58 protein-coding genes and 1 tRNA gene (1 of these 59 only partly in view) are annotated in these 56217 nt (G+C 68.4%); 40 read left to right on the top strand and 19 right to left on the bottom strand.

Annotation, left to right across the window (positions count from 1 at the left end; all coding sequences use genetic code 11):
• Together B7R21_RS01385 and B7R21_RS01380 are read right to left on the bottom strand one after the other, a co-directional pair.
• Positions 1-882: the 5' portion of a galactitol-1-phosphate 5-dehydrogenase gene (locus tag B7R21_RS01385; RefSeq protein WP_216364073.1), read on the bottom strand. Its footprint begins 207 nt before the window's first position; 882 of the gene's 1089 nt are visible here — the first part of the coding sequence; it begins with the start codon at positions 880-882; its stop codon lies beyond the left edge, outside the window.
• Positions 883-978: 96 nt separating this feature from the next.
• On the bottom strand, positions 979-1902 hold the full coding sequence (locus tag B7R21_RS01380; RefSeq protein ID WP_216364071.1) for a substrate-binding domain-containing protein: 924 nt from the start codon (positions 1900-1902) through the stop codon (positions 979-981).
• Positions 1903-2142: 240 nt separating this feature from the next.
• Here B7R21_RS01380 and B7R21_RS01375 point away from each other — a divergent pair, with 240 nt between their 5' ends.
• The 3 genes from B7R21_RS01375 to B7R21_RS01365 all read left to right on the top strand — a co-directional run bounded on the left by B7R21_RS01375 (position 2143) and on the right by B7R21_RS01365 (position 5839).
• Entirely contained in the window at positions 2143-3144 is a 1002-nt protein-coding gene (locus B7R21_RS01375) for an ABC transporter permease (RefSeq protein ID WP_437184168.1), read from the top strand.
• Between the two features lie 125 nt (positions 3145-3269).
• Entirely contained in the window at positions 3270-4076 is an 807-nt protein-coding gene (locus B7R21_RS01370; protein ID WP_116281534.1) for an ABC transporter permease, read from the top strand.
• Positions 4076-5839 carry a dipeptide ABC transporter ATP-binding protein gene (locus B7R21_RS01365; RefSeq protein WP_253259573.1) on the top strand — a complete coding sequence of 588 codons (1764 nt, stop codon included), beginning with the start codon at positions 4076-4078 and terminating at the stop codon, positions 5837-5839. Before B7R21_RS01370 ends, B7R21_RS01365 begins: the two co-directional genes overlap by 1 nt.
• A gap of 43 nt (positions 5840-5882) precedes the next feature.
• Here B7R21_RS01365 and B7R21_RS01360 read toward each other — a convergent pair whose 3' ends face one another.
• A complete protein-coding gene (locus B7R21_RS01360; protein ID WP_116281457.1) occupies positions 5883-6176 on the bottom strand; it encodes a putative quinol monooxygenase in 294 nt (97 codons plus the stop codon).
• Positions 6177-6340: 164 nt separating this feature from the next.
• Here B7R21_RS01360 and B7R21_RS01355 point away from each other — a divergent pair, with 164 nt between their 5' ends.
• From B7R21_RS01355 to B7R21_RS01340, 4 genes are all read left to right on the top strand, one after another.
• Complete coding sequence (locus tag B7R21_RS01355; protein ID WP_116281456.1) at positions 6341-7636, top strand: sensor histidine kinase; 1296 nt, start codon at positions 6341-6343, stop codon at positions 7634-7636.
• On the top strand, positions 7633-8307 hold the full coding sequence (locus B7R21_RS01350) for a response regulator (RefSeq protein WP_216364069.1): 675 nt from the start codon (positions 7633-7635) through the stop codon (positions 8305-8307). Before B7R21_RS01355 ends, B7R21_RS01350 begins: the two co-directional genes overlap by 4 nt.
• A gap of 111 nt (positions 8308-8418) precedes the next feature.
• Positions 8419-9219 carry an ABC transporter ATP-binding protein gene (locus B7R21_RS01345; protein WP_116281455.1) on the top strand — a complete coding sequence of 267 codons (801 nt, stop codon included), beginning with the start codon at positions 8419-8421 and terminating at the stop codon, positions 9217-9219.
• Positions 9216-10679: an ABC transporter permease gene (locus B7R21_RS01340; RefSeq protein WP_253259572.1), complete on the top strand. Its 1464-nt coding sequence runs from the start codon at positions 9216-9218 to the stop codon at positions 10677-10679. Before B7R21_RS01345 ends, B7R21_RS01340 begins: the two co-directional genes overlap by 4 nt.
• 86 nt (positions 10680-10765) lie before the next feature.
• On the opposite strand, the gene B7R21_RS01335 is transcribed toward B7R21_RS01340, so the two are convergent.
• Together B7R21_RS01335 and B7R21_RS01330 are read right to left on the bottom strand one after the other, a co-directional pair.
• Positions 10766-12205 (bottom strand): MFS transporter, encoded by a 1440-nt coding sequence (locus B7R21_RS01335; protein ID WP_116281454.1) that lies wholly within the window; start codon positions 12203-12205, stop codon positions 10766-10768.
• A 155-nt stretch (positions 12206-12360) separates the two neighbouring features.
• Positions 12361-13044 carry a TetR/AcrR family transcriptional regulator gene (locus B7R21_RS01330; protein ID WP_172592000.1) on the bottom strand — a complete coding sequence of 228 codons (684 nt, stop codon included), beginning with the start codon at positions 13042-13044 and terminating at the stop codon, positions 12361-12363.
• Between the two features lie 157 nt (positions 13045-13201).
• Here B7R21_RS01330 and B7R21_RS01325 point away from each other — a divergent pair, with 157 nt between their 5' ends.
• The 5 genes from B7R21_RS01325 (at position 13202) to msrA (ending at position 17946) form a co-directional block, all read left to right on the top strand.
• Positions 13202-13930 (top strand): hypothetical protein, encoded by a 729-nt coding sequence (locus B7R21_RS01325; protein WP_116281452.1) that lies wholly within the window; start codon positions 13202-13204, stop codon positions 13928-13930.
• Between the two features lie 27 nt (positions 13931-13957).
• Complete coding sequence (locus B7R21_RS01320) at positions 13958-15091, top strand: permease (RefSeq protein WP_253259571.1); 1134 nt, start codon at positions 13958-13960, stop codon at positions 15089-15091.
• Positions 15081-15887 carry a TIGR03943 family putative permease subunit gene (locus B7R21_RS01315; RefSeq protein ID WP_253259570.1) on the top strand — a complete coding sequence of 269 codons (807 nt, stop codon included), beginning with the start codon at positions 15081-15083 and terminating at the stop codon, positions 15885-15887. The genes B7R21_RS01320 and B7R21_RS01315 overlap by 11 nt, the downstream gene beginning before the upstream one ends.
• On the top strand, positions 15877-17334 hold the full coding sequence (locus B7R21_RS01310; protein ID WP_147305765.1) for a hypothetical protein: 1458 nt from the start codon (positions 15877-15879) through the stop codon (positions 17332-17334). The genes B7R21_RS01315 and B7R21_RS01310 overlap by 11 nt, the downstream gene beginning before the upstream one ends.
• A gap of 96 nt (positions 17335-17430) precedes the next feature.
• Entirely contained in the window at positions 17431-17946 is a 516-nt protein-coding gene (gene msrA, locus B7R21_RS01305; RefSeq protein ID WP_116281450.1) for a peptide-methionine (S)-S-oxide reductase MsrA, read from the top strand.
• Positions 17947-18068: 122 nt separating this feature from the next.
• Here the strand turns inward: msrA and B7R21_RS19920 are convergent, their stop codons facing one another.
• Entirely contained in the window at positions 18069-18221 is a 153-nt protein-coding gene (locus B7R21_RS19920) for a hypothetical protein (RefSeq protein ID WP_172582137.1), read from the bottom strand.
• A 120-nt stretch (positions 18222-18341) separates the two neighbouring features.
• Between B7R21_RS19920 and B7R21_RS01300 the strand changes: the two genes are divergently transcribed.
• The 6 genes from B7R21_RS01300 to B7R21_RS01275 all read left to right on the top strand — a co-directional run bounded on the left by B7R21_RS01300 (position 18342) and on the right by B7R21_RS01275 (position 26142).
• On the top strand, positions 18342-19358 hold the full coding sequence (locus tag B7R21_RS01300) for a LacI family DNA-binding transcriptional regulator (protein ID WP_116281449.1): 1017 nt from the start codon (positions 18342-18344) through the stop codon (positions 19356-19358).
• A 207-nt stretch (positions 19359-19565) separates the two neighbouring features.
• A complete protein-coding gene (locus B7R21_RS01295; RefSeq protein ID WP_116281448.1) occupies positions 19566-20273 on the top strand; it encodes an L-ribulose-5-phosphate 4-epimerase in 708 nt (235 codons plus the stop codon).
• Between the two features lie 225 nt (positions 20274-20498).
• Complete coding sequence (chvE, locus tag B7R21_RS01290; RefSeq protein ID WP_116281447.1) at positions 20499-21587, top strand: multiple monosaccharide ABC transporter substrate-binding protein; 1089 nt, start codon at positions 20499-20501, stop codon at positions 21585-21587.
• Between the two features lie 96 nt (positions 21588-21683).
• On the top strand, positions 21684-23216 hold the full coding sequence (gene mmsA, locus B7R21_RS01285) for a multiple monosaccharide ABC transporter ATP-binding protein (protein ID WP_116281446.1): 1533 nt from the start codon (positions 21684-21686) through the stop codon (positions 23214-23216).
• On the top strand, positions 23216-24457 hold the full coding sequence (gene mmsB, locus B7R21_RS01280; protein WP_116281445.1) for a multiple monosaccharide ABC transporter permease: 1242 nt from the start codon (positions 23216-23218) through the stop codon (positions 24455-24457). Before mmsA ends, mmsB begins: the two co-directional genes overlap by 1 nt.
• A 47-nt stretch (positions 24458-24504) precedes the next feature.
• Positions 24505-26142 (top strand): ATP-binding cassette domain-containing protein, encoded by a 1638-nt coding sequence (locus tag B7R21_RS01275; protein WP_116281444.1) that lies wholly within the window; start codon positions 24505-24507, stop codon positions 26140-26142.
• Between the two features lie 284 nt (positions 26143-26426).
• On the opposite strand, the gene B7R21_RS01270 is transcribed toward B7R21_RS01275, so the two are convergent.
• From B7R21_RS01270 to B7R21_RS01250, 5 genes are all read right to left on the bottom strand, one after another.
• Positions 26427-26867, bottom strand: a complete 441-nt coding sequence (locus B7R21_RS01270) for an OsmC family peroxiredoxin (protein WP_116281443.1) — start codon at positions 26865-26867, stop codon at positions 26427-26429.
• A gap of 77 nt (positions 26868-26944) precedes the next feature.
• A complete protein-coding gene (locus B7R21_RS01265; RefSeq protein ID WP_116281442.1) occupies positions 26945-27391 on the bottom strand; it encodes a MarR family winged helix-turn-helix transcriptional regulator in 447 nt (148 codons plus the stop codon).
• A gap of 131 nt (positions 27392-27522) precedes the next feature.
• On the bottom strand, positions 27523-28941 hold the full coding sequence (locus B7R21_RS01260) for an FAD-binding oxidoreductase (protein ID WP_116281441.1): 1419 nt from the start codon (positions 28939-28941) through the stop codon (positions 27523-27525).
• A gap of 27 nt (positions 28942-28968) precedes the next feature.
• Entirely contained in the window at positions 28969-29559 is a 591-nt protein-coding gene (locus B7R21_RS01255) for a GIY-YIG nuclease family protein (protein WP_116281528.1), read from the bottom strand.
• A gap of 182 nt (positions 29560-29741) precedes the next feature.
• Positions 29742-30236, bottom strand: a complete 495-nt coding sequence (locus tag B7R21_RS01250) for a MarR family winged helix-turn-helix transcriptional regulator (RefSeq protein ID WP_116281440.1) — start codon at positions 30234-30236, stop codon at positions 29742-29744.
• A gap of 146 nt (positions 30237-30382) precedes the next feature.
• Between B7R21_RS01250 and B7R21_RS01245 the strand changes: the two genes are divergently transcribed.
• From B7R21_RS01245 to B7R21_RS01180, 14 genes are all read left to right on the top strand, one after another.
• Positions 30383-31564, top strand: a complete 1182-nt coding sequence (locus tag B7R21_RS01245) for a TerC family protein (protein ID WP_116281439.1) — start codon at positions 30383-30385, stop codon at positions 31562-31564.
• A gap of 67 nt (positions 31565-31631) precedes the next feature.
• Positions 31632-32225 carry a TerD family protein gene (locus B7R21_RS01240; protein ID WP_116281438.1) on the top strand — a complete coding sequence of 198 codons (594 nt, stop codon included), beginning with the start codon at positions 31632-31634 and terminating at the stop codon, positions 32223-32225.
• 78 nt (positions 32226-32303) lie between these two features.
• The gene (locus B7R21_RS01235; RefSeq protein ID WP_116281437.1) at positions 32304-32882 is read left to right on the top strand and encodes a TerD family protein; all 579 of its coding nucleotides are present in this window, start codon (positions 32304-32306) and stop codon (positions 32880-32882) included.
• A gap of 13 nt (positions 32883-32895) precedes the next feature.
• On the top strand, positions 32896-34113 hold the full coding sequence (locus B7R21_RS01230) for a toxic anion resistance protein (protein ID WP_116281436.1): 1218 nt from the start codon (positions 32896-32898) through the stop codon (positions 34111-34113).
• Between the two features lie 15 nt (positions 34114-34128).
• Positions 34129-34650 carry a hypothetical protein gene (locus B7R21_RS01225; protein WP_116281435.1) on the top strand — a complete coding sequence of 174 codons (522 nt, stop codon included), beginning with the start codon at positions 34129-34131 and terminating at the stop codon, positions 34648-34650.
• Positions 34650-35204: a TerD family protein gene (locus B7R21_RS01220; RefSeq protein WP_116281434.1), complete on the top strand. Its 555-nt coding sequence runs from the start codon at positions 34650-34652 to the stop codon at positions 35202-35204. The genes B7R21_RS01225 and B7R21_RS01220 overlap by 1 nt, the downstream gene beginning before the upstream one ends.
• A 3-nt stretch (positions 35205-35207) precedes the next feature.
• Positions 35208-36068, top strand: coding sequence for a hypothetical protein (locus B7R21_RS20360; protein WP_116281433.1), 861 nt, complete (start codon positions 35208-35210; stop codon positions 36066-36068).
• A gap of 3 nt (positions 36069-36071) precedes the next feature.
• Complete coding sequence (locus tag B7R21_RS01210) at positions 36072-37262, top strand: HpcH/HpaI aldolase/citrate lyase family protein (protein WP_116281432.1); 1191 nt, start codon at positions 36072-36074, stop codon at positions 37260-37262.
• Complete coding sequence (locus B7R21_RS01205; RefSeq protein WP_116281431.1) at positions 37259-38785, top strand: phosphoribosyltransferase domain-containing protein; 1527 nt, start codon at positions 37259-37261, stop codon at positions 38783-38785. The genes B7R21_RS01210 and B7R21_RS01205 overlap by 4 nt, the downstream gene beginning before the upstream one ends.
• Entirely contained in the window at positions 38782-40008 is a 1227-nt protein-coding gene (locus tag B7R21_RS01200) for a cysteine protease StiP family protein (protein ID WP_172591999.1), read from the top strand. Before B7R21_RS01205 ends, B7R21_RS01200 begins: the two co-directional genes overlap by 4 nt.
• Positions 40005-40835 (top strand): HAD family hydrolase, encoded by an 831-nt coding sequence (locus B7R21_RS01195; protein ID WP_116281429.1) that lies wholly within the window; start codon positions 40005-40007, stop codon positions 40833-40835. The genes B7R21_RS01200 and B7R21_RS01195 overlap by 4 nt, the downstream gene beginning before the upstream one ends.
• 144 nt (positions 40836-40979) lie before the next feature.
• Entirely contained in the window at positions 40980-41690 is a 711-nt protein-coding gene (locus B7R21_RS01190; protein WP_116281428.1) for a GAF and ANTAR domain-containing protein, read from the top strand.
• On the top strand, positions 41690-42475 hold the full coding sequence (locus tag B7R21_RS01185) for a GAF and ANTAR domain-containing protein (RefSeq protein WP_253259569.1): 786 nt from the start codon (positions 41690-41692) through the stop codon (positions 42473-42475). The genes B7R21_RS01190 and B7R21_RS01185 overlap by 1 nt, the downstream gene beginning before the upstream one ends.
• Positions 42472-43638 (top strand): NAD(P)/FAD-dependent oxidoreductase, encoded by a 1167-nt coding sequence (locus tag B7R21_RS01180; RefSeq protein ID WP_116281427.1) that lies wholly within the window; start codon positions 42472-42474, stop codon positions 43636-43638. The genes B7R21_RS01185 and B7R21_RS01180 overlap by 4 nt, the downstream gene beginning before the upstream one ends.
• Before the next feature lie 39 nt (positions 43639-43677).
• Here B7R21_RS01180 and B7R21_RS01175 read toward each other — a convergent pair whose 3' ends face one another.
• Positions 43678-44331, bottom strand: a complete 654-nt coding sequence (locus B7R21_RS01175; RefSeq protein ID WP_116281426.1) for a class I SAM-dependent methyltransferase — start codon at positions 44329-44331, stop codon at positions 43678-43680.
• Positions 44332-44424: 93 nt separating this feature from the next.
• Between B7R21_RS01175 and B7R21_RS01170 the strand changes: the two genes are divergently transcribed.
• Entirely contained in the window at positions 44425-44976 is a 552-nt protein-coding gene (locus B7R21_RS01170; RefSeq protein WP_116281425.1) for a dihydrofolate reductase family protein, read from the top strand.
• 35 nt (positions 44977-45011) lie between these two features.
• Here B7R21_RS01170 and B7R21_RS01165 read toward each other — a convergent pair whose 3' ends face one another.
• The 4 genes from B7R21_RS01165 to B7R21_RS01150 all read right to left on the bottom strand — a co-directional run bounded on the left by B7R21_RS01165 (position 45012) and on the right by B7R21_RS01150 (position 47595).
• On the bottom strand, positions 45012-46232 hold the full coding sequence (locus B7R21_RS01165; RefSeq protein WP_116281424.1) for a type II toxin-antitoxin system HipA family toxin: 1221 nt from the start codon (positions 46230-46232) through the stop codon (positions 45012-45014).
• On the bottom strand, positions 46229-46528 hold the full coding sequence (locus B7R21_RS01160; protein ID WP_116281423.1) for a helix-turn-helix domain-containing protein: 300 nt from the start codon (positions 46526-46528) through the stop codon (positions 46229-46231). The genes B7R21_RS01165 and B7R21_RS01160 overlap by 4 nt, the downstream gene beginning before the upstream one ends.
• Positions 46529-46689: 161 nt before the next feature.
• A tRNA-Arg gene (locus B7R21_RS01155) sits at positions 46690-46766 on the bottom strand.
• Positions 46767-46839: 73 nt separating this feature from the next.
• Complete coding sequence (locus tag B7R21_RS01150; RefSeq protein ID WP_116281422.1) at positions 46840-47595, bottom strand: SDR family NAD(P)-dependent oxidoreductase; 756 nt, start codon at positions 47593-47595, stop codon at positions 46840-46842.
• Between the two features lie 95 nt (positions 47596-47690).
• Here B7R21_RS01150 and B7R21_RS01145 point away from each other — a divergent pair, with 95 nt between their 5' ends.
• A complete protein-coding gene (locus tag B7R21_RS01145) occupies positions 47691-48299 on the top strand; it encodes a TetR/AcrR family transcriptional regulator (RefSeq protein ID WP_116281421.1) in 609 nt (202 codons plus the stop codon).
• 95 nt (positions 48300-48394) lie between these two features.
• On the opposite strand, the gene ald is transcribed toward B7R21_RS01145, so the two are convergent.
• Complete coding sequence (gene ald, locus B7R21_RS01140) at positions 48395-49510, bottom strand: alanine dehydrogenase (protein ID WP_116281420.1); 1116 nt, start codon at positions 49508-49510, stop codon at positions 48395-48397.
• Between the two features lie 163 nt (positions 49511-49673).
• On the opposite strand from ald, the gene B7R21_RS01135 reads away from it, so the two are divergent.
• From B7R21_RS01135 to B7R21_RS01120, 4 genes are all read left to right on the top strand, one after another.
• Complete coding sequence (locus B7R21_RS01135; protein WP_253259568.1) at positions 49674-50135, top strand: Lrp/AsnC family transcriptional regulator; 462 nt, start codon at positions 49674-49676, stop codon at positions 50133-50135.
• Between the two features lie 71 nt (positions 50136-50206).
• Entirely contained in the window at positions 50207-50986 is a 780-nt protein-coding gene (locus B7R21_RS01130; protein WP_116281418.1) for a VOC family protein, read from the top strand.
• A 9-nt stretch (positions 50987-50995) separates the two neighbouring features.
• The gene (locus B7R21_RS01125) at positions 50996-51661 is read left to right on the top strand and encodes an FMN-dependent NADH-azoreductase (RefSeq protein WP_116281417.1); all 666 of its coding nucleotides are present in this window, start codon (positions 50996-50998) and stop codon (positions 51659-51661) included.
• A gap of 163 nt (positions 51662-51824) precedes the next feature.
• Positions 51825-52841: an NAD-dependent epimerase/dehydratase family protein gene (locus B7R21_RS01120; protein WP_116281416.1), complete on the top strand. Its 1017-nt coding sequence runs from the start codon at positions 51825-51827 to the stop codon at positions 52839-52841.
• Positions 52842-52914: 73 nt separating this feature from the next.
• On the opposite strand, the gene B7R21_RS01115 is transcribed toward B7R21_RS01120, so the two are convergent.
• Complete coding sequence (locus B7R21_RS01115; protein ID WP_116281415.1) at positions 52915-53163, bottom strand: hypothetical protein; 249 nt, start codon at positions 53161-53163, stop codon at positions 52915-52917.
• A 113-nt stretch (positions 53164-53276) separates the two neighbouring features.
• Here B7R21_RS01115 and B7R21_RS01110 point away from each other — a divergent pair, with 113 nt between their 5' ends.
• Entirely contained in the window at positions 53277-54053 is a 777-nt protein-coding gene (locus B7R21_RS01110) for an ABC transporter permease (protein WP_116281526.1), read from the top strand.
• Positions 54050-54997 carry a phosphatase PAP2 family protein gene (locus B7R21_RS01105; RefSeq protein WP_116281414.1) on the top strand — a complete coding sequence of 316 codons (948 nt, stop codon included), beginning with the start codon at positions 54050-54052 and terminating at the stop codon, positions 54995-54997. The genes B7R21_RS01110 and B7R21_RS01105 overlap by 4 nt, the downstream gene beginning before the upstream one ends.
• Positions 54998-55252: 255 nt before the next feature.
• Here the strand turns inward: B7R21_RS01105 and B7R21_RS01100 are convergent.
• Positions 55253-56217 (bottom strand): HNH endonuclease signature motif containing protein (locus tag B7R21_RS01100; RefSeq protein WP_147305764.1); only part of this gene is annotated, 965 nt, incomplete at its 5' end.

Genomic DNA, 56217 nt, shown 5'->3' with positions numbered 1-56217 from the left:
GTGCAGGCTGACCTCGTTGCGGAGGAAGTGCGAGAACGCCGCCTTGTCGAGTTCGACAGGGCGGTGCGGGATGCCGATGAACGCGGCGTCCCCGTGCCGGGCGGAGAGCGCCACGGCGAGGGCGATGGTCTCGGGAACGCCAGCGGACTCGATGATCACGTCGTAGCCCTTGCCCGCGTGCGCCTTCGCCTCATCGTCGTTCGTGGCGGTGTGGGTCGCGCCGGCCTCACGGGCCATCTCGGCTTTCTGCTCGTTCACGTCGACGGCGAGGATGTCGGTCGCGCCCATCAGCCGCGCCCACTGCACCGCGAACAGGCCGATCGGACCGGCGCCGATCACGGCGACACGGGAGCCGACAGTGATCTTCGTCTTCAGCACGGCGTGCAGAGCGATGGCCGCAGGATCGATCATCGCGGCGGCACGCGGGTCGATGCCCCCGGGCATCAGCAGCGCATTGTTCGCGGGAACCACCACGTACTGCGCGTAGGCGCCGTCGCGGCGGCTGCCGAAGTAGTCGTAGTCCTCGCAGAGACTGAAGTGTCCTTCGAGACAACTGTCGCACTTGCGACAGGGCAGGAGCGGCGGCACAGAGACGAGGTCTCCCACAGCGAAATCCTCGACGTCGTCGGCCGCGAAGACCACATGGCCCGAGAACTCGTGGCCGCAGATCAGCGGCATATTGTAGGGCGCCGAGAAATTCATGCGCGGGATGTCCGAGCCGCAGACACCGCAGGCCGCGACCTCGACCAGCAGGTCGCCGGCGCCGGGGGTGGGAATCGGAACCTTCTCGACACGCACGTCGCCGAGCGCGTGCAGCACAGCCGCGGTCATGTCCCCGGTGAGCGGGCCGGCAGTGGCGGTGTCGAGCAGTTCGTCAGTCATGGCGGGGTTTTCCGATCTTGCAGTCGTCTGCAGGGAGTGGGGAGAGTGGATGGTGACGACGGCCCGGAGGCCGCCGTCACCGTGTGGTGGGAAGTGCTACTTCTTGGCCTCGGCGAAGAGTGTCGTGCCGATGTAGCCGGCCGCGTTGTCCTTCGTGATCAGCTCGGTGCCGGCGTCGATCTCCGCGTCGACGGAATCGCCCTTGGCTGCGCTGATCGCCGTCTTCGCAGCCGTCGCACCCAACGAGATCGGGTCGTTCAGCGCGGTCGCGACGTATTCGCTGCCGGTCGAGATGGCGGTCACGGCCTCCATGAGACCGTCCACACCGGAGACGAGCACGTCGGTGCGCCCGTTCTCTTTCAGCACCTGCAGAGCGCCGAGGGCCATGTCGTCATTGTGGGCGTAGACCGCCTTGACGTCGGGATTCGCCTGCAGGAGGTCCTGCATGGCGGTCACCGCGTTGGCGCGGATGTACTCGGCGTAGGGTCCGGCGACGATCGTGACGGCGCTGTTGCCGGTGAAGGCATCGTGGAAGCCCTTCGAGCGATCCATCGCCACGGTGCCTCCTGCATCGCCCTGGATCTCGACGATCTTGCCGCCGGCAGCGCCGAGCGCCTTCGAGACAGCATCACCGACGAGCTTGCCCATCGCCACATTGTCGCGGCCGACGTGGGCGAGTGCGCCCTGGGCCGAGCGGTCGACGGTGATGACCTTGATGCCCGCCGCCTTGGCTGCGGCGATGCTCGGGGCGATGCCCTGCGGGTCGACCGGGTTGACGAGGAGGACACTCACGTTCTTGGTGATCAGGTCCTGGATGTCGTTGTTCTGCTTCGTGACGTCGCCGTTGGCGTCGACGTACACGAGGTCTGCTCCCTCAGCTTCTGCCTCTGCTTTGACGCCGTTGCCCAGTTCGACGTAGAAGGGCGACTGCTGCGTCGCCTGGCTGAAGCCGATCGTGATCTTGCCGTCGGTTCCGGCTGCTGCGCCCGTACCTGCCGCGCCGCCCGGGGTGGTGGTCACTGCACATGCGGAAAGAACGAGAACGACGGGTATCAGGCTTGCGAAACGCCATGGTTTTTTCATCTGAGCCTCCTTGGTCAGAACGGGATGCCCCCACCGTAGGAGCGGCCCTGGTCGCTGGGCAACAAAAGCTGACGAGTCTGCTCTTAAGAGCAAAATAGGAGCCACGGAGTGCGCATCTGCGCACTCCTCACTCGTCGCCGTGGACCGCCCGAAGTCTGCACGACGTAGGCTCAGAGAGTGACAGCCCTCCACGCCGCGACGGCAGTGCGTGCCCCGCGGCGCCGGCGGGCCGCCGGGCGGGCGCTGCGGTGGGCCGCGACGCGGGTCGCGGGGGCCGTGTTCGTGCTGTGGGCCGTCGCCACGCTGATCTTCTTCGGCATCCGGCTGATCCCGGGCGACCCGGCGGAGGCGATCCTCGGCGGGCCAGGCTCCCGCGCGACGCCAGAGGCGCTCGCCCAGGCGCGCGCCGAGTTCGGGCTCGACCAGCCCCTGTTCACCCAGTACCTGCACGAGCTGGGGCGGCTCGCGACCGGCGACTTCGGCACGTCGTACGCACTGAAGGTGCCGGTGGGGCAGGTCATCCTCGACGGCCTCGGCAGCACCCTGATCCTCACTGTGGTCTCGCTCGCGGTCGCGTGGCTGTTCGCCATCGCGCTCGCACTCTGGGCGACCCGGGGCGGGCGCGTCGCTTCCGCCGTCTCCACCGTGCTCGAGATCGTCGCCGCCGCTGTGCCGAACTTCTGGCTCGGCACGATCCTCATCCTGCTGTTCAGCGTGGGGCTGGGCTGGCTCCCGGCGATCAGCACACCGGGCATCCCGGGCCTCGTACTGCCCGTGCTCACGCTGGCGATACCGCTGGCCGGGTTCCTCGGGCAGCTCATGCGCGAGTCGGTGCTGAACGCTCTGGATGCCCCGTTCACCGTCTCGGCGAGAGCCCGGGGTGAGAGCGAGACCGGGGTGCGGCTCATCCACGCGCTCCGGCACGCTGCCCTGCCCGCGATCAGTCTCTCGGGCTGGGCGTTCGGTTCGCTTATCAGCGGCGCCGTCGTCGTGGAGACCGTCTTCGCCCGCCCCGGGCTCGGCCGCACCCTGCTGAGTGCTGTGCTGATCAGGGATGTCCCTGTCGTCATCGGCGTGGTGATGGTGGTGGCGCTGGTCTACATCGTCGTGACGATTGCGACCGACCTGGCCGACCGGTTCGCCGACCCGCGGCTCCGCCAGAAGGGCGGCGACCGGTGAGCGGCTCGGCGGGCGCACCGCTCCTGCCGTCGCCCGTCGGCGGCGAGCGGCGCCCCGGCGCGGGCGGCGGCGAGCGCGGCCCCGGCCTTCGCGAACCGGGGGGTAGGGCATCCGGGGCCCGCCGTATCCTCGGCCACCTGCACAGCACCGAGATCGTCGGCGCTCTCGTGCTGCTCCTCCTGCTCGTCGCCGCCCTCGCCCCGAGCCTCCTCACCGCGACCGATCCCCTCGGAATCGCCCCGGCCGACGCCTTCACCCCGCCGTCGCCCGGGCACTGGTTCGGCACCGACGAGTCCGGGCGCGACATCTTCACCCGGGTCGTCTACGGTGCCCGGTCGTCACTGCTGATCGGCGTGGCGGCGACCGGGATCGGGCTGGTGCTGGCGGTCATCCTCGGCTCCCTCGCCGGCCTCGGTCCGCGCGGCGTCGACTTCGGCGTGAACCGGCTGCTCGAGGTGCTGTTCGCGTTCCCGGGGCTGCTGCTGGCGCTGCTGTTCATCACGATCTTCGGGCCAGGAGTGGCGACATCGACGATCGCCGTCGGGCTTGCCACGGCGCCCGGTTACGCGCGGATCATCCGGTCGGAGATCCGTTCGATCCGTGGATCGGGGTATATCGAGGCCGCGACGGTGCTCGGGCGGAGCCCGGCGCAGATCTTCCGCCGGCACATCCTGCCGAACGTGGCAGCCGGGCTGTTCGCGCTGGCGACGCTCGGGATCGGGCAGGCGATCGTGTGGGCGGCGGCGCTGAGCTTCCTCGGGCTGGGGGCTGTGCCGCCTGCCGCGGAATGGGGCGCGATGCTGTCGGCGGGGCGAACGTACATCAGTGTTGCGTGGTGGCTGACGTTCTTTCCGGGGGCGTTCGTGGTGCTGGCCGCAGCGTCGGCAACGGTACTCGGGCGGAGCCTCCAGCGCCGGAACCGGGAGCGGTGATGAGCGAGCGTGATGCCGTGGCGATGAGCGAGCGTGCCGCCGTGCTCGACGTGCGGAACCTCCGCGTCGCGTTCCGCTCCGGGCGCGCGAGCACTACCGTCGTCGACGGCGTCGGTCTCCGGATCGAACCCGGGCAGTGCCTCGCGTTGGTGGGCGAATCGGGGTCGGGCAAGAGCGTGACGGCACGCAGCATCCTGGGCCTCGCGGGCGACGGAGCGCGCGTGTCCGCCGATCGCCTCAGGGTCGGCTCCCACGACGTGCTCACCCTCGGGAACCGCCAGCTGCGGGCGATGCGGGGTGCCGACGTGGGGCTCGTGCTGCAGGATGCCCTCGTCTCGCTCGACCCGCTCCGCACGGTGGGCCGGGAGATCGCGGATGCGCTCCGCCTGCACACCCGCCTCACGCCGTCGGAGCGGAGCGCACGCGTGCTGCAGGTGCTCGCCGAGGTGGGCGTTCCCGAACCGCACCTGCGCGCACGGCAGCGGTCGGGCGAACTCTCGGGCGGGCTCCGGCAGCGGGCGCTCATCGCGTCGGCCATCGCCCTCGAACCATCGCTCCTGATCGCGGACGAACCGACCACCGCCCTCGACACCACCGTGCAGGAGCAGATCCTGCGGCTGCTCGAGCGGCTGAAGAGCGAGGGCACGGGAATCCTGCTGATCAGCCACGACCTGGCGGTGGTCAGCCGCATCGCCGACACGATCGCCGTGATGACAGACGGGCGCATCGTCGAGCAGGGGCCCGCCGCGCAGGTTCTCGGCGACCCGCAGCACGACTACACCCGGCGCCTCATCCGCGCGGTGCCGGCCGGGCGCCCGCGCGGCACCCGCCTGGCCCCCACCCCCTCCACCCTCGTACCCACCTCGCCCACCGCACCCGCGTCGAAAGGACCCGAACCGCTCGAAAGCGACGCCATTCCAGCAGTTAGCGTCCTTTCGACGGGCTTTGTGCACCTCGCAGCGGCAGGTCGCACTGTCGCACTCGAGGCCCGCGGGCTCTCGAAGAGCTACCGCGGCCCCGACGCCTCGCGGCGCCTCGTCGTCGACGACGTCTCGTTCGTGCTGGAGCGCGGGCGCACCCTCGGGCTCGTCGGCGAGTCCGGCTCGGGAAAGACGACGACCGCCCGCCTCGCGCTCGGGCTGACGGCTCCGGATGCCGGAACGCTCACCCTCGGAGGCGCACCGTGGAGCATCCTGCGCGAACGCCTGCGCCGCCCCGAGCGGAGGCGGATCGGGGCGATCTACCAGGATCCGCTGGGGTCGTTCGATCCTCGCTGGAACGTGCGGGAGATCCTCGCCGACGCGCTCACGTCAGGCCGGGGCGCCAGCGGAGTCGGCGGCTCAGTCGGCGGGCGGGCCGCTCTCGCCCGGTCGATCGCCGGGCTCCTCGACTCCGTCGGCCTGGCGAGCGCACTCGCCGACCGCAGGCCGTTGCACCTGTCGGGCGGGCAACGCCAGCGCGTGGCGATCGCGCGGGCGCTGGCGCCTGATCCCGAGATCCTCGTCTGCGACGAGCCCGTCTCCGCTCTCGACGTCTCGGTGCAGGCACAGGTGCTCGACCTGCTCGACGAACTGCAACGCGAACGGGGCCTGAGTTACCTCTTCATCTCGCACGACCTCGGCGTGGTGCAGCACATGAGCGACACGGTGGCGGTGATGTTCGACGGACGCATCGTCGAGACGGGCCCGAGCGCCGATGTGTTCGCGCGCCCGGCGCACGAGTACACCCGCCGCCTGCTCGAGGCGGCCCCGCGCCTCCGCTGACGCGCGGGCGCCCGCAGCGCCGAAGCGCCGGTGCGCCGGGTACCTAGAGCGAGAACGACGTCTCGTAGATCGACAGCACGGGCGGCCCCGCCAGGATCGTGCCGAGCTCGCTCTTTCCCTCGTCGGTCTGGCGCCAGGCGCGGTAAGCGGTGTCGGCCTCGATCGACTCCCAGCGCTCGAGCACGGTCACGTGAGTGGCGTCGTCGCGGTCGATGAGCACGTCGACACCGAGGTTGCCCTTGCGGGCGCGGGTCTGGGTGAGCACCGTGCGGATGAGGCCCTCCGATCCGGAGACGGCTTCGGGCTTCAGTCGCAGTTCGAGCGTGGCGGTGATCATGGTTCTCCTTCGTCTGTGCGCGGCGCGGGCACGCGCCCACGCTTCCTCCAACCTCCCACAGCCGCGTGGGATTCCTCCACCGGAAGGATGATTTCGGCCCGCCCGGGATGCAGAATCTCCCATCTGGCCACCCCGCGCCCCCGCACGCCGCCTACGGTGTTCTTATGATCCGCGCCCTCACCTCCCGCCAACTGGGAACAGACATCGGCGTGGCCGCAGTGCTCGTCGTTGTGGCGCTCGCCTACACGGCCCAGTCCGGTTACGTGGGTTTCGCTGACGCCGGGGTGGCCCTCGGGATGGGCGTCGCTCTCGCGCTCCGGCGGTTCAGTCCGCCGCTCGCGCTCATCCTCGCGTGGCTGGTCGCCGTGCTCCAGATGCTGCTGAGGCAGGATCCGGGCCTCGCCGACCTCGCCATCCTCCCGGTGCTCTACTCGACTGCCGCCTACGGCCCCAGCATTCTGCGCTGGCTCGGCTTCGCGTCGACGTTCGTCGGGGCCGCTCTCGCGACGCTCTACTCGGTGACCATTCCCGCGCTGCTCACGTATGCGACGCCCTCGGTCATCTACCAGGGCCTCCGTGCCGGCCTGAACGGCGAACTCGCGTCGGTGGCGGAGAGCACGCTGATCGTCTTCACCGGTTCGGTGGCGGTGTTCATCCTGAGCTGGGTCCTGGGGGTGCTGACGCGAGCGTTCTCCCGTTCGGAGGCGAGCCGCGCGGCCCAGCAGACGGCGGAGAGCGACCGGCTGCTCGCCGAGCAGGCGGTGATCGTCGAGCAGGAGCGGAACCGCATCGCCCGGGACATGCACGACATCGTCGCGCACTCGCTCGCCGTCGTGATCGCCCAGGCCGACGGCGCACGGTACCTATATGCCTCGTCAGGCATACATCACGACCGAATCGCAGATCCACGGGATGGGCACGACCTCGTCGACGAGTCGCTGAGCACGATCGCGAGCACCGCACGCGGGGCGCTCGCCGATGTTCGGGTACTGCTCGGCGAGCTCCGGCACAACGAGCCGAGCGGACCACAGCCGGGACTCAGCGAGTTGGATGACCTGGCCCGCCAGTTCGGATCGACCGGGCTCACGGTCGAGCTCCGCACGAGCGGTATCACTGCACCCCTCGGTTCCCCCCGCGAGCTCGCCGTCTACCGCATCGTGCAGGAAGCGCTGACGAACGCGCTCCGGCACGCCGACCGTTCCGAACCCGTGGTCGTCGCGCTCGATTGGGGCCGGGAGGAACTCTGGCTGACCGTGACGAGCTCGAACCCGGTCGCGGGTGGGGACGCAATCGCCGGTTCGGGCCACGGCATTCCCGGCATGATCGAGCGCGCGACCCTCGCCGGCGGGGTGCTCGCTGCGGCTCCCCGGGGCACGCTCTTTGTGGTCTCGGCCCAGCTGCCGGTTCCCGTAGCCCCTACAGGACCCCAGCCGGAACCGAACCGGGCGGTCCCCGCGTGAGCGACCCCGTGGTCATCCGGGTCGCGCTGGTCGACGACCAGGCGCTCTTCCGCTCCGGTCTCCGGATGCTCGTGGCCAGCCAGCCCGACCTGCTGCTCGTGGGTGAGGCCGCCGACGGAGCCTCGAGCGTCGAGCTGGCGGCCGCGGTGCGTCCCGACGTGATCCTCATGGACGTTCGGATGCCCGGAATGAACGGCATCGAGGCGACCCAGCACATCCTGGCCGGAGCGGATGCCCGGGGTGCGGCACGGCCGCGCATCATCGTGCTGACCACCTTCGACCTCGACGAAGCTGCCGCGCGCGCCATCCGGAGCGGGGCGAGCGGCTTCGTGCTGAAGGACGCCGAGCCCGCCTTCCTGCTCTCGGCCATCCGGATGGTGCACAGCGGCAGCGCCGTGATCGCCCCCTCGGCGACCCGCGAACTCTTCGACCACTTCACGGCCGGCTCAGCGAAGACCCCACCGCCGCCGGCCTTCGATTCACTGACGGTGCGCGAGCGGGCGATCTTCAACCAGGTCGCACGCGGGCTCAGCAACGCCGAGATCGCGGCCGACGAGTTCGTGAGCGAGGCCACCGTGAAGACGCACCTCAGCCGCGTGCTCGGCAAGCTGGGGCTCCGAGACCGGGTGCAGCTCGTGGTCTTCGCCTACGAGCACGGCCTGGCCGGCTGAACCCGCGGATCATCCTGTCTTGCCGGATGAACCCCCGAATCATCCCTCCGGCTGACCCCGGTCATCCGTTCGAGCGATTCGGCGCGCGCGAGCCTTTCCTATGGTCGGAGAATGACCCCAGAGACGCTCACCCCGCCCGTTCCGGCCCGCCAGCACCTGAACGCTTCGCACCGGGCACCGATCGCCGAGACCCTGAACCTGAGCAAGTCGTACGGCGCCGACTCCGCCACGGTCAGCGCGCTTCGCAACGTCACCCTGCGGCTCGAGGCCGGCAGCTTCACGGCGATCATGGGGCCGAGCGGATCAGGCAAGTCGACGCTGATGCACATCATGGCCGGGCTCGACGACGCGACATCCGGAACCGTCGCCCTCGGCGGAACCGACATCACCCGCCTCGACGACCGCGCGCTCACCCTGCTGCGCCGACGCCGGATCGGGTTCGTCTTCCAGTCGTTCAATCTGGTGCCGACGCTCGACGTGCGCCAGAACATCCTGCTGCCGTACGAGCTCGACGGTCGCCGGCCCGACGCTGCCGAGACGGCTCGGATGCTCGCGCTGGTCGACTCCCTCGGGCTCACCGCACGGCTCGGCCACCGCCCGCACGAGCTGTCGGGCGGCCAGCAGCAGCGGGTCGCGATCGCCCGCGCGCTCGTCACCCGCCCGGAACTCGTCTTCGCCGACGAGCCCACCGGCAACCTCGACTCGAAGACGAGCCGCGACGTGCTCGGGCTGCTCGCGAACGCAAGCCGAGAACACGGGCAGAGCATCGCGATGGTGACCCACGACCCGATCGCTGCGAGTTTCGCAGACCGCATCGTCTTCCTCGCCGATGGCCGGGTGGTGGATGACCGGGGGCCGTCGTCGGCGCACGAGATCAGCCGCCTCATGCTCGACCTCGAGGTCGCCGCGTGAGTGCCGCCCGGCCCACCGCTGCCAGCCCCACCACTGCGCGCCCCACCGCCGCGCAAATCACCGCCGCCCGGCCGCTCCGCGAGCACACCGCGAGCATCCTCGTCGCCGCTCTGAGCTCCGCGTTCGGCGTCTCGCTCCTCGAGACTGTGTCGGTGCTGACCACCGCCATCGCCGCCGACGACGTCACCGGGGCCAGCGCGACGGTCGCGTCCCTCCTGCCCATCGCTGCCGTCGTCTTCCTCAGCGTCGCGGTATATGTGGGCGCCGTCGTCACGGCCAACAGCTTCCAGACGATCATCGCCGGTCGCACCCGGGCGATCGCGCTCCGCCGACTGCTCGGTTCCGAGGCACGCACGGAACGGGCATCCATCGTCCGCGAGGGGCTGCTCATCGGCCTGGCCGGGTCGATTCTCGGGGCCCTGGGAGGCACCGTCGTGACGGTCCTCCTGATCGGAACCTGTGTCGGCGCCGGGTTCCTCCCCGACCTGCCCTACGCTCCTCTCACCCCGGTGGTCGGCCTTCCCGTGGTTGCCGTGGCGCTCAGCACGTGGGCTGCGTCATGGGTGGGTTCCCGCGGGGTGCTGGCCGTCACGCCGATCCAGGCGATCGCCGCCGCGCTGCCCTCCGACCAGCGTGAGGCCGCGGGCGGGCCCGCCCGTGCCGCCGTCGCTCTGGCGCTCTTCCTCGGGGGCGACATCCTGCTCGCGGCAGGCGTCTTCGTCGGACTCGGCGACCCGCGGGGAGTGCTCGTGGCGCTGTTAGGCGGCATCGTGTCGTTCCTGGGAGTGATCGTGGGCGCGAACCGGGTGCTGCCGGTCATCCTGAGCGCCGTCGGCCGCCTCTTCGGGAGCGGTCCTACAGCCCTCGTCGCCTCCCGGAACGCGGTTCGGAACCCCGAACGGAGCGCCCGCTCGACCGTCGGACTGCTGATCGGCGTGACCCTGATCACCACGTTCGCGGTGGCGACGGCCGGCTTCCAGCAGATGATCCGCACGGCCCAGGCCGCCCAACCCGAGGTGTACGAGGGGGTCGACAGGATGCTCGTCAGCACGGTCGTCGTCTTCTCGGCCCTGATGGGTTTCAGCGCCCTCATCGCGGCCGTCGGCCTCGTGAACACGCTGTCGCTGAGTGTGCTCCAGCGTACCCGCGAGCTCGGACTGCTCCGCGCCCTCGGATTCACCCGCGGCCAGCTACGGAGGATGATCGTGGCCGAGAGCACGGCCCTCACCCTGTCGGCGGTCGTGCTCGGCGTAGCGCTCGGAACCTTCTACGGCTGGGCCGGCGCCCAGTCGCTCCTCGGCGGCATCGCGGGAAGCCCCGGTCTCGTGGCACCGACCGTGCCCCCGGGGCTCGTGGCGGCTCTCGCCGTCGCGGCGGCGCTCCTCACGCTGCTCGCGTCGCTCGCGCCCGCCCGCCGCGCGACCCGCGTCACGCCGACCGTGGCGCTGGCCGCCGCCTGACGCGCCCCGTGCCGCCCGGCGGGCACCACGCGCCCGGCGGGCACCACGCGCCCGCCGGCACCACGCGCCCGCCCGCGAGCGCCACGCTAGATCGCGACGGGTTCGAGCTCCGCGGCCTCCGTCGCCTCGGCCCCGGTCACCTTCACCGACGGCGACAGCACCGCGATCACGATGTTCGCGGCAGCGAAGACCGCCGCGACCAGCAGCCCGAACTGGAACCCGCCGACCGCCGCGGCCACCGGTGCCGTACCTCCGGCCAGCGCATCCGCGATGTGCGACGTCGCCAGCGTGGTGATCACGGCCAGCCCGAGCGCACCGCCGACCTGGTACCCCGCGTTCAGCACTCCGGATGCCGCACCGGCATCGTTCCGGTGCACCTTCGACTGCGCCGCCACCTGCGCCGGAACCCCCATCGCGGTGATGCCGAGTCCGAACAGCACGAGGCCGGGCAGCAGGTTGGTCGCATAGTCGTTCTGCGCATCCGCCCCCGACAGCAGCACCAGCCCCACCACGCTGATGAGCGCGGCGACGATCTGCACCGGCCGGGTGCCGAAGGTCGTCACGAAACGGGAGGCGACGACCGCCCCCACGATGGCCGCGACACCCATCGGCAGGAACGCGATCCCCGTGTCGAGCGCCGAGAGCCCCCGCACCTGCTGCAAAAAGATCGCCGTCAGGAAGAACATCGCCAGGAACCCGGCGCTGTTCAGCCCGAGCGCCACCACGGAGAACGACAGGCTCCGAGTGCGGAACAGCCGGAGCGGAATGAGCGGAGCCGCCGACCGCGATTCGACCAGCACGAACGCCCCGAGCAGCAGCACTCCCCCGGCAAGCAGCCCGATCACCTCGACCGAGCCCCAGCCGAGAGGTTCCGCGCGGATCACACCGAGCATGATCGCGAGCAGCCCGGTCGTGCTGAGCACCGCGCCCGCGATGTCGAAGGTGCGCCTGCCGGTGACCTCCGCGCGGCTCTCGTGCACGATGAGGAACGCGGCCACGATCACGATGACACCGATCGGCACGTTCACGAGGAACACCCAGCGCCAGCTGAGACTGTCGACCAGAACGCCGCCCACAATCGCGCCGAGCGTGCCGCCGAGGCCGGCGAGTCCGCCCCAGATGCCGAGCGCGATGTTCCGCCGGCGGCCGTGCTCGAAGGTCACGGTGAGGAGGGTCAGCGCACTCGCGGAGAGCATCGCACCGCCGAGTCCCTGCACCCCGCGGAAGAGGATCAGCTCGAACGGCGAGGTCGCGAGTCCGGCCGCGAGCGACGACAGCGCGAAGACGACGAGCCCGATCACGAACACGCGCCGGCGCCCGATCAGGTCGGCAGACCTCCCGCCGAGCAGCAGGAAACCGCCGAAGATCAACGTGTAGGCGCTGATCACCCACTGCAGGTCATCCGGAGCGAATCCGAGGTCGGTCTGCATGTTCGGCAGCGCGACGTTCACGATGGTCACGTCGAGCACCACCATGAACTGCGCTATCGCGAGCACGACCAGGGTGCTCCAGGGGCTCTGTCTCATTGTCTGTTCCTGCTTCCGCTCCTGTGCGACGCGCATCTACGCCGTACATTTACAATGTACATCTACGGCGTATAGGAGCGCAAGACCGGTCGGGATGTCGCGGGGCAGCGCCGGGCGGCCGAACCCTCCGTCGCCGCAGGCGGGTGCGCGACCTCTCAGGCGGGTTGGATGCCGAGAGTGCCGGCCACGAGAAAGTCGACGCCCCGGCCGAAGTAGGCATCCTCGCTCGGGCAGACCAGGAAGAACTCGGCGGACTCCAGCAGGGCAGGAAACTTCTTCGGATCCATCGACTCGAGCGCAGCGCGCTTGCTCCGCAGATGCGCATCGCGCGCCTCCGGATCCCCCAGGGCATCCTGCCCGGGCTCCATCGCCACGAGCTCCACCAGCGAGCAGAGCAGGAACATCCCGGTCTGGGCGGCCTCCGCCGGCGAGAACCGGGCCGATCGCAGCAGTCCGATCACGCGCTCGGCAATCCCGAGACCCGCCTCGGACTTCATGATGCGGGACGGCACCATCTCCGCGACCAGCGGATGCCCGCGCAGGGCCTCCAGCACGGCAACCAGCACAGCCTGCAGGTCGGCATCCCACGGGGAGACCCGATCCGGAAGCGCCACCTCCCCGTAGATGCGCTCGGCGATGCCGTCGAAGAGCGCCTCCTTGTCGGCGAAGTGCCAGTAGAGCGCCATCGGCGTGACCGAGTTGTCGGTCGCCACCCGGCGGATCGTCACCGCCTCGAGCCCCTCGCGATCGGCGATCTCGAGGGCGCTGGCCGCCAACACCCCGCGGCTCAGCCGCTCGCGGGACTTCCCTCGTGGCGTGGTTCCCGTGGATGCACTCATGCCTCCACTGTACTCCGTACAGGCGCACTCATCCTTGGCGCGGATCAGAGGAGAAAAAAGAACCCCCGACGCTTCACGGCTCAAGTCCGGAGAGGCGCGCTCGGGGGAATACCTGAAAACCATATCACAGCAAAACCGAATATAATTCATCTTCGACATGGAAACCCATCACCGAGCTGCCCTCGTGCGCGCAATATCGCCAGACCGCCTCCGTGCTTTCCGGCTCGAGTCCGCCCGGTCGGGTCGCGATGAACTACGTCTCTACCTCTGGGACCGCGATCTGTCAGCTGCCGCGATAGCCGATATCGCCATTCTCGAAGTCGCTCTGCGCAACGCCATGAACGACGCCCTGACACGATCCTCCGGACGGCCGGACTGGTACCGCCAGGCGATGGGACTCGACAACAGATCCCTTCAGGCCGTAGCCAGGGCTTGGAACGACGTTCCGGAGTCTCGGCGCACCCCTGGCCGTGTCGTCGCTCAGTTGATGTTCGGGTTCTGGCGAAACCTTCTCGAGGCCGGTGGCGATGTCGGTTTCGGTCCTCTCAAGCGATCGGTCGACTACGAAGACCTCTGGCGAGCGTCACTCCATTCCGCATTCCGGGGCGGCCGCGCCGTCGCACTGGCAGAACATGGACAGTTCACCCGCGCATGGACGCTCGACACCGTAAAGGAGGTCCAGGCGATCAGGAACCGGGCAGCTCACCACGAACCGCTTCTCAACGGCATTCCCATACCCGGCGCTAATCGACGGATAACGATCCAAGAGGGCCTGGCCAGATGCTTCAAACTCGCCCGCCTTCTCGACCGGGATCTTGAAACGTGGTTGCGCTCCAATAGCAGCCTTGCTGCCGCGCTCGCGATGGAGCCTGGTGACGATCTGTAGCCGAGACCGCCAGGCGCCCTGCCTACAATGGAGGCGAACCTCGGGAGGGTCCCCCTGTCACGTCTGCCCACGAGCGAATCGTCGCGCCGCGACATCCGCGCGCCGAGAACGCCGGGCGGGCAGCGGCTCGATGGGCAGCGGCTCGGCGGGCCGAACCCGTCGCTTCGTGACCTCACGCGCTCCGAATTCAACCCCGCCCCGCTGATCGGCATCGCTGCGGTGCTGGTGCTGCTCGGCATCCGCTGGCTGGCACCGCCCGGGCTGACCGCGTGGATGACCGACCCGGCCCGCGACTTCGTCACCCTCTCGATCAGCGTGATCATCGAGTCGCTGCCGTTCGTCTTTCTCGGAATCGTGCTCTCGAGCCTGGTACAGGTGTGGCTGCCGGAGGGCTTCCTGCTCAGGCGACTGCCCCGGAACCCCGCACTGAGAAGGCTCAGCATCTCGCTGCTGGGGGTGCTGCTGCCGGTCTGCGAGTGCGGGAACGTGCCCCTCTCCCGTGGCCTCATCATGAGCGGGCTCACCGTCGCGGATTCGATGACGTTCCTCTTCGCGGCCCCGATCATCAACCCGATCACGATCATCACCACCTACCAGGCCTTCGGCTGGAACGACGGTATCCTGGTCTCCCGCATCGTCGGGGGCCTGCTCATCGCCAACCTGGTCGGCTGGATCTTCAGCCGCCACCCGCAGCCCGAGACGTTGCTGACGCCCGGGTTCCAGGAGGCGTGCGCTGTGGATGCCGCCGCCCCCCGCACCGGCCGCGTGCGCCGCACCTTCCTGCAGTTCTCCACCGAGACCAGCGCGATGATGCCCGCCCTGTTCATCGGGGCCGGGATCGCCGGGCTCATCCAGGTCGCCGTCTCCCGCAACCTGCTCGTCGCACTCGGCAGCAACCCGCTCTGGTCTGTTCTGGCACTCATGCTGCTCGCGTTCGTCGTGGCCATCTGTTCGAACGTGGACGCGTTCTTCATCCTGTCGTTCGGATCGACCTTCCTCCCCGGCGGAATCGTCGCCTTCCTGGTCTTCGGACCGATGATCGACGTGAAGATGCTCGCACTGCTCCGCACCACGTTCACAGCAAAGACCCTCGTGCAGGTGAGTATCCTGATCGCGATGTGTGCTGCGACTCTCGGATTGGCCGTGAACTTTGTCTTTTAGCCGCCTCATCTCCCGCTGGCAGGGTCTCGCCCTGAGCCTCATCGGCGTCGTCGCCACGGTGTGGCTCGGTTTCGCCGGGCAGCTCGGGCTGTACATCCACCCGCGGTACTACGTATTCACCCTGATCATGGCGGCTGTCGCCGTGGTGCTGATCGTGGGTGCGTTCGCGGTTGTCCCTGCGTCCGATGACGACGGGCACGGCCACGCGGATGCCCACGACCACGACGGCCACGCACATCCCTCGACTCCCCGCCGCCGCAGACGGTTCTGGATGCTCGCCGGCAGCGCAGCGAGCCTCGCCGTCGTGGCGGCCGCCGTGGCGACCCTGCTCGTGGTGCCGCCCTCGACGCTGACCTCCTCGACGGTCGAGCAGCGCAGCATCAACAGCTCCTCCGCCACCCTCGGGAACACCAGCGCCCAGGCCGCCAGCACCACCGACGACACGTCCGCGTACACGGTCAAGAACTGGTCGCTGCTCATGCGGCAGGGCGTGGGGCTCGACTACTTCGGCGGCCGGGCCGAGAGCATCACCGGGTTCGTGACGCCCGACGCCGACGATCCCGACAACGTCTTCTTCGTCGCCCGTTTCGTGGTGACCTGCTGCGCGGTCGACGCCCAGCCCGTCGGCGTGGCCGTCTACCAGCCGGGCTGGCAGAGTTCGTACCCCGTCGACAGCTGGGTGAGCGTCGACGGCACGTTCGGCGCCGACCCGAGCGTGCTCAGCGCGGCATCGATCGTGTTGCAGCCCGACCGGATCGCCGCCATCGCCCAGCCCTCAGACCCCTATGTCTACTGAGTCGTCAGCCGGGCCCTCCGCACGCCGGTTCCGGATGCTCCTCTACGGCAGCATCGCCGTCTTCACCCTGCTCGCGGCCGGCCTCGTCGCACTGAACCTCACGCAGGGGCCGCGGCTGACCACCGCCCAGATGAACGTGCAGACCAGCGTCGAGCGTGCCGGTCAGCGGCTGCTCCTGCAGGCGAACGAGGTCATCGCTCCGGTCTCCGACGCGCAGGTGAGCGTGAGCCCCGCGGCGACCGTGAAGACGACCACGAACCAGACGAGCATCCAGGTCGAGTTCGGCAGTGTGCTCGCCTACAACACCACCTACACCGTGACGGCAACCGGCGTGCGGAGCGCGTCCCAGAATGCCACCTCCACCTTCACCTACTCCTTCACGACTCCGGATGCCGTGGTGTCCTACCTCGTTCCGGGTTCGACGACGGGCGTGGGCGCGGCGGGCGGCGCTGCGACAGACGACCGCATCGTGCGCGCCTCCCTCACGGGAGAAACCAGCGACACCGTCTTCAGCGCACCGGAGATCCGCCGCTTCACCACGATCGGCTCGAAACTCGTGGTGGCGACACCGGACACCGACGGCTACGACCTGCTCGACATCGTGTCGCCTGACGGATCAGCAGCCCCCATCCCCGTGCAGCTGGCAGGCCCCGGAACCGTGACCGGGCTCGCCTCCTCGGTGAAGAGCAATCTCTTCGGCTACACCTACCGCGCCGCGCCGTCGCCGTTCTACCCGACCTCCGCAGATCAGCTGTACATCTACGACACCACGCTCGGCCAGGCCTATTCGATCCCCGTCACCGGGCCGGATCACGAGCTGCTCGACGTGAAGTCGTGGGCCTTCCTGCCCGGAACCACGTCACTCGTTGTGCAGCGCCCCGACGGCGCCCTGTTCCTCGTCGACGCCCTGGGCCTGCTCGACGGCTCGTCGGCTGCCGTCCAGGTCGGTGCGGTGGATGACATGCTCGGCTTCCTCCCGAACACGAAGTCGCTCGTGACCGCGTCGGGCGGGTCAGCGGCGACGATCGACTTCGCCCAGCCGGGCACGCCCGTGACGGCGCCGTTCGCGCTCGCCGGAGCCGCAGTCGGAGCCGCCAACGGGGCGAGCACTCTCCTACCCGAACCCCTCGACAGCACCGGCGCAGTGGTCGCACCCGGCCCCGGCGCCACGAGCCTGCAGAAGGTCGACGGCACAGGTTCCGAGACACTGTTCAGCGCGCCCGCGGGCACCACGATCATCCGGTACTGCCTCTCAGCCAACGGCCGCTACGCCGTGGCAGAGGCGGCAGACGCCGCCACCGCAACCGCAACAGTACCCACCACCGCGGTACCCACCGCAGCGGCACCCACCATCGCAGCCACCACCACCACCTACATCCCGCTCGACGACCCCACGGCATCCCGCACCGTCACCGGCTCGCAACCCGACTGGTGCAGCGCAGGCTGAGTGCGCGCTGGGAGCCTGCGCGAGTGCACCATCTGCCGGAACACCGGCGCCGAGCCGACTGTTGTACCGGATGTCGAACGCAAAGGAGACAACACCATGGCTGAATTCGAGAAGGCGATCCTCGCGGGCGGCTGCTTCTGGGGCATGCAGGACCTGATCCGCAAGCGTCCAGGCGTCGTGACCACCCGCGTCGGATACACCGGCGGCGACGTCGAGAATGCCACCTACCGGCACCACGGCCTACACGCCGAGGCTATCGAGATCACCTTCGACCCGGCCAAGACGAGCTACCGCGAGCTGCTGGAGTTCTTCTTCCAGATCCACGACCCGTCGACGAAGAACCGCCAGGGCGGTGACCGCGGAACCAGCTACCGTTCGGCGATCTACTACATCGGCGACGCCCAGCTGAACACCGCACTCGACACCATCGAGGACGTCGATGCCTCAGGTCTCTGGCCGGGAAAGGTCGTCACCGAGGTCGAGGCCGCCGGCGACTTCTGGGAGGCAGAACCCGAGCACCAGGACTACCTCGACGTCTACCCGAACGGCTACACCTGCCACTTCGTGCGCCCCGGCTGGAAGCTCCCCCGCCGCGAGTCCCAGCAGGCCTAGGACACCTGGGGAAGCGCTACCGTTTGTCGCATCCGCGGGTGCGCGCGCAGGCGCGGAAGCGACAAACCACCGCGGAACCGTTCAGGCGGGGTACGCGCGCAGCGCGGGCAGGCAGCGCGGGGTCAGTTGCCGCCGGTGAGGATGCCGAAGATCCCGGTGCCGAGGAAGTACAGGCCCACGGCCGCGACGCCGATCCAGATCGCGATGCGCGTGTTCGTGGGCCGCTTCGGGTTCTTCGGATCCGTCGGCTCTTCGGGTGCGGGGGTGTAGCTCACGGTGGGGGACCAGTCTCGTCGGCGAAAACAGCATCGTCTCACACATTCCGGCCCGGATGGTGAGTATGTGACTGTCACACGGGGCGCCGGGCTTCGAGCGAGCGGGGGCATAATGAACCCGTGCCATCCGACCCGACCCGCAGCCGCGCCCCGAGCATCCGCGATGTCGCGCGGCTTGCCGGGGTGTCGTACCAGACGGTCTCCCGGGTACTGAACGACTCCCCGAACCTCCGCGAGGAGACCAAGCTCCGCGTGCAGCAGGTGATGGACGACCTGCAGTACCGCCCCAACCGGGCCGCACGGATGCTGGTCACCAGCCGCTCGCGCACCATCGGCATCCTCTCTGCGTCGAGCTCCCAGTACGGCCCCGCCTCGAGCATCACCGCCATCGAGCAGGCGGCCCGGGCGGAGGGCTACTTCGTGAACACGGTCAACCTCGACGGCAGCGACCGCGAGTCGATCGAGCGCGCGCTGAACCACCTGCTCGACCAGGCCATCGAGGGCCTCGTGGTGATCGCACCCCAGGTGCGTGTCTTCAACACCTTCACCCAGATGAACCTCTCGGTGCCGTTCGTGACGCTGCAGTCGACAGGCACCTCCGACCATGCGCTCTCGGTCGACCAGATCGCGGGCGCCAGGCTGGCGACGAGACACCTGATCGAACTCGGGCATCGCAACATCTACCACCTCGCCGGCCCGCAGGACTGGATCGAGGCCGAGGCCCGGATGCACGGGTTCCTCACCGAGATGAGCGAGCACGATGTGGTGGCGACCGCACCGATCCTCGGCGACTGGACCGCAGAGTTCGGCTACTTCGCCGGCCGGGAGCTGCTGAGGGTGCGCGACTTCACGGCGATCTTCTCCTCGAACGACCAGATGGCCCTCGGACTGATGCACGCGGTGCGGGATGCCGGACTCGACATCCCCGGCGACATCAGCATCGTCGGGTTCGACGACATCCCCGAGGCGCGGCACTTCTGGCCGCCGCTCACAACCGTTCGCCAGGACTTCGGCGAGCTCGGCCGCCGGGCCATCGAGCTGCTGCTGAACGGGGGCGGCCAGCTCGGCGGCCCGTCGCCGAGCGGCATCATCCCGGAGCTCATCGTGCGGCAGAGCACCGGAACCAGCCGGTTCTGAGCCGATCCACCCTGCCGGCGTGCACGCCGTCGAGCTCGCACATCGGCAGTTACCGAACTGTGACAACTTGCGCTTGACAGGCGTTGTGCGCTTGTGGCTAACATGAGTCCAGCCCAATGTGACCGTTCACATACGGCGTCACACCAGATCACCAGCCTGACGAACACACACCGTGCGAGCCACATCCGAGACGAAGGAGTCCGTGACATGAACTACGGCCCTGAGACCGAAGTGCTCATCGCAGGTCTTCGCGAAGATGTCTCCCGACTGCACTCCGAGCTCACCCGCTACGGGCTCATCGCCTGGACGAGCGGCAACGTCTCCGCCCGCATCCCGGGCCGCGAACTGTTCGTCATCAAGCCGTCCGGCGTGCGTTACGACGACCTCGCCCCCGAGAACATGATCCTCTGCGACTTCGACGGCGAGGTCATCTCCGAGACCCCCGGCAGCCACCGCCAGCCCTCGAGCGACACAGCGGCGCACGCCTACATCTACCGCAACATGCCCCAGGTCGGCGGCGTCGTGCACACCCACTCGACCTACGCCACGGCATGGTCCGCCCGGGGCGAGGCGATTCCCTGCGTCATCACGGCGATGGCCGACGAATTCGGCGGCCCGATCCCGATCGGTCCGTTCGCCGTCATCGGCGACGACTCGATCGGCGTGGGCGTCGTCGAGACGCTGACCGGACACCGCTCCCGCGCCGTGCTGATGCAGAACCACGGTGTCTTCACGATCGGCCGCGACGCGAACGACGCGGTCAAGGCCGCCGTCATGGTCGAGGATGTCGCGCACACCGTGCACGTCGCCCGCCAGCTCGGTGACCCCATCCCCCTGCCGCAAGAGAGCATCGACGCCCTCTTCGCCCGCTACCAGAACGTCTACGGCCAGGCGCCGGAAGGTGCTCTCCAGTGACCACCGCAGCAGTGACCATCACCCCACCAGTACCCACCGCACCCCGCGCGCCAGGCGCGCCCCACGATTTCTCGCTCCCGGCGAGACACCAGACCTGCACGAACCCTCACCGGGGAACGCGCCGGACACACAGCACCTGCTGACAACGAAGTCCCTCCCCTGCACAAATCGAAAGGAAACAAAGTGAAGAAGAAAGTTGTACTTTCCCTCCTGGCCTCCGCGGCCATGGTGGTTTCACTCGCCGCCTGCTCCTCGGGCAGCTCATCAGGCTCCTCCACCGACGGCGCTGCCGCCGGTGCCAGTGGCCTCATCGGTGTCGCGATGCCGACGAAGTCGTCGGAGCGCTGGATCGCCGACGGCAACAGCATCAAGACGCAGCTCGAAGCCGCCGGTTACACCGTCGACCTCGAGTACGCCGAAGACGACATCCCCACCCAGGTCAGCCAGCTCGAGAACATGATCACCAAGGGCGCCAAGGCCCTGATCGTCGCCTCGATCGACGGCACCACGCTCACCAACACGCTCCAGAACGCCAAAGACAACAACATTCCTGTCATTGCCTATGACCGCCTGATCCGTGACTCGGAGAACGTCGACTACTACGCGACGTTCGACAACTACAAGGTCGGCGTCGAGCAGGGCACGTCCCTCCTCACCGGCCTCGGTGTCCTCGACGCGAGCGGCAACAAGACCGGCACCAAGGGCCCGTTCAACATCGAGCTGTTCGCCGGTAGCCCCGACGACAACAACGCGACGTTCTTCTTCAACGGAGCGATGGACACCCTGAAGCCGTTCATCGCCGACGGCACCCTCGTCGTCAAGAGCGGCCAGACCGACTTCAACACGGTCGCCACCCTCCGTTGGGACCCGGCAACCGCCCAGTCGCGCATGGAGAACATCCTCACGTCGACGTACTCCGACGGAACCACGAAGGTCAACGGCATCCTGTCGCCCTACGACGGTATCTCGCGCGGCCTGATCTCCGCCGTCACCTCGGCGGGTTACACCGTCGGCGCCTCGTTCCCGATCATCACCGGCCAGGACGCTGAGCTCGACTCGGTCAAGGCCATCAACGGCGGCGAGCAGTACTCGACCATCTACAAGGACACTCGCGAGCTCGCGAAGGTCGCTGTGGCCATGGCCAGCGCTGTGCTCGAGGGCAAGACCCCCGAGACCAACGACGACAAGACGTACGACAACGGCAAGAAGGTCGTTCCGGCCGAGCTGCTGCAGCCGGTCGTCGTGACCAAGGGCGACATCAAGAAGGTCCTGATCGACGGCGGTTACTACACCGACGCCCAGATCAACGGCTAGTTCGCTCCACCCGGAATCCGCCCGGCCCAGCTTCCACAGTGGGCCGGGCGGAAACCTCATTGCACCACCCCCACACTTTTTAGAGGAAGAGATGTTGTGACCACCAATATCCTGGAAATGCGCAGCATCACGAAGACGTTCCCCGGCGTCAAGGCGCTGCAGAACGTCACGCTCGACGTGGCTCGCGGCGAAGTGCACGCGATCTGCGGCGAGAACGGCGCCGGCAAGTCGACGCTGATGAAGGTGCTGAGCGGGGTCTACCCGTTCGGAACCTACGAGGGCGACATCGTATTCGAGAACGAGACGATGGAGTTCTCGGGCATCCGGGACAGCGAAGCCAAGGGCATCGTCATCATCCACCAGGAGCTGGCGCTCAGCCCGTTCCTCTCGATCGCCGAGAACATCTTCCTCAACAACGAGATCAAGGGCGCGTTCGGCCTGATCGACTGGAACAAGACCAACACCGAGGCCTCCAAGCTCCTCGCCCGCGTCGGTCTCCGCGAGAACCCCACCACGAAGGTGCGGGAACTCGGTGTCGGCAAGCAGCAGCTCGTCGAGATCGCCAAGGCCCTCTCGAAGCGCGTGAAGCTGCTGATCCTGGATGAGCCGACCGCCGCCCTCAACGACGAGGACAGCGACCACCTCCTCGACCTGATCCTGAGCCTCAAGGGCCAGAACATCACGTCGATCATCATCAGCCACAAACTCAACGAGATCAAGAAGATCTCGGACACGGTCACGGTCATCCGCGACGGCAAGGCGATCGAGACGATCGCGAAGTCAGACGTGACCGAGGAGCGCATCATCAAGGACATGGTGGGCCGCGACCTCGAACACCGCTACCCCGACCACACCCCGCACATCGGCGAGGAGATCCTGCGCGTCGAGAACTGGACGGCCTACCACCCGCAGGACCCGAACCGCATCATGGTCGACAATGTGAACCTGAACGTGAAGCGCGGCGAGATCGTCGGCATCGCAGGGCTCATGGGCGCCGGGCGCACCGAGTTCGCGATGAGCCTGTTCGGCCGTTCGTACGGCACGAAGATCTCCGGCCAGGTCTACAAGCACGGCGTCGAGATCAAGACCCGCACCGTGACGGAGGCCATCGACAACGGACTCGCGTACGCCACAGAGGATCGCAAGTTCTACGGTCTCAACCTCATCGAGGACATCAAACGCAACATCTCGATGGCGTCGCTGAAGAAGCTCGAGCGCGGCGGTCTCGTCGACGACAACAAGGAGTACGAGGTCGCCGACGGCTACCGCAAGTCGATGAACATCAAGGCGCCCTCGGTGCTCTCGAAGGTCGGCAAGCTGTCCGGTGGCAACCAGCAGAAGGTCGTGCTGAGCAAGTGGATCTACTCCGACCCCGACGTGCTCATCCTCGACGAGCCGACCCGCGGAATCGACGTGGGCGCGAAGTACGAGATCTACACGATCATCAACAAGCTGGCCGCCGAGGGCAAGGGCGTCATCGTCATCTCGAGCGAGCTGCCCGAACTCCTCGGCATCTGCGACCGGATCTACGCCATCGCCGAAGGCCGCATCACCGGTGAACTGCCCATCGCAGAAGCCACCCCCGAAACACTGATCAAGTACATGACCATGGAAAAGGAACGCGCCTGATGTCCAACCTCGAAACGAAGCCGTCAGACGACACGGCCGCCGGTGGCCGGGTCAACCCGGTCGAGAACAAGTTCACCACCGCCCTCAGCCACGTTCTGAGCGACCTGGGCAAGAACGGCATCTTCATCGCCCTCGTGCTCGTGGTCGTGGTGTTCCAGATCCTGACCAACGGAGTGCTGCTCCGCCCGCAGAACGTCTCGAACCTGATCGTTCAGAACGGCTACATCCTGATCCTCGCGATCGGCATGGTGATGGTCATCGTCGCGGGCCACATCGACCTGTCGGTCGGATCCGTCGCCGCCTTCGTCGGCGCCGTCTCCGGTGTGTTCGCCGTGAACATGGGCCTGCCGTGGTGGCTGTCGATCATCCTGTCGCTGCTGATCGGTGCAGCAGTGGGAGCGTGGCAGGGCTTCTGGATCGCCTACGTGGGCATACCGGCGTTCATCGTGACGCTGGCCGGCATGCTCATCTTCCGCGGGCTCGCGCTCGTGGTTCTGGGCTCCGCGAACATCGGTTCGTTCCCCGAGGAGTACCGCGCCATCGGCAACGGCTTCCTGACGAACGTCTTCGGCGAATTCGCCGTCGACCCGCTGACGATGGGCGTCGCCGTCATCGCCATCATCGCTCTCATCGTTCAGTCGGTGCGAACGCGCCGCGGTCGCCAGAGCTACGGCCAGTCGGTGGAGCCGTCCGGCTGGTTCGTCGGCAAGCTCGTGCTGGTCACTGTCGCCGTTCTCGCTTTCGCCTACGCACTCGCCGCCTTCAAGGGCATCCCGGTCACCCTCATCGTGCTCGCCGTGCTCATCCTCATCTACGGCGTCGTCATGGGACGTTCGGTCTTCGGCCGTCACATCTACGCGATCGGTGGCAACCTGCACGCCGCCGAGCTGTCGGGCATCAAGACCCGCAACGTGACGTTCTGGCTGTTCGTGAACATGGGCGTGCTCGCTGCCCTCGCCGGTCTCGTCTTCACCGCCCGCCTGAACCTCGCCGGCCCGAAGGCCGGTGACGGCTTCGAGCTCGAGGCCATCTCCGCCGCCTTCATCGGTGGCGCGGCCGTCACCGGCGGCGTCGGCACCATCGGCGGCGCCATCATCGGTGGTCTCATCATCGGTGTTCTTAACAACGGTATGTCGATCATGGGTATCGGCATCGAGTGGCAGCAGGCCGTCAAGGGCCTCGTGCTGTTGCTCGCCGTGGCCTTCGACGTCTACAACAAGCGTCGCTCGGGCGGTCGTTGATCCGGCTCGCCTGACTCGGTCAACTCCTCGATACGTCGTCTGAACGGATGCCCGTGCACGGCCCGTCCCTCCTCCTGAGCTCCGTCTCAGCGAGGTCGGCGGCCGGCACGGGCATCCGTTCTGTGTCGTTCCAGGTGCCGGGCGGAAGCGTGCACGGCATCCTCGGCGAGAACCTGTCGGGGGCATCCGAAGTGCTCGCAGTGATCGGCGGCTTTCTGCCGGTCGCCGACGGAACACTCACGATCGGTGGGATACCACGTCGGTTCGGGGGTTCCGCTGAGGCCCAGGCGGCCGGCGTGCGGGTGATCCGCGGCGAGCCCTCCGTCGTGCCGCACAGCTCGGTCGCCGAGAACATCCACCTCGGGCACGAAACGTCGGCCGGCGGCTTCGTGCGGTTCGGCCGCATGAACGCCAACACCGCCGACCTCCTCACCCGATTCGGCCTGGGCAGAGCGGTCGATCCGGCCGGCCGGGCGGGCGACCTCGGCCGGGCCGAGCGCTGGATCGTCGAATTCTGCCGCTGCCTGGTCGCGGAACGCTCGGTCGTACTGCTCGACGAGCCGTTCACCGGTCTGGATGCCCGGGGCCTCGCCCTCGTCGCGGGCGGCATCCGGCGGCTCTCCGCCGAGGGGGTCACCGTGGCCGTCGCCACCCATCGTCTCGATCTGCTCCGCCAGGTCGCGTCGGGCGTCACGGTGCTCTCGCGGGGTGCCGCCGTGGAGACGGTCGCACTCACAGCGAACACGCCCTCGACCGAACAGCTCGTGCGTCACATGACCGCGAACATCCAGGTCACCCCGAGGGCCCAGCACGAAGAGCTGGAGCCCGGCCCAGTGGCGTTCGAAATCGCGTCGTGGACCGCCCAGCACCCCGTCGACACCGACCGCAGCGTGGTGCGGGATGTCTCGCTCACAGCCCGTCGCGGGGAGATCGTCGGGCTGGCCGGGCTCGAGGGGTCGGGCATCAGCGAGCTGGCCCTGAGCCTCTTCGGGCGCACGTTCAGCTCCCGGGTGAGCGGAACGATGCTGGTCGACGGCCGTCCGCTCGTCGCCGCGACACCCGAGGAGTCGGTCGCGGGGGGCGTGGGTCTCTCCACGGCCGCCGACCTCAAATACGATCTGAACCTCATCGGCGGCATCCCGTCGCGCATCTCTGCGGGCATGCTGGCCCGGCTGGCGCGACTCGGTCTCGTCGACCGGGATCGCGACTACCGCACGACGGATGCGCCCGCGTTCGGGCTCGGCGGCATCTCGGCGCTCGTGGGCCGGCGGGGCGGGGCGGGTTCGGACGCGGGATCGGCCGGGGCCGGTGCAGCACGAGGCGCCGCCGCCGCGCGAACCACCGGGCCCGGCGATCAGGCAGACGGTGCCGGCTGGCCGGCGGGAGCCCGGCGCCACTTCGATGCGCTCCGCACCTGGCTCGACCTGCCACTCGGCCAGCGACCCGTGGTGGTCGTGCTCGATCATCCGACCGCCGCGCTCGACGCCGCACGGGTGGCCGTGGTGCGTGACCTCATTGTCGAGCTGTCCGCCGGGGGGACGGCCGTGCTCCTCGCGTCCGACGACCTCGACGAGCTGCTGGTGCTGACCTCGCGTGTCTACACCCTCGCCGGCGGACGCGTCACCGCCGAGCTCCTCACCCGCGACGCGACACCGGCCGGGCTCCTCGCGAAGATGATGGGCTGAAGGCCCCTCCGGAACGGGACGCGCAGCCCCGTCTCGGCCTGCCCCGTCTCGGCCTGCCCCGTCTCGGCCGCCGACTGGGCGCCCAACACCCTCGGCAGCAGAATCGACTGGGGAGTACCGGTCGCTTCGGTACCCCGATACCGACCGGAACTCCCGACCCGATCACAGGCACCTACCCCGCAACGGTCGAAACCCCGAAAACTGTCGCTCCGGATCACGGATACCGACAGTTTTCGGGGTTTCGATTGGCGCAGGGCGGGCTGCGCCGGGTGAGACGCGAGAGGCTACTCCTCGAGGGCAGCGTCGAGCGTGATCTCGACTCCGGTCAACGCCTTCGACACGGGGCAGGTGTTCTTGGCGTCGGTCGCGGCCTGCAGGAAGGTCGCGGCGTCGATGCCGGTCACCTCGCCGCGAACGCGGAGCGCGATGCCGGTGAGACGGAAGCCGCCCTCCGGGTCCGGGCCGAGCGAGACGTCGGCGCGCACATCGAGCGCCTCGACGGTTCCGCCAGCGGCACCGAGCACAGCCGAGAACTGCATTGCATAGCAGGCCGAGTGCGCCGCGGCGAGCAGCTCTTCGGGGCTGGTGGCGCCGTTGGCGTCGTCGGCTGCGCGCTTCGGGAACGACACGTCGTAGGTGCCGAGCTTCGAGCTCGAGAGTTCGACCTGGCCCTCGCCGGTCTCGAGGCTTCCGTTCCAGGCAGTGCGTGCGGTACGTGTGGGCATTGTGCTCTCTTTTCTCTGGTTTCCTGCGGTGTGGATGACCGGGGGGAGCCGGTCGGGTCGGTCAGGTTGAAGGGGGGCTAGGCGGAGGCCCTGATGTGTTCCGCGACGTCTGCCACCCGGTCGCGGAGCGCATGGATCTGGGGCAGGGCCAGTCCGGTGGCCCCGCAGATCTGCTCCTGGATGCCCACCGTGCTCGCCCGGAGCGCCTCGCCGTCTGCTGTGAGCGAGACGAGCACCGAGCGCTCGTCTCGGGGCAGCCGGCCGCGCTCGACGAGGCCGGCCGCGTCGAGCCGCCGGAGCAGCGGCGACAGCGTGCCCGAGTCGAGCAGGAGTCGCTCACTGAGGTGGGCGACCGTCGACGGCCCCTGCTCCCACAGCACCAGCAGAACGAGATATTGCGGGTAGGTGAGCCCGAGCGGCTCGAGCAGCACACGGTAACGCGCGGTCAGCGCCCGCGACGCGTTGTAGAGCGCGAAGCAGATCTGGTCATCCAGCAGGGGTGCGGATGCGGGGCTCGAAGGCATGACTCGACCCTAACACATTGTGTGCAACTGAATTGTGCGCAATGCAATTATGCCGACTGCAATCGTGCGCACTGCAATCTCCGCGCATCGCGGCCTCGCCCGAGAGGGCGGGGGGGGGCGCGCGGCCCTCCTCAGAACCCCTTGCCCGGGTTCAGCGTGCCGAGCGGATCCAGCCCCTGCTTGATCGCCTCGTGCATCCGGATGACCGGCTCCCCCAGCTCCGACCGGGCCCCGTCGAGCTTCAGCAGCCCGACCCCGTGCTCGCCGGTGACGGTTCCACCGAGGGCCAAGCAGTCGGCCACGATGCGGTCGAACGCCGTCTTGGCCCGATCCTTCGCCTCGTCGTCGCCCACGGGAGCGATGATCAGCGGGTGCAGGTTGCCGTCACCCGCATGCGCGATGTTGGCGATCACGACGTCGTTCTCGGCGGCCGTCTGCTGGATGCGCTGGAGCATCTCCGGCACGGCGGATCGCGGCACACAGATGTCCTCTGTGAGGACAGGCCCGAGCCGCTCGAGCGCGGGGTAGGCGAGTCGGCGGGCGAGGAAGAGGCGCGCGATCTCCGCCGCATCCGTGGCCCGCTCGACGTTCGATCCGCCGGCCTCGACGAAGACGTCTGCAACCCGGTCGGCGAGCGCCTCCCCCGCCGGCCCGGCCTCGTCGACCTTCGCCAGCAGCAGCGCCTTCGCGCTCGACGGCAGACCGAGGTGCTGCCATTCGTCGACGGCGACCAGGCAGGTGTGGTCGATGAGTTCGAGCGCGGCCGGGATGATGCCGGCCCGCGAGATGGCGGCGACGGCCACGCCCGCCGCTTCGAGGGAGGGGAAGTACCCGATGACCGCGCGTTCGTCGCGGCCCGCCAGCGGGAGCAGCCGCACGGTCAGTTCGGTGATGATGCCGAGCGTGCCCTCCGAGCCCACCATGAGCCCGGCGAGATCGTAGCCCGTGACCCCCTTGGCGGTTGCGTGGCCAAGCGACACGATCTCACCGCTCGCGAGCACCACGGTCATCCGCAGCACGTAGTCGCGGGTGACGCCGTACTTCACGCAGCAGATGCCGCCCGCGTTGGTCGCAGCGTTGCCGCCGATCGTGGAGATCGCCGAACTGGCCGGATCCGGCGGATACCAGAGCCCGAATCCAGCGACGTGCGCGCGGAGGGCATCGTTGATGACGCCGGGCTGGGTGATGGCATAGCGCTCGTCGACATTGACGCTCAGCACCTCGTTCATGAGTTCGAGCGAGACCACGATCGAGTTCGCCATGCTGTTCGCGCCGCCCGAGAGGCCGGTTCCCGCGCCCCGCGGAACGACGCGCACGCCTCGCGCGGCCGCCCAGCGCACCACATTCGCGACCTCGTCGGTCGACCTGGCGAGCACGACGGCGAGCGGCGGCACGAAATCGGCCCACTCGGCGTCGTCGTGGCTGTAACGCTCGAGGGATTCCGCGTCGGTCAGAACCCGGCCGGGCGCGAGCTGTTCGAGCTGGCCGGGCTGTTCGAGCCGGCCGGGGCCTGCGGGCTGGCCGAGGTCTACGAGCTGGTCTGTTGTCATGCTCCCAGCGTAGACACCCCGCCGCCCTCAACCGCCGAGCGCGCGGCGCTCGCTCAGCCAGCGGGCGTACAGCGACCACGGGTCGTCGACGCCCCGCGCGAGCACCCCGATGTGCGCCACGAGCTCCGGATGCACGGCGAACCACTCGCTGCGTGGCACCCGGTGCTCCGCGAACTGCGCGTGACGGCGCCGTTCGGTCATCCGACCGCCCGGCTCGAACGCCAGCAGCTCCTCGTAGTAGAGACTCCCGAGTCGCTGCCGCGGATTGGCAGACGTACCGATCTTGATCCGCTCGCCCGAACGGATGTAGTAGACCACCTCCACACGGGAGACTCCGGAGCCCGGGTCGGAGTCCGGAACCTCCCCCACCTTCCACTCGCACACCGCGCAGAGCCAGCCCGACGGGTACCGCACTCCCAGCCGCGAACCGCATGCGAGGCACGGCGACGGAAGCACGTCGGTCACCCCGAGCTCGCGGGCGACCCAGTCGTGGGCGAGCTGCAGGTGATGCGCGCAGAGCGCCACCGGAGCATCCACCTCCACCGGCTCCTCGCACGGCCGCCCGCCCGCGTCGCCGCCCCCCGCGGTTTCGACGCTGCAACAGGATGCCCGGCTCATGTCCCGCACGCTACGCCATCCCACCGACACCCCGCCCGCCCCCATCCAATCGAGTGGGCAGTTCGGTCCCTGAAACGGCGGGGCCAGGGCCCGAACTGCCCACTCAATTGAGGTGGGAGGGGCGGGCGGGCGGGGGGCGAGGAGCGGAGGCGGGAGGCGGGGACGGGGAGCGGAGGCGGGGGTCAGCGCGACTCGTTGTGGCGCCAGACCGCGTCGGTCACCCAGGAGAGCTCGCGGCTGAAGCGCTGCAGCAGGCGGGAGAAGTCGGCGCGATCCTCCTCGTTCCACTTGCCGACGAGGGTGTTGTAGACGTCCTGCGCGATGCGGCGGTGCCGTTCGATCGCCACCGCCCCGGCCTCCGTCGCGCTCACCAGCACGGCGCGACGGTCGGCGGGGTCGGGCTCCCGCGCCACCAGACCGGCCAGCTCGAGCCGCCGCACCTCGGTGGTCATCGTCGACTTGTCGACTTCGAGCCACTCGGCGAGCCGCGACATCCGGATCGGCTTCGAGGCGACGAGGCGTTCGAGCAACCAGGAGTCCGTGCTGGACAGTGCCGCACCTTCGGCGTCATGGAGACTCCGACGGTTCTCGGCTCGGGTCGACCAGCGCTGGATGAGGGCGAGGGTCGACTCGATCGACTCGCCGACGTCGACCGGTTCGGGAGTGTCTGGATCCATAGCTGAAAGTTTCCTGACTAATCGGGGATCAGATTTGGTTGGATCGCTCCAACCAATATAGTGGGAGCACACCAACTAAATTACACCCCCCACCCACCCCCCACCCAACCCCACTCACCCTCCGAACACCCAGGAGCATTCAACCCATGGAAATCCCCGGCTACGTCTGGCTGCTGACAATCGTCGGCATCCTGGCCCTCCTCGCCTTCGACTTCTTCTTCCACGTACGCAAAGCCCACGAGCCCACCCTGAAGGAGGCCGCCAAGTGGTCGGCCATCTACGTCGGCATCGCTGTCGCGTTCGGCATCGGCGTGCTGGTCTTCGGCGGGCAGACGCTCGGCACCGAATACTTCGCCGGCTACATCACCGAGAAGGCGCTGAGCGTCGACAACCTCTTCGTGTTCCTGATCATCATCGCGAGCTTCCGGGTGCCGCGTGCCGACCAGCAGAAGGTGCTGCTCTTCGGCATCGTCTTCGCGCTGATCGCCCGCACCGGGTTCATCTTCATCGGTGCCGCCGCGATCAACTCCTTCGCGTGGCTGTTCTACCTGTTCGGCGGGTTCCTCATCTTCACCGCGATCAAGCTGCTGCGCCCCGAATCAGAGGGCGACGACGCCGACAACGTGATCATCCGCCTGGCGAAGCGCATCTTCAACACCACCGAGCGCTACGACGGCGACAAGTTCTTCACGATCGAGAACGGCAAGAAGGTCCTCACGCCGATGCTCCTCGTGATGGTCGCCATCGGTGGAACCGACCTGCTCTTCGCGCTCGACTCCGTGCCCGCGATCTTCGGTCTCACGCAGAACACCTACATCGTGTTCACCGCCACCGCGTTCTCGCTGATGGGTCTCCGCCAGCTGTTCTTCCTGATCGACGGCCTCCTCGACCGCCTCATCTTCCTCAGCTACGGCCTCGCCGCGATCCTCGCCTTCATCGGCGTGAAGCTGGTGCTGCACGCCCTGCACGAGAACAACCTGCCGTTCCTGAACGGTGGCCAGCCGATCCCGGTCTTCGAGATCAGCACCGAGCTCTCGCTGATCGTCATCATCGGCGTTCTCACCGTCACCGTTCTCGCCTCACTGTTCAGCCCGGCGGGCAAGGCGAACACGGTCATCAGCGACTCACGCATCCAGGCCAGGAAGTTCGTCGAACACGACTTCAAGGGCGACGAGGCCGAGCGCACCGCGACGTACGAGCGCATGGTGGCCCGCGAGAAGGCCATCCAGACACTCTCCGACAAGCAGCGCGCAAAGGCCGCAGACGACGAAGAACTCGTCGCCCTGCTGGCTCAGGCTCACGAACTGCACGGCCAGAGCGCAAAGTAACGCCGTATCCTCTAGCGTGGGGAGAGCATCCCCACGCTCCGAATGCACTACACAAGGAGAAAACACCATGGGTCTCAGCTTGGAAAAGGGCCAGTCGCTCTCATTGACGAAGAAAGACGGCGGGGCTCTCACGAGGATCCGCCTGGGGCTCGGCTGGGACAGCGCCGCCCCCGTGAAGCGCGGCCTCTTCGGCCGGGCGAAACCTGCGGACGAGATCGACCTCGACGCGTCGGCGATCTTCTTCGACGCATCGGGCAAGGTGCTCGACACCGTCTGGTTCCAGCAGCTGGCCAGCAAGGACGGATCGGCCACCCACACCGGCGACAACCTCACCGGTGCCGGCGACGGTGACGACGAGACCATCCTGGTCGACCTCTCGAAGGTCTCCCCGGCGGTGTCGCAGATCGTCTTCGTGATCTCCAGCTACACCCAGCAGTCGTTCGACATGGTCGAGAACGCCTTCAGCCGTGTCGTCGACGACTCCGCCCCCGGAGCGCCCGAGGTGGCCCGCTACCAGCTGACCGACTCCGGCACCCACACCGCGATGATCATGTCGAAGGTCTCCCGGGATGGCGCCGGCTGGAGCTTCAAGGCGATCGGCAACCGCGCGAACGGCCGCTCCGTGATGGACCTGCTGACCCCCGCCGCGCAGGCACTGTAATTCACCGGGCACTGTAGTTCACCAGGCACTGTAGACAGACACAAACCCGCACCATCCAACAAAGGAGCACTGATTCACATGGCAGGACTCACCCTCGCGAAGGGCAACAACCTCTCGCTCACCAAGACCAGCCCCGGGCTCACCGTCGCCACGGTCGGCTTGGGCTGGGACCCGCGCACCACCAGCGGCGAACAGTTCGACCTCGACGCCTCGGCACTGCTGCTGGGCGCTGACGGCAAGGTGCGCTCGAGCGCCGACTTCATCTTCTACAACCAGCCCGCGACCCCCGACGAGTCGGTCAAGCACATGGGCGACAACCGCACCGGTGACGGCGACGGTGACGACGAGCAGATCAACATCGACCTGCAGAAGGTCGGCTCCGACGTGCAGCGCATCGTCATCGCCGTGTCGATCGACAAGGCCGACGACCGTCGCCAGAACTTCGGCCAGGTGCGCGCAGCGTACTGCCGCGTCGTCGACCAGGACGGCCAGGAGATCGTGCGCTTCGATCTCAGCGAAGACGCCGCCCCCGAGACTGCGATGGTCTTCGCCGAGGTGTACCGGAACGGCGCCGAATGGAAGTTCAAGGCCGTGGGCCAGGGCTACATCACCGGCCTCGCAGGAATCGCCGGCGACTTCGGCGTTCAACTGGGCTAGAAAGGCTCCCTCCATGAGTACACCGCTCACTCCCCCCGACAGCAGCGACGTCGCCCAGGCGTCATCGTTGGTGCTGCGAGCACCGGATGCTCCCGACATCGTCGTGGCCGACGCGGCGCCGGGCATGGTTCCGGTGCCGTCCGAGCGCCAGACCGAGATCTCCCGCCAGGCGCGGGAGTTCGTGGCGGAGGTCAGCTCGCTCGACCCCCGGAGCCCCGAGTTCCAGACCAAGGTCGAGGGCATCTCGCAGATCGGCGGGGCCGAGATGGTGCAGTCGGGCGGATACTCGACGCGGATGCTCGAACGCTCATCCACCTCCGTGGCGGGCGCGAAGAAGACCGGCAACAGCGCGCAGATCACCGTCGCCAACACCCTGGGCGATCTCCGCACCACGGTCGAAGACCTGACGCCGAACGCGGCAGACCTCGGCGTGGGCCGGAAGATCCTGGGATTCATCCCCGGCGGCAACAAGCTGGCGCGCTACTTCCAGAAGTACGAGAGCGCCCAGACCCAGCTCGACAAAATCATCAAGTCACTGATGGCCGGCCAGGACGAACTGCTGAAGGACAACGCCGCGCTCGCCGGCGAGAAGGTGCAGCTCTGGGAGACGATGCAGGCGCTCAGCGAGTACGCCGTCTTCGCGAAGGCCCTGGATGCCGCGACCGTCGAGAAGATCGCCTCCAGCCGGGCATCCGGGCAGATCGAGGAGGCGCAGAAGCTCGAAGCCGACGTGCTGTTCCCGATCCGGCAGCGCCACCAGGACATCCTGACGCAGCTCGCGGTGTCGGTGCAGGGCTATCTCGCGATGGACCTGATCCGCAAGAACAACCTCGAGCTGATCAAGGGCGTCGACCGGGCCCGCACCACCACGATCGCGGCGCTTCGCACGGCAGTCATCGTGGCGCAGGCTCTGGCGAACCAGAAGATGGTGCTCGACCAGATCGACGCGATCAACACCACCACGAACAACATGATCCTGAAGACCAGCGAGATGCTCAAGGACCAGACCGTTCGTATCCAGGAGCAGGCCGGCAGTTCGGGCGTGAGCGTCGAGACGCTGCAGAAGGCATTCGACAACGTGTTCCAGACCATGGATGCGATCGACACCTTCCGCGCGTCGGCTGCCAAGAACATGGAGGGCACCGTCGCGGCCCTCGAGACGGGCATCCAGAAGGCGAAGCCGTACCTCGAGCGCAGCCGCCAGGGCGACCAGGGTGAGGTCAGCCGGTGACCCTGAGGTGACGCGGTGACGTTCGGCCGTTTCGTGAACTCGCTGTTCGGCGGGCCCGCACCCGAGGCCACGCCGACGGTGGTCGACGACGTGCCCGCAGCGGCCACCCTCACCGAAGACGAGCAGACCGCGAAGGCTCTGGATGACCTGCGGAGCACGGTTCGCCGCGCGGGCCGCGAGCTGCCGACGGTGCTCTCGTCGCGCCTCGGCCAGATCGACGATGTGCTGCATGACGTGGTCGCCACGATTGCCGCGCAGGGCGCCTCGACCGAACAGCGGGTGCTGTTGGAGGCGATGGTGCGCGACTACATCCCCACGCCGCTCCACGCGTTCCTCGCCCTGCCCGAACGGGACCGCACCGACGATGCGGCGGCGACCGCGCTGTTCGCCGACCAGCTGGAACTCCTCGAAGGGACCGTGCGCGACATGCTGAACCAGGTGCGGATCGGCGCCATCGAGGAGCTCTCGACGCATGGGCGCTTTCTCGCCGACAAGTTCCAGGCGCCGGATCCGGGTCTCACGCTGGGCGGTCGGTGATGGCCTCGCTCATCCCGGGGGCCAATGCTGCCCTCACCGCAGAGAACCCCGGCCTCACGGAGGTTCTCGTCGGGTTCGGCTGGGAGGTGATCCCGAGCCGCGGGCCGCGCGCCGAACTCGTGCCGCTCGCGATCATGTGCGACGCAGACGACAAGGCGATCTCGAACGACCACCTGGTCTTCTTCAACCAGCTCGAGAGCCAGGACGGGTCTGTGCAGTTCGCCGACACGGCCGACGCCGAGGAGATCGACGTGGATCTGTCACGGGTGCCCGAGGTGGTCGAGAAGATCGCCTTCCTCGTCTACGTCGACCCCGACGTGCGCGGTGCTGCCGACTTCTCGGCGGTGCGATCGGCTTACGTGCGCGTCGCCATGAAAGACGGGCGGGAGCTCGTGCGGTTCGACGTGCCCCTCGCCGACAACAACCGCAACGTGCACGCGATGCTCTTCGGCGAGCTGTACCGGCACCGTGCGGACTGGAAGTTCCGGGCCATCGGCCAGGGCTACGCCAACGGTCTCACCGGGGTGGCGCGCGACTTCCGGATCGAGCTGTAGCCCGTGGCGCTGAACCGGGCGGCGGTGCGCCGCGACCTGCCCTACCTGCGGCGGCGCGTCAAGCCGGTGGCGGTGGATGTCGCGGCCGCGGTCGCCCCTGCCGCCGAGGCCAGCGCCGCACCGTCCGTACCCTCCACCTCCGGCGGGCTCAGCCTCCGACCCGCTGCAGCCACGGCCGCGGCAGCAGCCGCGCCGGCCGCCAGGCCGGCTGCGGCGCCCGGGTTCCGGCCGGCACCGGCATCCGCGGCCCCCGGCAGTGCCCGCCCAGCAAATCCAGCCCGACCCGTGCGGCCGAGCCTCCCCGAACCGTTCCCCGCCCCTCCGATCGGCGAGGTGCGGGAGCTCGGCCCCGAACATCCCGTGCTGCGGCTGGATGCCCGTCGCTCCGCCATCGGCAGCCTCATCGTGTCGGGGGTGCACGCCATCGCCTGGGAGAGCACAGACCTCGTGACCGGCGCCCTCACCCTCACGTCGGGCGGAGTCGACACAGCCGGCACACCCGTGATGACGCCCGGCAACAGGGCTCTTGTCGGCTTCGACGACGGTGACGCGATCGTGGCGCTCCGCCACCTGCGGAGCCTCCGCCGCGCGCTGTTCATCGGCAACGGGTCGGAGCCGATCGGCGTGCAGCTGTTCGACGGCTCGCACGTCAGCGTCGCCGTCACCTTCACCGCTTCGTCCGAGCCCGGTGCCGGCGGGGCATCCGGCGACCGGATGTCCGTGCTCACCCTGCTACGGATCGGAGCCCTCATCGAACTGCGCGCCGAGCCGGTAGCACGCGCGCTCTCCCCCGCCGAACTCCACCGCGAGTTCGGTTTCCAGCTGACCGCCCGTTTCGACGCGCGCCAGCCCCGCACGAGATAGCCGATGCGTCACTTCCGATCCGTCAGCGATGCCGAGGCAGGCACGCTGTTCCATCGTCTGCCCGGTGAACTCCGCATTGATTCGCCGCCCGACCTGCTGGCGGCGGCGCTCGGTGCGACTCTCTACGTTCCGGGTGACCGGCCCGAGATCGCGCGCGATGTCACCAAGCAGGCGGCGCGGGGCTGCATCAGCATGGTGCTGTGCCTCGAAGACTCGATAGCCGATTCGTCGGTGGCGTTCGCCGAGGCGAATGTCGCCGGCGCGATCCAGAGCCTCTGGGAGCGGCCGCCCGGGGAGCCGAGCGAGCTGCCGCTGCTGTTCATCCGCGTGCGCACACCGGGGCAGATGCTCCGGATGGCCGAGCTCTGCGGCTCGGGGCTCGCGCTGCTGAGCGGTTTCGTGGTCCCGAAGTTCGAGAACGACGCGGGCTACGCCGACCGGTTCTTCGAGGCGCTGGGGCGGATCCACGAGCGGTTCGGGGATGCGGGCGATGCTGGCGCCCGGCGCCTCCGCGTGATGCCGATCCTCGAATCGCCCTCGATGGTGCACACCGAGACGCGCACCGGAGCCCTCCGATCGATCGTCGACGTGCTGCAGGAGCACCGCGACGACATCCTCGCCGTGCGGATCGGCGCCACCGACCTGTCGAGCGTGTTCGGGCTGCGACGGTCGCGTGAGCTCACGGTCTACGACGTGAAGGTCGTCGCCGCGGTGATCGCCGACATCGTGAACGTGCTCGGCCGCCCCTCCGACAACTTCGTCATCACCGGGCCCGTCTGGGAACACTTCGACACCTCGGAGCGGATCCTCAGGCCGCAGCTGCGCCTCACACCGTTCACCGACGCCAACGAGCCCGAGCTGAGGCAGCGCCTCATGCTCGGCGGGCTCGACGGCCTGATCAAGGAGATCTCGCTCGACCAGGCGAACGGGTTGCTCGGAAAGACGGTCATCCACCCGACGCATGTTCCGGTGGTGCACGCGCTTTCGGTGGTCAGCCACGAGGAATACGTCGACGCCGTGGCGATCGTCGGCAACGTCGGTGGTGGCGCGAGCGCGTCGCCGTACCGCAACAAGATGAACGAGATGAAGCCGCACCAGTCCTGGGCCGAGAAGACCCTGGTGCGCGCGGAGGCGTTCGGGGTGGCCGCCGAGGACACGACGTTCGTCGACCTACTCGAAGCGAGCATGCGGTGAGCGGGGCGGGCGCCGGGGAGACTCCCGCCACGTGGACGGGCGGTTTTGCGGAACGCGAGGTCGGTATCCGGGTGCGAACGGATGCCCGGCGGAGCCTCGTGCCCGTCGAACTCCTCGTCGGAGTCGCCCTCCGGCGAAACCCCCGCCGCGCGCAGCTGCTGGTCTCGACGGTGCTGGCCAAGCACGTGCCCACCGCGCCCGGGATCGTGATCGTGGCGGCCGAGCTGCTAGGGCTGCTCGTCGGGGGCGAACTCGACGGGGGGCGCCCACCGGCCGGCCTGTTCGCGCGGCTCGCGAGCATCCTGCAGCAGACGGCGGCCGGCGCGGCGGCGGATGCGGCTGCGGCTGCTCCGCCCTCCGAGGTCGCAGAGCTCAGGTCCGAAGTCGCCGGGCTCCGGTCGCGGCATCCGGAAGTCGTCACCATCGGTTACGCCGAGACCGCCACCGGGCTCGGGCAGCTCGTCGCCTCGACGATCGGCTCGTACTACATCCACTCGACCAGGCACGCTCCGGCCGATCGCGCACCCTTCGCCGGCTTCGAGGAGGAGCACTCGCACGCCACCAGCCACCAGCTCTACCCGGCGCGTCCCGACTGGCTGCGCCCGGGCGGCACCGTCGTGCTCGTCGACGACGAGCTGAGCACCGGCACCACGATCGTCAACACGATCCGGGCCCTGCACTCCGCGGTGCCGCAGTCGCGCTGGGTCGTGGCGTCGCTGATCGACCTGCGCTCAGAGGCCGACCGCGCCCGGTTCGACACCCTCGCCCTGACGCTCGGCACCTCGATCGCGGTCGTCGCGCTGGGTTCCGGCTCGATCGATCTGCCCCCTGACGTGCTGGCGCGCGCCGCGCGCGCCCTCCCACCCGCGCCCGGTCCCGCGCCCAGCCTCGCATCGCTGCCGAAGGAACCAGGCTCGCTCACGCTCGTCGAGGTCGAGGTCGAGTGCGGCTTCCACAGAAGCGCGCGGTTCGGCATCGACGCTCGCCCGGGTGACGACGACCGTGCGGCCGCCCGGATCGTCGCAGCGCTCGACCCCGAGCTGCCGGATGGCTCGATCCTCGTGCTCGGCTCCGAGGAGCACATCGCACTACCCCTGGCGGTCGCGGACCAGATCAGCAACCCCGACCAGCGCACCCCGCCCCACCAGCTCTCCCACCCCGACCCGCTCCGCCAGCGCACCGTGCGCTTCTCCACCACCACGCGTTCCCCCATCACACCGATCGACCGCGCCGACTACGCCATTGCGAGCGCCATCACGTTCCCGAGCCACGACCTCACAAGTGACGGGTTCGGGCCTCGATTCGCCTACAACCTCACGCGCGGCGGGCAACGTTTCGACGCGATCGTCTTCCTCCCCGAACCCGATGCCGATCGCGACCGGATGCTCGCCGCCGACGGTGTGGCCGAGGCCCTCCGCCGCGTGACAGACCACGTGTTCGTCGTACTCACCGCACCCACTGCACCCGCTGCACCCGCTGCACTCATTGCACCCACCCACCCCGAGGAGCCGGCCACCCCGTGACCCCCACCCCCAGCACCCCCACCCCCAGCACCCCCACCCCCAGCACACCCGCCGCGACATCCGGCACTACGCCGTTCCCCGCACCGCTCACCGGCCCCGCCTTCGGCTCGTATTCGGCCGCCGACGTGCAGTGGCTGCTGAAGGACCTCGGTGACGTCGAACTCGAGGCTCCCGCCGCCCAACGTGAGCGCGACATCCAGAGCGGGCGAGCGAACTACGCCGAGACGCTGCCCGTCGAGTATGTGCCGAGCCCGGAGTACCGGCAGCTGTTCGCCGAGGCCCTCGAGCGCTCGAGTCGTCGCGTCGCTGTCGCCGTGGGGATCGTGTCCGAACTGGTGCACTCCGCGCGCGCGGGCCAGCCCGTGCTGGTGTCCCTCGCCCGGGCGGGCACACCGATCGGCATCCTCATGAAGCGGTGGACCGAACGGATGCACGGCACCGACGTTCCGCACCTCACGATGAGCATCGTGCGAGGGGTCGGGCTCGACCAGACAGCCCTCGGCTACCTGGCCGCGACTTTCGACCCCGGTCGCGTCGTCTTCGTCGACGGCTGGACCGGCAAGGGGGCCATCGCCCGCGAACTCACCGCCGCGCTCGCGCTTTTCGCCGAGACCGACGGGACCGTCTTCGGTGACGACCTCGCGGTGCTCGCCGATCCGGGGCACTGCGTGAGCATCTTCGGCACACGCGACGACTACCTCATCCCGTCGGCGTGCCTGAACTCGACCGTCTCGGGTCTCGTCTCTCGCACCGTGTTCAACCGGCAGCTGATCGGTGAGAGCGACTTCCACGGAGCGAAGTTCTACGCTGGTCTCCGGGATGACGACGTCTCAGCCGTCTTCCTCGATGCCGTCTGCACGCATTTCGACGACGAGTCGGTCAGAGCCGAGGTCGCAGAAGGCGTCAGAGAGGCGGCCGCCGAGACCCGCGCCGGCGAGCGCGTGCCCACCTGGTCGGGCTGGCAGGCTGTCGAACGCATCAGCGCCGACTACGGAATCGACAACGTGAACCTCGTGAAGCCCGGCGTCGGCGAGACCACCCGGGTGCTGCTGAGGCGAGTGCCGTGGAAGATCCTGGTGCGCCCCGGTGCCCGCGAGGACATCGCCCACGTGCTGCTGCTCGCCGAGCAGCGCGGAGTGCCGATCGAGGAGGTGGATGACCTGCCGTACAGCTGCGTCGGCCTGATCAATCCGCTTGCGACGAGCGAGGCGGCCGACCGGTGAACACCCCCGGCAGCGCCCCCGGCACCACCCTCGCCGCCTGCGACCTCGACCGCACGCTCATCTACTCCCCGCGCGCCTTCTGGCTCGAGTCCGCCGACGCCGACGCCCCCGGAATGGTCGTCTCCGAACTCTACAGAGGCACCCCGATCTCGTTCATGACGCGACAGGCCGAGGCGCTGCTCGCAGACTTGCGCGCCGCAAGCGTGTTCGTGCCGGTGACGACCCGCACGGTCATCCAGTACCGACGCGTGCAGCTGCCCGGGCCGACACCCGCCTACGCCATCACCAGCAACGGCGGGGTCCTCCTTGTCGACGGAGTTCCGGATGCCGCGTGGGCGGACTCGGTGCGTCGGCGCCTGGCAGCGGAGGCCGCGCCACTGGCCGAGGTGACCGCCCTGCTCACAGACCCTGCGGCCGCGGCGTGGATCGAGAAGGTCAACAACGCCGAAGACCTCTTCGTGTACGCCATCGTCGACCGTCGAGCGATGCCGTCGGCGTGGGAGGCGCAGCTCGAGGCGACCTGCCGTGCGCTCGGCTGGTCGGTCTCGGTGCAGGGGCGGAAGCTCTACTGCGTGCCGCATCCGGTGACGAAGGGCGACGCGGTCGCCGAGGTGCGGCAACGGTCCGGGGCATCCGTGGTGCTCGCCGCGGGCGACTCCCTGCTCGACCAGCGGATGCTCGAGGAGGCCGATCTCGCCTTCCGGCCGGCCCACGGGGAACTCGACGAGGCCGGCTTCGTGAACGCCAACCTGACGATCACGCGCAGCCGCGGCATCCTGGCCGGAGAGGAGCTGCTGCGGTTGATGATCGCAGCGGCGGCCGCGTAGCCGCGGATCGCCCCCCGGCCCGCACACACCGGCCCGCACACACCGGCCCGATCGCGTACGGTGGGGGCTGTGCGGCATCCGAGCACACGTGGCCCAGGCGGGCCTCTGGGTGTGCGGCGCCGAGAGCTTTGCGTTGGGAACCCCATGGCCGGCACGGACGACGGGCCGCTCGACGCCTCCGCCACTCCTCGGCCGGCCCCTGCCCCACCCCCCGACTGGCAGCACCAGCTCCTCAGGCCCTTCCTCACGGCCCTGCCGATCACCGGCCTCTCGCTCTCGGTCACCGGCTCTTCGGGGCAGGAGTCGACGCTCTCCGAGTCCGACGCCACCGCAACGAGGCTCAGCGAACTGCAGTTCGCGAGGGGCCAGGGACCACACTGGGAAGCCCTGAGGACGGGGCGGCCGGTACTGGTTCCGGATGTCTCGGCCTCCGCTGCCGACTGGCCTCTGTTCGGCGAAGCCCTTGCGGGCCTCCCCGTGGGGGCGATCTTCGCCTTCCCCCTCCGGATCGGAGCCGTCGTCGTCGGAGTGGTCGACCTGTACAGCAGCGCGATCGGCACTCTCACCGAGCGGCAGGTGTTCACCGCGACGGGTCTCGCCCAGGCCGCGACGGGTGAGGCCGTGCGACGGGCGACGGAGAGTGCGAACGACGACGACACGCTCTCGTCGAGCCCGGTGCCCGAGACCCGGCGCGAGGTGCAGCAGGCGACGGGGATGATCCTCGCGCAACTGGATGTGTCGGCCACCGATGCGTTCTACCGGCTGAGGATGCACGCGTTCTCGACCGGCCGTTCGATCCAGTCGGTCGCGGCCGACGTGATCGCCCGCGCGTTGGATTTCCGCGAGCTGGAGTAATGACAGACAATGAGACCACAACCGTCGAACAGCACGATGAGAGCAGCCCAGTGAGCGATATGTCACGCGAAATGCTCCTCAGCGCAGCGTTCGTGAAACTCGCCGACACCCTCGTCGACGATTTCGACATCGTCGACCTGCTGCAGACCCTCGTCGAGGAGTGCAAGCGCATCCTGAACATCGAGGCCGCCGGTCTCATGCTGACGAACCAGAACGAACAGCTCGAGCTCGTTGCGTCCACCAGCGAGGAGGCGGAACTGGTCGAGATCATGCAGATCAACGCGAGCGCCGGGCCCTGCGTCGATGCCTACACGAGCGGTGATCCGATCGCCGTCCCCGACATTGCCGCCGGGAGCACCCGCTGGCCGGCCTTCAGCTCCGCTGCCCTCGACCAGGGTTTCCAGTCGGTCTACGCCACACCGATGAAGCTCCGGGGGCGCGTGATCGGCACCCTGAACCTGCTCAGCACCACCATCGGCGCGATGGCCGAACGTGACGCGAGCGCCGCGCGGGCGCTGGCCGACGCGGCGACCATCGCCATCCTGCAGGAACGACTGCTGCGGGAGACGACGATCGTGACCGAGCAGCTGAACCATGCCCTGGAGAGCCGCATCTTCATCGAACAGGCCAAGGGCGCCATCGCCCAGACCTACTCGGTGTCGATGGACGAAGCCTTCCAGCTGCTCCGCGACTACGCGCGCCGGAACAACCGGCGCCTCCAGGTCGTCGCCGCAGGCATCGCCGATCGCAGCATCGCCGTCTCGGAGCTGACCACGCGCGCATGAGCGTGTACGAGACGGACATCGTCATCGTCGGCGGTGGCATCGCCGGCCAGTCCCTTGCCGCGGCACTGGTCGACGCGGCCGGTGCCGGCCGGGGCGCGGCCGGGGGTGTCGGCAGCGGTACTGTGCGCGTGGTCGTCGTGGAGAGCGAGAACACGCTCGGCCACCACACCAGCAGTCGTTCCGCATCGCAGATGCAGCCGTCGTACGGTCCGCCGGGGATCCGGGCACTCACCGCTGCCACGCTCGGCCTCATGCCCGGCATCGAGCGAGCGCTCGGAACGAGCATCCTGAGCCCCCGCCCCCTCATCTGGTGCGGCCTCCGCGGCTCTGCGGCGCAGGCCGATTCGGTGCTCGCCTCGGTTCCGGATGCCCGGGAGGGCTCGATCGCCGAGGCGGTCTCCCGGCTGCCCGCGCTTCGCGCCAGCGCCCTCGAATCGATCGCCTTCGACAAGAACGCCCAGGAGGTCGACGTCACCGCCCTGCTCGGCTACTACCGCGAGCGCATGCGCACCGGCGGGGTGACGGTGCTGTACGGATCGGCGGTGTCGGATGCCCAGCCCTTCGCCGACGGTTGGAGAGTGACGGCGGGTTCGAACGAGATCCGCGCCCGCATCGTGGTGAACGCCGCGGGGGCCTGGGCGGATCCGCTCGCCGGGCTCTTCGGCAAGGCACCCCGAGGGCTGCAGCCCTACCGGCGCACCATCACCGTCGCGGCAGCCACCGGCCGGGCCGTCGACCCGTCGTGGCCGATGGCCAGTGACATGGGGGACACGTTCTACTTCCGGCCGCAGGGAACCGAGATCCTCGCCTCACCGCTCGAAGACACACCGAGCGTCGCCGAAGACGCCAGGCCGCGCCCATCCGACGTGGCGGACGTCACCCAGCGCATCAACGCCGTGACCGACCTCGCCCTCGGCAGGTCGACCCGCTCGTGGACAGGCCTTCGCACGCTCAGCCCCTCCGGCCTGCCGATCGTGGGCCGCGAGCCCGGCGACCCCACGTTCTACTGGCTGGCCGGGCAGGGAGGGTACGGCATCCAGACGTCGGCGGCACTCGGCAGGATGGTCGCAGCCGACCTGCTGGGGCACGATGCCGGCCTCGGGGACGACGTCGCGGCGGCCTTCGCTCGCCTGGCGCCCGAGCCTGGCCCCGCGACCGCCTGAGCGCCAGGCGATTCGCCGGGCGAGGCGTCAGGCGCGACGTCAGGCGAGGCGGCGGGCGCGCAGAACGACGTCGTGGGTGTGGTGGGACCCCGCCCCCGTGGCGACATGCCGGGGACGCACCTCGTCGACCTCGATCATCCAGGAGTCGTCGAGAAGGGCGGCCACGTCGGCGGGTCCCACGTAGTCGTCGGGATGGAAGCCGTGGGACCGGGCCTCCTCGGGCGTCGGGGCCGGGTGGTGCACCACGAGCAGGGTTCCGCCGGGTGCGACAGCATCGAGGAGCGCGTGCTCGGCAACATGGCCGGGCGTGCGGAACAGGGCGGGGTACTGAGCGGAGACCAGGTCGAAACTCCGCGCCGGCAGGGCAGCCTCGACGAGCCCGGAGTGCAGCCAGTGCACATCGACTCTCCGTCGACGCCCCTCGGCCTCGGCGCGCTCGAGCGCGACCCGCGAAACATCGAGCGCGGTCACCCGCCAGCCCTGCTCGGCGAGCCAGAGCGCGTCGGCGCCCTCCCCGCAGCCGACGTCGAGCACGGTGCCGACCGCCAGCCCCTCCGTCTCGGCGACCAGCGTGCCGTTCGGCGCACCGCTCCAGAGCCGGCCCGGGCCGGAATACCGTTCGTCCCAGACGGCCTCGACGGCGGCGCTCGCAGTCTCGTCGGGGGCGATCAGCGAGGGATCGGTTTCAGCCATGCTCTCAGCATGCCGCCTCTGCTGGATTTCTGCCGAATCCCTCTGCCAGACTGGCAAAGAAGCCAGAATGGCAAACTCGTCTGGAGACACCTGATGCGCTCACTCACCGCCGGCCTGTTCATGTCGATCGACGGCGTCGTCGAATCCCCGAACCTCTGGCAGTTCGACAGTTTCGACGACGAACTCGGCGCCCAGATGACCGCGATGATGGGAGCGGTGCAGACCGCCGTGCTCGGTCGCTCCGGCTACCAGGACTGGTCAGCCTACTGGCCTGGCGCCGGCGACGGGGATCCGTTCGGCGCCTTCATCAACCCGGTTGAGAAGCTGGTCGCCTCCCGCACGCTGACCGGCCCGCTCGACTGGCAGAACTCCACGCTGATCGAGGGGGATGTGCTCGATTTCCTCGCCGACCTCAAGCAGACCGACGGCGGCGACATCTCGCTCTTCTCCAGCATCTCGCTCACCCGCCAGCTCCTCTTCGCCGGCCTCCTCGACGAGCTCACCCTGATGATCCACCCCGTCGTCGCCGGCGCGGGCAGGCACCTCTTCGAACCCGACGACCCGACCACCCGCCTCGAACTCGTGCGTTCCACGATCACGGGCAAGGGCAACGCCGTGCTCACCTATCGCGCCCGCGCCGCCTGACCCGCCCCACCCACGCCACCCCGTCTTCCCGCCCGTCATGCCGTGGCGCGGGCGAACACCGGAGCGAATCTGCTCAACTCACTCTCCGGGAGGGAATGGGAACGCGCGATGTGCTCCCATTCCTTCGCTACAAGATCTGTCATCGCCCGAAACTCTTCTCGTGCTGCACTTTCGGTCAGCCTGCACGAACCGGCAAACTCCATCAGTCCGCCGAGTTCGTCATCGACACTCACCGCTCCGCAGATGCTGGTCACACGATCTGAACGGAGATCGGGATTTGGATTGATGTCGAAGACGGGCGACAGAGACCATCCTCCGGGAATGGCCCTCAAGAAACCGTGGTTCCTGAGGTGATCATCGGTGTTGTGGATGACAATCGAAAACGCAACTCGTCGCCACAGTTCGCGGAGATCTCCGACTACCCTGCTGCCCTGGTCCTCCAGTGCTTCGGCCACTTCGAGATAGTCATGGCTCTCTCCGTCTGTTCCACCGACGATTGTCATTGCACTGATATAGGGGATCCGGGCACCATCTGACGCCCGGTCGAAACGGTCGAGCACGAGCACATGCTTCCCATCGACCGAGATCAAATCCGTCGCCGGCACACTGATCCCGCATCGCTCCGCCAGTTCCAGCGACGTGCGTTCCCAGGCCATCACATCCCAGTCGTCGCTCGTCACATTGGGGAACTTGGCGATCTTCAGAAGATCTCCATCCCGCACCGAGGCCTTCGGACGCGCACCACCAAGGGAACCCGTGCCAGCATCGAGGAGCCGTTTGACGGCGGGCTGATTGTCGGGATTCCGCGTCACGTCGTCGGCGGCCCGGAGGAGGGCAGGAAGCTCGATCATCTTCGGAACGTCGAAGTCTGGCGACTCGAATTCACCCGTCGGTGAAGTCTTGAACCTCAGTGCACCCTGACGGTTGTGGTCTGACACGCCGAGAAGGAAGTCGACATCGGTCGGCCTCGCAGTGCTCGCGGCCTGCGTGGCACGCTTTGTGATGAGACCGCGACCCCAGCGGTCAGGCGAAGCATCGGCGAAACATCCGGGCAACTTGCCGGGAGTGGCGATGGCTCCACCCACCAGCGGAAGCTCGGGTTCCAGTGCGTAGGCCCGCGCACTGGCCAGCCAGGTCTGCCCGTATCGAAATGTCGTCGAAATCGGCCCCCCGCGGCGCTGAGTGAAGTAGGCAGTTCCGACGAAGTCCGAGCTTCCATTCTCATCGTCGACGAAGACAGAGGCTTCGGATGTCACGAGCGGACCCGCTTTGGGAGGAGGTCCTCAGCGCGCGCGCGCCCAAGGTCGCTCTCGAACGGATCCACGGATTTCACGAGCTGGTCAAGCACGCCCAGTGCCCGACAGATCTCGAGGACGATGCCCATACCGACAGATCCGTCCCCCCGCTCCAGTCGTGCGACAGTCTGGCGGGTGGTTCGAGCGCGTTCCGCCACCTGCTCGATGGTCAGGGAGTGTAGCTTTCGCCACGCGCGAAGCTGTTCACCGAGATCTCGCTGTGCGCGAGCGACTCGAGGCGATTCGACGCGCGCCATCCGTCCTCCTTAAGTTACTTGTGAATAACATTACCGCGGTTAACGTTGCATCGGCCCGCGAACATGAGCAACCCGAACGCACACCGCGCCAGGTGCGACCGCCTCTTCGAGAAAACCACCCCAGAACCAGGAAAACCCCCGCCGAGGCGAGGGTTTTCGGGTGGTGCGCCCGGAGGGATTCGAACCCCCGGCCTTCTGATCCGTAGTCAGACGCTCTATCCAGCTGAGCTACGGGCGCAAATCACACAAGAGATGACTCTACCATAGGCCGGGCGCCCCGAGGTGCAGCAGCCCGGCCCGCGGCACGGAGACTACTGGGCCGCGTAGCCGCCGTCGACGAGGTGGTAGCTCCCGGAGATGAAGGAGGCGGCGTCGCTGGCGAGGAATGCCACAAGCGAAGCGACTTCCTCCGGCTGGCCGAGGCGGCCGAGTGCGTGCTTGGCAGCGAGAGCGGCCTGCATCTCATCGCTGAGGTTCGCATCCACCAACGGGGTGTGGATGAAGCCGGGGCCGACCGCATTGGTGCGCACGCCGGCTGCGCCGTATTCGAGTGCTGCGTTCTTCGTGAGGCCCACGAGGCCGTGTTTGGCGGTCACGTACGCCGACGACTGGGCGATGCCCACGCTGCCGAGCACGGAGGCCATGTTGATGATGGATCCACCACCGTTGGCGGCCATCGCGGGAAGCTGGGCCTTGAGGCCGTAGAAGACCGCGTTGAGGTTGATCTCGATGACCTTCTGCCAGCTCTCGACGGTGTAGTCGCCGATGGTCGCGGCCATTCCACCGATGCCGGCGTTGTTCACCGCGATCTTCAGCGGCGCGAGGGCATTCGCCGCAACCACGGCCGCTTCGGAGAAGGCCGGGTCGGAGACGTCACCGATGAGTGCTTCAGCGGTTCCACCCGCAGCGCGAATCTCGTCGACGACGGCCTTCGCGCCCGTCTCGTTGAGGTCGGTCACCAGAACCGAGGCGCCGTTGGCGGCCAGCTCCACGGCGATCGCCCGCCCGATTCCCGAACCTGCTCCAGTGACGATCGCCGAACGGTCTGCGACATCGTAAGTTGCCATGATCTCGTGCTTCTCTCTTAAATCAGACGTTCCATACGAACGAATGATCCTAATAGTACTCCTTTTATCCGACATCTGTCGGATACCATGGGACGATGGATGCCCGACAGCGCCGAAGCCGCGAGAACCTCCGCCGAGCCATCCTGGGACTCGCCGCCCTCACCCCCGCCAGCGACATCCTGGCCTCGGAGGTGGCCTCGGTCGCGAAGGTGAACAGGTCGACGTTCTACGACCATGCCTCGTCACCGACCGCGTTGCTCGAAGACGTTCTGCGGGAGGAACTCGATGCGCTGCGGGCCGAGTTCCTGAGCGAGGTACCCCCCGAAGGCGCGGCGGCGGCGATCGCCGGAGTCACGCGCTCTGTGCTCGAACACATCGACGCGCACCGGGCGATCTACCTTCTCGGCCTCGACGAGAACAGCGGCCCCGCGAGCCTTCATCCGATGCTCGCGGGGCACTTCGAGGCATCCATCCGCCTGCTGGTCAAACGGGGCACCATCCGCTACGAGAGCACAGCCCCTGGAGGCGCGGGAACCCTGCAGGAGGAGTTCCGCGCCGAGATGGCGGTGCGGATGATCGCCGACGGGTCGGTCGGAGCGATCCTGGCCTGGCTGCAGCTGCCCGCCGCTCAGCCCGCGACCGTCGACGAGTTCCTGGAGCTGTACGGCGAGCTGCTGCCGTCGTGGTTCCCGTTCGCAGCCTGACCGCCCCAGCCATCCGGAGCCGTCCCGGGCATCCGGAACCGTTCCGGGCGTCCGGAGCCGCCCCCAGCCATCCGGAGCCGCCAGCGCCCCGCGAGTCAGGCCGCGAAGGTCTCCGGCGCCGTGAACGGCAGGCCGAGAGCCGACGCGACCAGCGCGTTCGTCACCTGGCCGTCGTGCACGTTGAGACCGCGCGCGAGGGCGGCGTCGTCGGCGATCGCGCGCTGCCAGCCCTTGTCGGCGAGGGTCAGCACGTAGGGCAGGGTCGCGTTGGTGAGCGCCGTGGTCGACGTCTCCGGAACCGCGCCCGGCATGTTCGCCACGCAGTAGAACACGCTGTTGTGCACCGGGAAGATGGGGTCGTCGTGGGTGGTCGGGTGCGACCCCTCGAAGCAGCCACCCTGGTCGATGGCGATGTCGACGAGCACCGAACCGGGCTTCATCGCGGCGACCATCTCGTCGGTGACGAGCTTCGGCGCAGCGGCGCCCGGGATCAGCACCGATCCGACGACAAGATCCGCGTCCCGCACCTGGGCCGCGATCTCATACGCACTCGACGCACGGGTCTGGATGCGCCCGCCGAACTGCACCTCGAGCTGGCGGAGGCGGCGCAGGGAGAGGTCGATGACCGTGACATCCGCGCCCATGCCGAGCGCGTTCGCCGCGGCGTGCTCGCCCGCGACGCCGCCACCGATCACGACGACCTTGGCCTTGCGCGTGCCGGGCACGCCACCGAGCAGCACACCGCGACCGCCGGCCGCACTCATCAGGTGGTACCCGCCCACCTGCACAGACAGGCGGCCGGCCACCTCGCTCATCGGCGAGAGAAGCGGGAGGCTGCGGTTCTCCAGCTGCACCGTCTCGTAGGCGATCGCCGTCGTGCCCGAGCGCACCAGCGCGTCGGTGCACTCGCGGCTGGCAGCGAGGTGGAGGTAGGTGAAGAGAACCTGGCCGCTCCGCAGCCGGCCGTACTCGCTGGCGATCGGCTCCTTGACCTTCAACAGCAGGTCGGCCTGGGCCCAGACCTCGTCGGCGGTGCCGAGGATGCTCGCGCCTGCGGCGATGTAGTCGTCGTCGGTGATGCGCGATCCGAGACCTGCACCGCTCTCTACGACGACGTCGTGGCCGCGACGGGAGAGCTCGTGCACGCCAGCGGGCGTGATCGCCACGCGCTCCTCGTTGTTCTTGACCTCGCTCGGGATGCCTACGCGCATGTTCGTCTTCTCTCGCAGAGTCTGATGTGGTGCACCCGTCGTGCACGGGTGCCTCTATTCTGCGAATTGCGCGTTTCCAACACATTACTTCCGCAGATACTGCTGCGCCGAGGCGTCCCCATTCTGTATTCTTCGGGCAGGGAGGCTGAAACCGATGGTGACAATGAACAATCCACGGGGGCCGGGACCGCTGGACGAGGTCGACAGCACGCTCGTCGAACTCCTCAAGGAGAACGCACGAATGCCCAACAGCCGCCTCGCGGAACTGGCCGGCATCGCGCAGTCGACCTGCATCGCGCGCGTGAGGTCGCTCGAGGAACGCGGTGTGATCACGGGTTACACCGCGCGCCTCTCGCCCGCAGCACTCGGTTTCACACTGCAGGCGCTGATCAGCGTGAGCATCAAGTCGGGTGCCCGGCACAACCTCTCGTCGTTCAGCGACGAGATCCGCACCCGCACAGAGGTCGTCGAGCTGTTCTTCCTCGGCGGGGCGGAGGACTTCGTGATCCACGTCGCCACCCGGGACAGCGACCACCTCCGGGAATTCGTGGTGTCGAACCTCTCGGCCCACCCGGCCGTCGCCGCCACGCGCACAAGCATTGTGTTCGATCACATTGTGAACTGAGGTTGATTCAGCGTAACTTCTAGGCACTGGCACTCACCGCAGAGCGCCGCCGAAGAAGTGGAGCACCGACCATGTCATCTGTCGACAGCTACGTTCAGGGCGCGCCCTGCTGGATCGACCTCGTCACGACCGACGTCGACTCGGCACGAACCTTCTACAGCGGGTTGTTCGGGTGGTCGTACGACGACTACCCGATGCCGGGCAGCGCGGGCGAGATGACCTACTACATGAGCACCATCGACGGACGGAATGTCGCCGGTCTGATGCAGCAGGCTCCCGAGATGGTCGGTGATGCGCCGAGCTGGCAGACCTACATCGCCGTCGACGATGCGGAGGCCGCCGCTGAGCGTGTCGCCGAGGAGGGCGGCACCGTGCTGTTCCCGGTCGATGAGATCCCCGGTTCGGGGCGGATGACGATCGCGTTCGACACCGCGGGCGCCAAATTCGGACTGTGGCAGACGATCGGCCACATCGGGTCCGCCGTCGTCAACCAGCACGGTGCTCCGATCTGGCACGAGCTGCAGGCTCCGGATCCGGCCGCAGCCGCGGCCTTCTACAGCGCGGTGATGGGAGTCGAACCGAAGACCGCCGACGTCGGCGGCATCCCCTACACCGAGCTCTTCGCCTCCGGGAAGTCCTCGGCCGGCATCATGCCGAAACAGGACGCCGACCAGCCCAGCATGTGGCTGGTCTACTTAGGGGCAGACAACCCCGATGAGACGGCGGCCAGGGCTGCCGAGCTCGGCGGAACCGTACTGCAACCGGCGTTCGACATCCCCGGGATCGGGCGGATGGCCGTGCTGGCCGATCCGCAGGGCGTCGTGTTCGCGGTGATGCGGGGGGAGAGCTAACGTGAGGTCATGGCCCATCTCCTGCACCTCGACTCCTCCGCCGACCCAGAGCGCTCCCGGTCGCGGGCGATCGGCCGAACCTTCGCCGATGCATGGCTGAAGGCGGACCCGTCGAACACCATCACCTACCGGGACCTCCACGCCCGGCCCGTGCCGCACCTCGCCGACGCTTCCCTACACTGGCCAGCGCGCCTTCGCCCGGCAGGATCCACCCCGCCTGCAGAGGCTGAGGCGCTGCAGGCGGAGCTCATCGCCGAACTGGTCGCGGCAGACGTTCTCGTGGTGGGCGCACCGCTCTACAACTACTCCCTCCCGTCGACGCTGAAGGCCTGGATCGACCACATCCACGTGCCGGCCGTGACCGCACCGTTCGACGTCGACACCCAGCCGATGAGGGGGAAAGCCGCGGTCATCCTCTCGAGCCGTGGCGCCTCCTACGACGCCGGCACGCCCACGGCCGACTGGGACCACGAGGTGCCCGCGCTCAGCCTGATCCTCGGCGCAGCCCTCGGAATGCAGATCACCGTCATCCAGACGAGCCTGACCCTCGCCGACAGTGTGGCTGCTCTCGCTCCGCAGCTCGACCGCAGCAACGCAGAGTTGGCCGCGGCCCACCGGGCAGCTGCCGAGGCTGCGACACGGCTCGGAACATCTGCCGCTACGCCCAGCGCCTGATCCACACGGCTGCACGTGCCCCACACGGCTGCACCTGACCCACACGGCCGCGCCTGACCCACACGGCCGCGCGCCGCAAGCCCCACGGGTGGATTGGCCGGTTGCGGCGGCGGCTGCGAACATCGAGTGAACGGCCACACGTGCCGCTCGGGTGAGGTGCAGCATGAAGGTCGTCGTCGTCGGAGCCACAGGAAACCTCGGTACGGCGACATTCCGCCGGTTGCAGGGCGCGCCGGGCGTCACGGCGTTGGTCGGGGTGGCACGCCGCCTGCCGGACGACCACGCCGAACCCTACAAGGGTGCCGAATGGCACAGCGTGGATGTCGGGGCGCCCGATGCGAAGGCCGCCCTCACAGCGGCCTTCGCCGGGGCCGACGCGGTCATCCACCTCGCCTGGGCACTCCAGCCCAGCCACGACGAGAGGAGCCAGTGGCGCACCAACGTCACCGGCACGGCGAACGTGCTGGGCGCGGCATCCGTAGCCGGTGTGGGACACGTGCTCGTCGCGTCATCGGTGGGTGCCTACAGCCCGGGCCCGAAACACAGGCGCGTCGACGAGAGCTGGCCGACCGGAGGCATCCACACCTCGCACTATGCACGTCACAAAGCCGTGAACGAGAGGGCCTTCGACCGGTTCGAGCTCGAGCACCCGGACGTGGCTCTCACCCGGTTCCGGCCCGGGCTGGTGTTCCAGGAGGGAGCCGGGCACGAGATCCGGGGGCTCTTCCTCGGCGGCCTGCCGATGGGCTGGCTGAAGTACGTGCGGCCTCCGGTCGTTCCGCTGCCTGTGCAGATGGTCTTCCAGGCCGTGCACGCCAGCGATGTCGGCGAGGCCTTCTGGCGCGCGGTCGAACGCCGGACCGGCGGGGCGTTCAACATCGCTGCCGAGCCGGTGCTCGACCCCGAGACGATAGCCGCGGTGATCGGAGCGCGTCGGGCTGTGCCGGTGCGGCTCGTCGCGGCCAAGTTCCTGGTCTGGCTCACCTGGCGGTTGCGCATCCAGCCGACCCCGCCGGGCTGGGTGGACATCGCGGCCACCGTTCCGATCATGTCGACAGAGAAGGCACGGGAGGTGCTCGGCTGGGAGCCCCGGGTGTCATCGACCGACGCTCTCGCCTCGATCGTCGCCGGACTGGCGCACGACACGCGAATCGCCGGGTCAGGCCCGCTCGGGAGTTGAACGATGACGATCCGCGAGCGGCGAGCCGGGCATCCGACCAGCCCGTCGTCCGGCCCTCAGGCCAGCCGCCGGCTCAGAGCCCCCGGCGCTCCAACCGGGCGGCTCTCTTCTGTGCCGCCGCGGCCTGGAGGTTCGAGACCATCACGAGCACTTCGGGCAGCGTGCCGAGAAGGAACGCCGCGTAGAGCGGAACAGAGACGATCAGCAGGCCCCACGCCGCCACGAAGACCGCCAGTGAGGTGCGACCGCCGGCATGCACGACGATCGGTGGATCGGGGAACTCGCGGCGAGCTGCCTCGCCGGGATCCGTCTCATCTGTCATGCGTTGAAGTATCGCACCCGAACCCGACCGTGTTCCCGGGAGCCCGGCCGAGCACTCCGATGGGGGCTCGAAGGGGCTCACTGCCTCTAGTGTCGAAGACTATGGACCCCTGGATGAGCGGCCTCGCCGGCCTCGTGCCGACTCTCGTCGCCGTGCTGCTGCTCGCCGCAGTGACGGTGGTCGTGCTCACGGCATCGCGGGTCCCCCGGCCCATCGCTCCGTTCTGGGCGATCCTCAGAGGGGCTCTACAACTGGCCGCGCTCAGCCTTGTGCTCAGCGGCATCATCACGAACCCGCTGTGGGTGACGCTCGGACTGGTTGTCATGTTCGTCGCGGCGGTCTACACCGCGGCCCAGCGCATCCATGCCGATCGTGCCCAGCTGATCTCCGTGGCATTGGCCATGTTCACCGGCAACACCGTCGTTCTCGCGGTCGTCTTCGCGACCGGCGCCATCGAGTTCTCGCCGCGTTATGCGCTCGCCATCGGGGGAATCATCATCGGTAACACGATGAGTATCGCCACCCTCAGCGGTCGCACCTTCCACACCACCGTGCGTGACCACTGGGACGAGGTCGAAGGGTGGCTCGCCCTCGGCGCCCGGCCGCTCGAGTCCACCAGGGAGCTCTCGAGGAGCGCCATCTTCTCGGCGATCGTCCCCTCGATCGACCAGACGCGGACCACCGGGATCGTGGTGCTGCCGGGCGCCTTCGTCGGGGCGATCTTCGGCGGGGTCTCGCCACTCGAGGCCGGGCGGTTCCAGATCGTCGTGCTGGCGGGCATCCTCGCCGCTGGCGCGATCACCGCCGTCGTCCTGCTGCGTCTGATCGGCGCGGTCACTCTCAAGCCTGATGTAGAAGACTTCGGTAGAAGGAAGGTTCACCAGCGATGACCCGAGACGACACCGGCGCCGGCCGCGGCAGCGCCCAGGGCCGTGCCCACGGCAGCGCCCAAGGCGGCGCCGACGGCGACAAACCCCGCACGAAGCCCCAGGAGTTGCTCAGGGGGCAGCCGAGCGAGCAAGGACCCCGGGGCGAACTGGGCAGAGACCGCCACATCGGCAGCACCGACCTCACGCACTGGTACACCCCTCTCGGTCGCCAGACGGTGAGACTGGCCGAAAGAGCCAACAACCGCCTGGGCCCGAATGCGACGCTCATCGTGACACTGGTGGTCGGTCTCATCATCGCAATCGCATTCAGCGCCGCAGCTGTGCAGGTGTACGACGCCGTCACCGACGCTGACGGGGTCGCCGGGTTCGACCAGCCCCTCCTGAACTTCGCGATCACCCTGCGCTCGCCCTGGTTCGACGCAATCGCCACGGGGTACACCGACATAGCCGGGCCGATCGGGATGCCCATCCTGGCCGTCGGCACCCTGCTGGTGCTCGGCATCCACCGCCGATCGTGGACCCCGGTGATCCTGATCGTCGCAGCCGGCGGCGGATCACTGCTGATGACGATCGCCGGAAAGGACTTCATCGGGCGGGTGCGTCCCCCGCTCGCCGAAGCAGTGCCGCCGTACGAGTACTCTCCCTCGTTCCCGAGCGGGCACACGTTGAACGCGGTGGTTGTGGCCGGCATCATCGCATACCTCCTCATCCTGCGCCAGGAACGCCTGAGGAGCCGCGTGCTTCTCATCTCCGCCGCAGTACTCTTCTCGCTGACCATCGGTCTCAGCCGCGTCTTCCTCGGCCACCACTGGTTCACCGATGTACTTGCCGGCTGGATCCTCGGCGCCGCCTGGCTCGCACTTGTGATCACCGCGCACCGGCTGTATCTGACGGTGCGCGCAGACCACGAGCGCGCGAAAGCTGTGGCCAGGTCGGCGCCCTGACTGCGGTCGACGGGCGACTCGGGTGATGCTGACGCCGCTGCTGCTAGCGGTACCGCTGCTGCCGCGCCCTTCGGGCTTGCCGTCGGCTGGATGGGTTCTGGATGCGCATGGCTGGGTCGGTGGTGCGCGATGACCGGCGACGATACGAAACATGGATGGTCGGCTGTGTTGGCCGGGTGCAGGGCGTCGCGAAATGACGTCGGTGAAGGGCGCCGATAGAGGTCGTCGGTGGAGGGCCCGGGTGAGGGCGTCGTTTTACCCGGTGTCGCTGTGATGGTCATCTTGCTGCCCGTCGCCTGATCGATGGTCTGGTGGGTGATGGCCGGGCGGCAACTGCCTGGCCCTGTTCTGTTGGCAGGGTCTCGGGGTCTGATTCCAGTCAAGTGACGCGGGTGGGATGACGTGGGGGGTGCCATTTCGGATGGTCAGTTTCCAGCGTGTTTTGTGCACGTTCGAGTGGTGGAAGTGGCAGAGCAGGGCCCCATTGTCGAGATCCGTCAGCCCACCCGGATGCGATTTCGATAGCCACCCGTCGACATGATGCGACTCGCACCAAGACGGTGGTGCGTTGCAGCCTGGCCAGACACACCCGCCGTCGCGTGCGGCGAGGGCCCGGTTCTGGGCGGTGGTGAACAGGCGCCGGGTCTTTCCGTGCTGGAGGACCTGCCCGTGCTCCCCGAACAGGGTCGTGATGACGTCCCCGTGACACAGGAGCGTCTCAACGGTGCTGTAGGGGACGGGACCGGTGAGCCCGTCGATCCAGCCCACACCCCGCCCCGAGGTCACGTCGTCGAGGGTGGCGTGCAGGTTCACGGTCGGAGCCGCACCATTCAGCCGTGGCACGGCTGGGTCCTTCGCCCCCAGCTCGATCAGCTGCACCAGAGCGTCGGCGCGTTTCTGACCCGCACTCCGAACATCCGCGGTAGTCGCGTCAGCCTGTGCGCTGCCATCGGACGTATCCGAAGCAAGCGGCTCCGGGGCGTCGGGTTGGAAGGACACGATCCGGGGGGAGGTGAAGGGTTCCAGGGCGGCGCCGATGATCCCGGCCATCGAGCCTGTCAGCATCCCCGTGACACGGGTCATCCCCGAACAGTGCGGCGTCAACGTCAGGAAGCGGCGTTCGAACAGGTCCGCGTCCCGGGGTTCCGTACCGTCAGGGTCGAGGTGCTCCCGGTACCGAATCGCAAGATCATCGACCTCCCGAACCGAATACCCAAACC

Source organism: Subtercola boreus (assembly GCF_003399625.1).
GTDB lineage: Bacteria > Actinomycetota > Actinomycetes > Actinomycetales > Microbacteriaceae > Subtercola > Subtercola boreus_C.
Note: the sequence above shows the minus strand (reverse complement) of the source record. Positions and strands in the feature narration are given on the sequence as shown.

Bases quoted from the DNA above. Each gene is read 5' to 3' on its own strand.
- mmsB (WP_116281445.1), top strand. From the start codon at position 23,216: ATGTCCAACCTCGAAACGAAGCCGTCAGACGACACGGCCGCCGGTGGC.
- B7R21_RS01115 (WP_116281415.1), bottom strand. From the start codon at position 53,163: ATGACAGATGAGACGGATCCCGGCGAGGCAGCTCGCCGCGAGTTCCCC.
- B7R21_RS01185 (WP_253259569.1), top strand. From the start codon at position 41,690: ATGACAGACAATGAGACCACAACCGTCGAACAGCACGATGAGAGCAGC.
- B7R21_RS01145 (WP_116281421.1), top strand. From the start codon at position 47,691: ATGGATGCCCGACAGCGCCGAAGCCGCGAGAACCTCCGCCGAGCCATC.
- B7R21_RS01175 (WP_116281426.1), bottom strand. From the start codon at position 44,331: ATGGCTGAAACCGATCCCTCGCTGATCGCCCCCGACGAGACTGCGAGC.
- B7R21_RS01160 (WP_116281423.1), bottom strand. From the start codon at position 46,528: ATGGCGCGCGTCGAATCGCCTCGAGTCGCTCGCGCACAGCGAGATCTC.
- chvE (WP_116281447.1), top strand. From the start codon at position 20,499: ATGGTGGTTTCACTCGCCGCCTGCTCCTCGGGCAGCTCATCAGGCTCC.
- B7R21_RS01265 (WP_116281442.1), bottom strand. From the start codon at position 27,391: ATGCCTTCGAGCCCCGCATCCGCACCCCTGCTGGATGACCAGATCTGC.
- B7R21_RS01255 (WP_116281528.1), bottom strand. From the start codon at position 29,559: ATGAGCCGGGCATCCTGTTGCAGCGTCGAAACCGCGGGGGGCGGCGAC.
- B7R21_RS01355 (WP_116281456.1), top strand. From the start codon at position 6,341: ATGATCCGCGCCCTCACCTCCCGCCAACTGGGAACAGACATCGGCGTG.
- B7R21_RS01345 (WP_116281455.1), top strand. From the start codon at position 8,419: ATGACCCCAGAGACGCTCACCCCGCCCGTTCCGGCCCGCCAGCACCTG.
- B7R21_RS01210 (WP_116281432.1), top strand. From the start codon at position 36,072: ATGCGTCACTTCCGATCCGTCAGCGATGCCGAGGCAGGCACGCTGTTC.
- B7R21_RS01325 (WP_116281452.1), top strand. From the start codon at position 13,202: ATGGAAACCCATCACCGAGCTGCCCTCGTGCGCGCAATATCGCCAGAC.
- B7R21_RS01130 (WP_116281418.1), top strand. From the start codon at position 50,207: ATGTCATCTGTCGACAGCTACGTTCAGGGCGCGCCCTGCTGGATCGAC.
- B7R21_RS01135 (WP_253259568.1), top strand. From the start codon at position 49,674: ATGAACAATCCACGGGGGCCGGGACCGCTGGACGAGGTCGACAGCACG.
- B7R21_RS01310 (WP_147305765.1), top strand. From the start codon at position 15,877: ATGTCTACTGAGTCGTCAGCCGGGCCCTCCGCACGCCGGTTCCGGATG.
- B7R21_RS01120 (WP_116281416.1), top strand. From the start codon at position 51,825: ATGAAGGTCGTCGTCGTCGGAGCCACAGGAAACCTCGGTACGGCGACA.
- B7R21_RS01240 (WP_116281438.1), top strand. From the start codon at position 31,632: ATGGGTCTCAGCTTGGAAAAGGGCCAGTCGCTCTCATTGACGAAGAAA.
- B7R21_RS01110 (WP_116281526.1), top strand. From the start codon at position 53,277: ATGAGCGGCCTCGCCGGCCTCGTGCCGACTCTCGTCGCCGTGCTGCTG.
- msrA (WP_116281450.1), top strand. From the start codon at position 17,431: ATGGCTGAATTCGAGAAGGCGATCCTCGCGGGCGGCTGCTTCTGGGGC.
- B7R21_RS01295 (WP_116281448.1), top strand. From the start codon at position 19,566: ATGAACTACGGCCCTGAGACCGAAGTGCTCATCGCAGGTCTTCGCGAA.
- B7R21_RS01360 (WP_116281457.1), bottom strand. From the start codon at position 6,176: ATGATCACCGCCACGCTCGAACTGCGACTGAAGCCCGAAGCCGTCTCC.
- B7R21_RS01260 (WP_116281441.1), bottom strand. From the start codon at position 28,941: ATGACAACAGACCAGCTCGTAGACCTCGGCCAGCCCGCAGGCCCCGGC.
- B7R21_RS01275 (WP_116281444.1), top strand. From the start codon at position 24,505: ATGCCCGTGCACGGCCCGTCCCTCCTCCTGAGCTCCGTCTCAGCGAGG.
- B7R21_RS01220 (WP_116281434.1), top strand. From the start codon at position 34,650: ATGGCCTCGCTCATCCCGGGGGCCAATGCTGCCCTCACCGCAGAGAAC.
- B7R21_RS01250 (WP_116281440.1), bottom strand. From the start codon at position 30,236: ATGGATCCAGACACTCCCGAACCGGTCGACGTCGGCGAGTCGATCGAG.
- B7R21_RS01320 (WP_253259571.1), top strand. From the start codon at position 13,958: ATGGAGGCGAACCTCGGGAGGGTCCCCCTGTCACGTCTGCCCACGAGC.
- B7R21_RS01335 (WP_116281454.1), bottom strand. From the start codon at position 12,205: ATGAGACAGAGCCCCTGGAGCACCCTGGTCGTGCTCGCGATAGCGCAG.
- B7R21_RS01125 (WP_116281417.1), top strand. From the start codon at position 50,996: ATGGCCCATCTCCTGCACCTCGACTCCTCCGCCGACCCAGAGCGCTCC.
- B7R21_RS01330 (WP_172592000.1), bottom strand. From the start codon at position 13,044: ATGAGTGCATCCACGGGAACCACGCCACGAGGGAAGTCCCGCGAGCGG.
- B7R21_RS01150 (WP_116281422.1), bottom strand. From the start codon at position 47,595: ATGGCAACTTACGATGTCGCAGACCGTTCGGCGATCGTCACTGGAGCA.
- B7R21_RS01235 (WP_116281437.1), top strand. From the start codon at position 32,304: ATGGCAGGACTCACCCTCGCGAAGGGCAACAACCTCTCGCTCACCAAG.
- B7R21_RS01230 (WP_116281436.1), top strand. From the start codon at position 32,896: ATGAGTACACCGCTCACTCCCCCCGACAGCAGCGACGTCGCCCAGGCG.
- B7R21_RS01105 (WP_116281414.1), top strand. From the start codon at position 54,050: ATGACCCGAGACGACACCGGCGCCGGCCGCGGCAGCGCCCAGGGCCGT.
- ald (WP_116281420.1), bottom strand. From the start codon at position 49,510: ATGCGCGTAGGCATCCCGAGCGAGGTCAAGAACAACGAGGAGCGCGTG.
- B7R21_RS01270 (WP_116281443.1), bottom strand. From the start codon at position 26,867: ATGCCCACACGTACCGCACGCACTGCCTGGAACGGAAGCCTCGAGACC.
- B7R21_RS01170 (WP_116281425.1), top strand. From the start codon at position 44,425: ATGCGCTCACTCACCGCCGGCCTGTTCATGTCGATCGACGGCGTCGTC.
- B7R21_RS01245 (WP_116281439.1), top strand. From the start codon at position 30,383: ATGGAAATCCCCGGCTACGTCTGGCTGCTGACAATCGTCGGCATCCTG.
- B7R21_RS01365 (WP_253259573.1), top strand. From the start codon at position 4,076: ATGAGCGAGCGTGATGCCGTGGCGATGAGCGAGCGTGCCGCCGTGCTC.
- B7R21_RS01180 (WP_116281427.1), top strand. From the start codon at position 42,472: ATGAGCGTGTACGAGACGGACATCGTCATCGTCGGCGGTGGCATCGCC.
- B7R21_RS01190 (WP_116281428.1), top strand. From the start codon at position 40,980: ATGGCCGGCACGGACGACGGGCCGCTCGACGCCTCCGCCACTCCTCGG.